Annotated in this window: 44 protein-coding genes (1 of these 44 only partly in view); 20 read left to right on the top strand and 24 right to left on the bottom strand. The window is 67.0% G+C overall.

The genetic code is table 11. The features are described from left to right. Positions 1 to 119, top strand: a 119-nt coding sequence (locus ACIQ67_RS02680) for a transposase (protein ID WP_166962788.1), incomplete at its 5' end; no start/stop codon positions are given. A 110-nt stretch (positions 120 to 229) separates the two neighbouring features. On the opposite strand, the gene ACIQ67_RS02675 is transcribed toward ACIQ67_RS02680, so the two are convergent. Then, on the bottom strand, positions 230 to 2,164 hold the full coding sequence (locus tag ACIQ67_RS02675) for an NAD(P)-binding protein (RefSeq protein WP_397532805.1): 1,935 nt from the start codon (positions 2,162 to 2,164) through the stop codon (positions 230 to 232). A gap of 5 nt (positions 2,165 to 2,169) precedes the next feature. Beyond that, positions 2,170 to 2,631, bottom strand: a complete 462-nt coding sequence (locus tag ACIQ67_RS02670) for a SixA phosphatase family protein (protein WP_397532804.1) — start codon at positions 2,629 to 2,631, stop codon at positions 2,170 to 2,172. A gap of 223 nt (positions 2,632 to 2,854) precedes the next feature. Between ACIQ67_RS02670 and ACIQ67_RS02665 the strand changes: the two genes are divergently transcribed. After that, positions 2,855 to 3,214, top strand: a complete 360-nt coding sequence (locus ACIQ67_RS02665) for a c-type cytochrome (protein WP_397532803.1) — start codon at positions 2,855 to 2,857, stop codon at positions 3,212 to 3,214. Positions 3,215 to 3,236: 22 nt separating this feature from the next. Continuing rightward, positions 3,237 to 4,484 (top strand): FAD-dependent oxidoreductase, encoded by a 1,248-nt coding sequence (locus ACIQ67_RS02660; protein WP_397532802.1) that lies wholly within the window; start codon positions 3,237 to 3,239, stop codon positions 4,482 to 4,484. Positions 4,485 to 4,487: 3 nt separating this feature from the next. Here ACIQ67_RS02660 and ACIQ67_RS02655 read toward each other — a convergent pair whose 3' ends face one another. Both ACIQ67_RS02655 and ACIQ67_RS02650 read right to left on the bottom strand, forming a co-directional pair. Further along, positions 4,488 to 5,141, bottom strand: coding sequence for a response regulator transcription factor (locus tag ACIQ67_RS02655; RefSeq protein WP_397532801.1), 654 nt, complete (start codon positions 5,139 to 5,141; stop codon positions 4,488 to 4,490). 21 nt (positions 5,142 to 5,162) lie between these two features. Next, a complete protein-coding gene (locus tag ACIQ67_RS02650; protein ID WP_397532800.1) occupies positions 5,163 to 6,743 on the bottom strand; it encodes a PQQ-binding-like beta-propeller repeat protein in 1,581 nt (526 codons plus the stop codon). Between the two features lie 280 nt (positions 6,744 to 7,023). Here ACIQ67_RS02650 and ACIQ67_RS02645 point away from each other — a divergent pair, with 280 nt between their 5' ends. After that, a complete protein-coding gene (locus ACIQ67_RS02645; RefSeq protein WP_397532799.1) occupies positions 7,024 to 7,176 on the top strand; it encodes a hypothetical protein in 153 nt (50 codons plus the stop codon). Positions 7,177 to 7,224: 48 nt separating this feature from the next. Here ACIQ67_RS02645 and ACIQ67_RS02640 read toward each other — a convergent pair whose 3' ends face one another. Next, on the bottom strand, positions 7,225 to 7,815 hold the full coding sequence (locus ACIQ67_RS02640; RefSeq protein WP_397532798.1) for a septation protein IspZ: 591 nt from the start codon (positions 7,813 to 7,815) through the stop codon (positions 7,225 to 7,227). Between the two features lie 256 nt (positions 7,816 to 8,071). Here ACIQ67_RS02640 and cysC point away from each other — a divergent pair, with 256 nt between their 5' ends. The 3 genes from cysC to ACIQ67_RS02625 all read left to right on the top strand — a co-directional run bounded on the left by cysC (position 8,072) and on the right by ACIQ67_RS02625 (position 9,248). Beyond that, the gene (gene cysC, locus ACIQ67_RS02635; RefSeq protein ID WP_397532797.1) at positions 8,072 to 8,635 is read left to right on the top strand and encodes an adenylyl-sulfate kinase; all 564 of its coding nucleotides are present in this window, start codon (positions 8,072 to 8,074) and stop codon (positions 8,633 to 8,635) included. Between the two features lie 92 nt (positions 8,636 to 8,727). Next, on the top strand, positions 8,728 to 8,955 hold the full coding sequence (locus tag ACIQ67_RS02630; protein WP_397532796.1) for an addiction module protein: 228 nt from the start codon (positions 8,728 to 8,730) through the stop codon (positions 8,953 to 8,955). Then, positions 8,952 to 9,248 carry a type II toxin-antitoxin system RelE/ParE family toxin gene (locus tag ACIQ67_RS02625; RefSeq protein ID WP_397532795.1) on the top strand — a complete coding sequence of 99 codons (297 nt, stop codon included), beginning with the start codon at positions 8,952 to 8,954 and terminating at the stop codon, positions 9,246 to 9,248. The genes ACIQ67_RS02630 and ACIQ67_RS02625 overlap by 4 nt, the downstream gene beginning before the upstream one ends. A 64-nt stretch (positions 9,249 to 9,312) precedes the next feature. On the opposite strand, the gene ACIQ67_RS02620 is transcribed toward ACIQ67_RS02625, so the two are convergent. From ACIQ67_RS02620 to cphA (ACIQ67_RS02560), 13 genes are all read right to left on the bottom strand, one after another. After that, the gene (locus ACIQ67_RS02620) at positions 9,313 to 10,383 is read right to left on the bottom strand and encodes a tartrate dehydrogenase (protein ID WP_397532794.1); all 1,071 of its coding nucleotides are present in this window, start codon (positions 10,381 to 10,383) and stop codon (positions 9,313 to 9,315) included. 247 nt (positions 10,384 to 10,630) lie between these two features. Next, the gene (locus ACIQ67_RS02615; RefSeq protein WP_397532793.1) at positions 10,631 to 11,449 is read right to left on the bottom strand and encodes a sulfite exporter TauE/SafE family protein; all 819 of its coding nucleotides are present in this window, start codon (positions 11,447 to 11,449) and stop codon (positions 10,631 to 10,633) included. A 15-nt stretch (positions 11,450 to 11,464) separates the two neighbouring features. Then, positions 11,465 to 12,301 (bottom strand): TlpA family protein disulfide reductase, encoded by an 837-nt coding sequence (locus ACIQ67_RS02610; RefSeq protein ID WP_397532792.1) that lies wholly within the window; start codon positions 12,299 to 12,301, stop codon positions 11,465 to 11,467. 13 nt (positions 12,302 to 12,314) lie between these two features. Further along, complete coding sequence (locus ACIQ67_RS02605) at positions 12,315 to 13,640, bottom strand: DUF3422 family protein (protein WP_397532791.1); 1,326 nt, start codon at positions 13,638 to 13,640, stop codon at positions 12,315 to 12,317. Positions 13,641 to 13,840: 200 nt separating this feature from the next. Further along, positions 13,841 to 15,259, bottom strand: a complete 1,419-nt coding sequence (locus ACIQ67_RS02600) for a methyl-accepting chemotaxis protein (RefSeq protein ID WP_397532790.1) — start codon at positions 15,257 to 15,259, stop codon at positions 13,841 to 13,843. 83 nt (positions 15,260 to 15,342) lie between these two features. Next, a complete protein-coding gene (locus tag ACIQ67_RS02595) occupies positions 15,343 to 16,533 on the bottom strand; it encodes an MFS transporter (protein ID WP_397532789.1) in 1,191 nt (396 codons plus the stop codon). A gap of 4 nt (positions 16,534 to 16,537) precedes the next feature. Beyond that, positions 16,538 to 17,194 (bottom strand): aquaporin, encoded by a 657-nt coding sequence (locus tag ACIQ67_RS02590; RefSeq protein ID WP_397532788.1) that lies wholly within the window; start codon positions 17,192 to 17,194, stop codon positions 16,538 to 16,540. Next, complete coding sequence (locus tag ACIQ67_RS02585; protein ID WP_397532787.1) at positions 17,191 to 17,685, bottom strand: arsenate reductase ArsC; 495 nt, start codon at positions 17,683 to 17,685, stop codon at positions 17,191 to 17,193. The genes ACIQ67_RS02590 and ACIQ67_RS02585 overlap by 4 nt, the downstream gene beginning before the upstream one ends. A 17-nt stretch (positions 17,686 to 17,702) precedes the next feature. Beyond that, entirely contained in the window at positions 17,703 to 18,200 is a 498-nt protein-coding gene (locus ACIQ67_RS02580; RefSeq protein ID WP_397532786.1) for an arsenate reductase ArsC, read from the bottom strand. A 13-nt stretch (positions 18,201 to 18,213) separates the two neighbouring features. Then, entirely contained in the window at positions 18,214 to 18,714 is a 501-nt protein-coding gene (locus ACIQ67_RS02575; protein ID WP_397532785.1) for an ArsI/CadI family heavy metal resistance metalloenzyme, read from the bottom strand. A 24-nt stretch (positions 18,715 to 18,738) separates the two neighbouring features. Continuing rightward, entirely contained in the window at positions 18,739 to 19,068 is a 330-nt protein-coding gene (locus ACIQ67_RS02570) for an ArsR/SmtB family transcription factor (RefSeq protein ID WP_397532784.1), read from the bottom strand. A gap of 121 nt (positions 19,069 to 19,189) precedes the next feature. Next, positions 19,190 to 21,769 carry a cyanophycin synthetase gene (gene cphA / locus ACIQ67_RS02565; RefSeq protein ID WP_397532783.1) on the bottom strand — a complete coding sequence of 860 codons (2,580 nt, stop codon included), beginning with the start codon at positions 21,767 to 21,769 and terminating at the stop codon, positions 19,190 to 19,192. Positions 21,770 to 21,801: 32 nt separating this feature from the next. After that, positions 21,802 to 23,979 (bottom strand): cyanophycin synthetase, encoded by a 2,178-nt coding sequence (gene cphA, locus ACIQ67_RS02560; RefSeq protein WP_397532782.1) that lies wholly within the window; start codon positions 23,977 to 23,979, stop codon positions 21,802 to 21,804. 204 nt (positions 23,980 to 24,183) lie between these two features. Here cphA (ACIQ67_RS02560) and ACIQ67_RS02555 point away from each other — a divergent pair, with 204 nt between their 5' ends. Continuing rightward, positions 24,184 to 26,493 carry an ABC transporter ATP-binding protein gene (locus ACIQ67_RS02555; protein WP_397532781.1) on the top strand — a complete coding sequence of 770 codons (2,310 nt, stop codon included), beginning with the start codon at positions 24,184 to 24,186 and terminating at the stop codon, positions 26,491 to 26,493. Continuing rightward, entirely contained in the window at positions 26,490 to 26,960 is a 471-nt protein-coding gene (locus ACIQ67_RS02550) for a DUF1854 domain-containing protein (RefSeq protein WP_397532780.1), read from the top strand. Before ACIQ67_RS02555 ends, ACIQ67_RS02550 begins: the two co-directional genes overlap by 4 nt. Positions 26,961 to 26,986: 26 nt before the next feature. On the opposite strand, the gene ACIQ67_RS02545 is transcribed toward ACIQ67_RS02550, so the two are convergent. Continuing rightward, complete coding sequence (locus ACIQ67_RS02545) at positions 26,987 to 27,580, bottom strand: exopolysaccharide biosynthesis protein (RefSeq protein ID WP_397532779.1); 594 nt, start codon at positions 27,578 to 27,580, stop codon at positions 26,987 to 26,989. A 19-nt stretch (positions 27,581 to 27,599) separates the two neighbouring features. Further along, positions 27,600 to 28,310, bottom strand: a complete 711-nt coding sequence (locus ACIQ67_RS02540) for a Bax inhibitor-1/YccA family protein (protein WP_397532778.1) — start codon at positions 28,308 to 28,310, stop codon at positions 27,600 to 27,602. 105 nt (positions 28,311 to 28,415) lie between these two features. On the opposite strand from ACIQ67_RS02540, the gene ACIQ67_RS02535 reads away from it, so the two are divergent. From ACIQ67_RS02535 to ACIQ67_RS02495, 9 genes are all read left to right on the top strand, one after another. Next, the gene (locus ACIQ67_RS02535) at positions 28,416 to 29,309 is read left to right on the top strand and encodes a LysR family transcriptional regulator (protein WP_397532777.1); all 894 of its coding nucleotides are present in this window, start codon (positions 28,416 to 28,418) and stop codon (positions 29,307 to 29,309) included. Positions 29,310 to 29,432: 123 nt separating this feature from the next. After that, entirely contained in the window at positions 29,433 to 29,891 is a 459-nt protein-coding gene (locus ACIQ67_RS02530) for a PaaI family thioesterase (RefSeq protein ID WP_397532776.1), read from the top strand. 32 nt (positions 29,892 to 29,923) lie between these two features. Further along, on the top strand, positions 29,924 to 31,102 hold the full coding sequence (locus tag ACIQ67_RS02525) for an isovaleryl-CoA dehydrogenase (protein ID WP_397532775.1): 1,179 nt from the start codon (positions 29,924 to 29,926) through the stop codon (positions 31,100 to 31,102). 144 nt (positions 31,103 to 31,246) lie between these two features. Further along, on the top strand, positions 31,247 to 31,927 hold the full coding sequence (gene can, locus ACIQ67_RS02520; RefSeq protein WP_397532774.1) for a carbonate dehydratase: 681 nt from the start codon (positions 31,247 to 31,249) through the stop codon (positions 31,925 to 31,927). 23 nt (positions 31,928 to 31,950) lie between these two features. Then, on the top strand, positions 31,951 to 33,765 hold the full coding sequence (gene aceK / locus ACIQ67_RS02515; protein ID WP_397532773.1) for a bifunctional isocitrate dehydrogenase kinase/phosphatase: 1,815 nt from the start codon (positions 31,951 to 31,953) through the stop codon (positions 33,763 to 33,765). Between the two features lie 20 nt (positions 33,766 to 33,785). Then, on the top strand, positions 33,786 to 34,964 hold the full coding sequence (locus ACIQ67_RS02510; protein ID WP_397532772.1) for an acetyl-CoA C-acyltransferase: 1,179 nt from the start codon (positions 33,786 to 33,788) through the stop codon (positions 34,962 to 34,964). Continuing rightward, positions 34,964 to 35,638: an SDR family oxidoreductase gene (locus tag ACIQ67_RS02505; RefSeq protein ID WP_397532771.1), complete on the top strand. Its 675-nt coding sequence runs from the start codon at positions 34,964 to 34,966 to the stop codon at positions 35,636 to 35,638. The genes ACIQ67_RS02510 and ACIQ67_RS02505 overlap by 1 nt, the downstream gene beginning before the upstream one ends. Positions 35,639 to 35,645: 7 nt before the next feature. After that, positions 35,646 to 36,071, top strand: a complete 426-nt coding sequence (locus ACIQ67_RS02500; protein WP_397532770.1) for a hypothetical protein — start codon at positions 35,646 to 35,648, stop codon at positions 36,069 to 36,071. Then, entirely contained in the window at positions 36,058 to 37,188 is a 1,131-nt protein-coding gene (locus tag ACIQ67_RS02495; protein WP_397532769.1) for an acyl-CoA dehydrogenase family protein, read from the top strand. The genes ACIQ67_RS02500 and ACIQ67_RS02495 overlap by 14 nt, the downstream gene beginning before the upstream one ends. Before the next feature lie 102 nt (positions 37,189 to 37,290). Here ACIQ67_RS02495 and ACIQ67_RS02490 read toward each other — a convergent pair whose 3' ends face one another. After that, positions 37,291 to 38,739: an alpha/beta hydrolase gene (locus ACIQ67_RS02490; RefSeq protein ID WP_397532768.1), complete on the bottom strand. Its 1,449-nt coding sequence runs from the start codon at positions 38,737 to 38,739 to the stop codon at positions 37,291 to 37,293. 180 nt (positions 38,740 to 38,919) lie between these two features. Between ACIQ67_RS02490 and ACIQ67_RS02485 the strand changes: the two genes are divergently transcribed. Both ACIQ67_RS02485 and ACIQ67_RS02480 read left to right on the top strand, forming a co-directional pair. Continuing rightward, the gene (locus tag ACIQ67_RS02485) at positions 38,920 to 39,537 is read left to right on the top strand and encodes a 2-hydroxychromene-2-carboxylate isomerase (RefSeq protein ID WP_397532767.1); all 618 of its coding nucleotides are present in this window, start codon (positions 38,920 to 38,922) and stop codon (positions 39,535 to 39,537) included. Between the two features lie 117 nt (positions 39,538 to 39,654). Continuing rightward, entirely contained in the window at positions 39,655 to 41,592 is a 1,938-nt protein-coding gene (locus ACIQ67_RS02480; RefSeq protein WP_397532766.1) for a PhoX family protein, read from the top strand. A gap of 36 nt (positions 41,593 to 41,628) precedes the next feature. Here ACIQ67_RS02480 and ACIQ67_RS02475 read toward each other — a convergent pair whose 3' ends face one another. The 3 genes from ACIQ67_RS02475 to ACIQ67_RS02465 all read right to left on the bottom strand — a co-directional run. Next, on the bottom strand, positions 41,629 to 42,852 hold the full coding sequence (locus ACIQ67_RS02475) for a DUF1501 domain-containing protein (protein WP_397532765.1): 1,224 nt from the start codon (positions 42,850 to 42,852) through the stop codon (positions 41,629 to 41,631). A gap of 28 nt (positions 42,853 to 42,880) precedes the next feature. Continuing rightward, the gene (locus tag ACIQ67_RS02470) at positions 42,881 to 44,473 is read right to left on the bottom strand and encodes a DUF1800 domain-containing protein (RefSeq protein ID WP_397532764.1); all 1,593 of its coding nucleotides are present in this window, start codon (positions 44,471 to 44,473) and stop codon (positions 42,881 to 42,883) included. A gap of 87 nt (positions 44,474 to 44,560) precedes the next feature. Further along, on the bottom strand, positions 44,561 to 47,133 hold the 3' portion of the coding sequence (locus ACIQ67_RS02465) for an indolepyruvate ferredoxin oxidoreductase family protein (RefSeq protein ID WP_397532763.1). It continues 1,009 nt past the right edge of the window; the window shows 2,573 of its 3,582 coding nt (coding positions 1,010–3,582); its start codon lies beyond the right edge, outside the window; the stop codon is at positions 44,561 to 44,563.

Genomic DNA, 47,133 nt, shown 5'->3' with positions numbered 1-47,133 from the left:
GCGTCGTCGAAGGCATCAACAACACGATCAAGGTCATCAAGCGACGAGCCTATGGCTACCGCGACGAGGAGTACTTCTTCCTCAAAATCCGAGCCGCCTTCCCCGGAAATCCTCGATGAACCAAAAAGTGGCGGGTGGAGCGTGATTGTCGCTGCCGGGCTCTGCAGCGTCTCACCGGCGGTGCCTGGTCAGCTGGCTTGGCTGCTGCAGTGCCTGTGGGCGCTTTGCCTCATGGGGCGTGGCTCTTGTGCCACGGCGCAGGGCCGGGCCGGCGGTGCCAGGCCGGCAGCTGTGCGCCAGGCAGCAAGTCCTTCACGGCGCGCGCCGCCTGGTCGATGGCACCATGTGCATAGGCAAAGGCGCCGGCGTCGGCATTGGCGATCGCGATGCGGCCGAAGCGTCGCCGCGCGGTCTCGATCGGCAGGGGGCCGGCGGGCCAGTAGCGGTCCCAGGGCCGCATGTATTCATAGGCATAGCCGTGTGGCCAGCGGTTAACTGTGATGGCTGCGATGCTGCGCGTGCCATCGAAGCCGAAGGGTCCCAAGGCCTGATCGAGCAGCGAGCGGATGCTGGCCTCGAATTCGTCAAAGCCCATCGCCAGCAGCCGGCGCCGGCCGGCCGCGGCCTGCGCGCGCGGCGGGCTGCCGGCCGGGCCGTCCAGAAGCACTGCACTCAGGTGCAGCAGGATCGGGTCGGCCGGTGTTTCGGCAAAGCGGTAGCGGCCGACGCTGACGGGGAAGTCCAGCGCCGCGCGCTGCCAGAAGCTACCGGGCGCGCTGAAGCCGCCGATGCCGGCGCGTGCGAAGGCCTGCCAGTCGGACAGCAGCACATTCGCATAGACCAGCGGCACCTTGACCTGGTCCAGCAGGGCTTCACGCTGCAAGGCGGGAAGCTCGGGGCATAGCGTCGGGATGGCACGGTTGAAGCAGGCCAGCAGCACCTGGTCGGCGCGCACGGTGTGCAGTGCGCCGCTGGCATCTTGGTAGCTGATATCCACCGCGCGGGCCTGGCTCACCGGGCCGACATGGCGCACCGATTGCACCGGCGCATTCAGCCGCAGCCGCACCGGCGCGCCTGGGCGGTCGAGCTGCTGATCCTCGCGAGCGGCCAGCACCAAGGACTCCATGCCCGAGCCCGGCAAGGCGGCCGGGATCAGGCTGCGCAGCAGCGCGCGCGCCAGGCCGGCGTTGCCATCGGGGAAGTGGTAGATGTAGTCGTCACGGCCCAGCATCAGCTGGCGTGCGCTGGGGCTCATCAAGCGGTCGGGCAGGCGGCCCAGGCCCATTGCCTCGAAACCGGGCAAGCCCAGCGCATAGGCATCCAGCGCGCTCACCGCGTCGGTGCCGGCGCCAAGATAAGCCTTGCTGCGGTCAGCGAGATAGCGGCACAGCTGCGCGTCCAGGCCGAACACCTCGGTCAGAAGCTGGTCGTAGCTGATAGCGGCCAGGCGGGCGCGTTTTGTCTGCGGGCTCAAGTCCGCGAAGGGGTCGCGCGGCGCAGTCCACAGCTGCAGCAGATCACGCCGGGCGGCCTCGCTCAGCGGCAGTTGGTCGAGCGCAGCGGCGGGCGGCGCGCCGGGTTCGCGGCGCAGCAGCCGCGTCTGGCCCCAGGCTTCGGCGCTGAACAGCGTGGCGCTGCGCGTCAGGCCGTGGCGCTTCGACCAACCTTGGTCGTACCAGGACTCGAACTGCGTCAGATCGATGTCCAGCCCCTGCAGCAGCGCCCGTGCGGCGGGCGACCACAGGCCGGGCGAGTCCAGCGATTGCGAGCCGCCATAGCCGATCAGGCGCCGGCCGTTGCGGGCGACGAACTCATTGCGCAGCGCATGCCCGCCCGGATCCGGCTGGGCTTCCAGCAACAGGATGCGCACCGGCCTGCCGGCTTGGCGGCGGTACCACCAGGCGGCGGCCAGTCCGCTGAGGCCGGCGCCGACGATGACGAGTTCGTAGTACTCGCCTTTTTGCGCATCGAAGTCCGGCAGGGCTGGCGGGGCGGCGCCCGCGGCGCGGGCATGCAGCGCGGCCGCAGTTTCCAGCTGCTGGCCGTCCAGGCGCCGCAGCGGTGCGGCGTCACCAAGCGGATCGGCCAGCGCAGCGCCACCCAGGCCGGCGAAGGCCACGCCGGCCAGCAGGTCGCGGCGGGTGACACCGTCGCGATCGGCCACGCCACTCACACCAGGTCAGGGCCGACCAGGCCGTGCAGCATGGTCTGGCCCTGGCCATCGCGCTCACGGTGGCGCAGCCAGATCAGTGCGCCCTTGCGCAGCGGCCAGGGCTCGGGGCTGCCGGTCAGCAGCACCGCGGCCGTCATGCCCAGCGTGGGCTGGTGGCCGACGATCAGCACCGGTGCGCGTGCATCAGGCCAGTTGGCGGCTTGAAGCAGGGCTTCCGGCGCGGCGTCAGGTGCGAGCACGGGCAGCACGCGGAAGTCGCGGCCCAGCGCATCGGCGGTCTGGCGTGTGCGCCGGGCCGGGCTGCACAGCACGCGGGTGCCGGCGCTCATGTGCCGGTTCAGCCAGGCCGCCACGCGGCGTGCTTGCCGCTCGCCTTTGGGCGTCAAGGCACGCTGCAGGTCGTCGCTGTCCGGCTCCAGTTCAAAGGCCTCGGCGTGGCGCCACAGAAGCAGGTCCATCGCTCACTCTCCCTCGCTGCTTGTCTGGGCACGAATCATCGCATCGGCAGGAAAGAGCGCGCTGCCGCAGGCTGGAATTGACGCATGCCAAGCGTTTCTCGTATCGGCGGTAAGCAGCTGTGAATTGTCTTGCTGTATATGCAGATTAACGGATACACCGCCATCCATCGTCTCTGCCGCCAGCGGCCGAGCCAACGCCCGACAAACCACTGAGAGGTCCCTCATGATGCTGCCAGCCTCCCTTTCACCGACCCGGAATGCCGGGCGTGGCCATGCCACCGTACGCGCGCTCAGCGCGGCCCTGCTGATGCTGGCGGCCGCCACGGTTGCGCAGGCGCAGCAGAGCAGCGCGCTGCCGCCGGCCGGACGCCTGCTGGCGTCCAACTGCTTCCAGTGCCACGGCACGAATGGCAAGGGGCCGGGCTTCGAGCAGATCAACGGCAAGTCTACCGACGAGATCTACAAGGACCTCAAGGAAATGCAGGCCGGCAAGGAAGGCCAGGGCCTGATGACCAAGCATGCGATGGGCTACAGCGATGCGCAGTTGCGCGCCATCTCGCAGTGGCTTGCCACCCAGCGTTGACCAGCCAGCCAAGGAAATCTCAATGAAGCGACGTCATCTTCTTCAAGGCGCACTGGCTGCGGCAGCTGCAGCCCATCCTCTGTCCGCTCTGGCCGCCAGCAGCGGCGGCCGCGTGGTGGTGGTCGGCGGCGGCATGGCCGGCGCCACCGTGGCCAAGTTCCTGCGCCTGTGGAGCCAGGGCGGCCTGGCCGTGACGCTGATCGACCGCAATGCGGCCTACACCTCCAACATCATGAGCAGCCTGGTGCTGAGCGGCCAGCGCAGCATGGCCAGCCTGCGCTTTGGCTACGACGCACTGAAGAGCAAGTACGGCGTGCAGGTGCTGACCGACGAGGTGCTGGGCATCGACCCGGTGAACGGCAGTGTCGCGCTGGCCTCGGGCCGGCAGTTGCTGGCCGACAAGATCGTGGTGGCGCCCGGCATGCGCTTCGACCTGCTGGCGGGCCAGAGCGATCCGATGCGCATGCCGCATGCCTGGCAGGCCGGCCCGCAGACTGAAATGCTGGCGCGCCAGTTGGCCGCGATGCCAGCCGGCGGCACCGCCGTGCTGACGATCCCGAAGGTGCCTTACCGCTGTCCGCCCGGGCCTTACGAGCGGGCCTGCCTGCTGGCTGATTGGATGAAGGCCAAGAAGCCCGGCTCCAAGCTGCTGGTGCTGGATGCCAATGCCGACATCGTGGTGGAGAAGGACAACTTCTCGCAGGCCTTCTTCGGCCTGCATGCCAATGTGATCGAGTACCACAGCAATGTGGAGATCTCCTCGGTCGACGAGGCGCAGATGATGCTCTACACCAATGGCGGCGCGGTGCACGGCGACGTGATCAACCTGATCCCGCCGCAGCGGGCCGGCAAGATCGTCGAACAGCTGGGCCTAGCCACCGCTACCGGCGGGCGTTTTGCGCCGGTGGATGTGCTGAGCTACCAGAGCCTGGATGCGCCGCGTATCCATGTGATTGGCGATTCCAGCGCCACCACCCAGCCCAAGGCCGGCCATATCGCCAACCAGGAAGCCAAGGTCTGCGCCGATGCGCTGGTGCGCTACTTCGCCGGTGGCGCGCCCGATCCGGCGCCGGTCACCAACTCGGCCTGCTTCTCCACCATCACGCGCACCCAGGCCTCATGGCTGAATGCGGTGTTCCAATACGACGCGCTCAGCAAGAGCATGAAACCGGTGGCTGCGGCCGGCGCCGCATCGGTGGGCTGGAGCAAGGGCCACTTTGAGGACATGTCGATCTGGTTCAAGGCCTTGATGGCCGACAGCTTCGCCTGAAGCTCAGGCGTTCAATCGGTAGCCCAGGCCGCGCACGGTCTCGATCAGGCTGGCGCCGAGCTTGCGGCGCAGATTGGACACATGCACCTCCAGCACATTGCTGGATACATCGCCCTCGAATCCCATCACCAGGGCTTCTAGGTCGGGCTTGCTGACGACGCGGCCGGCGCGTTGCAGCAGCGCTTCCAACAGCCGCCACTCGCGCGCCGTCAGGTCTACCCGATGGCCGGCGCGGCTGACGGTCTTGGCCAGCAGGTCCAGCTGCAGCTCGCCGATCTGGCGCACCGTGCTGGCACCACCGCCGGAGCGCCGGCACACGGCGCGCAACCGCGCCGACAACTCCTCGGGCTCGAAGGGTTTGACCAGGTAGTCGTCAGCGCCGCTGTCCAGGCCGCGCACACGGTCGCCCAGCTGGTCACGTGCGGTCAGCATCAGCACCGGCGTCACGCTGCCGCGCTGGCGCAGGCCGCGTATCCAGTCCAGCCCCGAACCGTCGGGCAGCTGCCAGTCCACCAGCATCGCGTCATAGGGCTCGTCCACCAGGGCGCGGGCGTCGGCCAGTCGGCTGACCCAGTCCACCAGATGGCCATCGCTGCGCAGGAAGTCGCGCAGGCCTTCGCCCAGGATGGGGTCGTCTTCGATCAGCAGCAGGCGCATGGTGGGCTGATTGGCCAGATTTCACTTCAGTCGAATGGCGACCAGACGACCATCGCTTTCCCTGGCGCCGGTGGCGATGTAGAGCGTGCGGTCTGCCGAGATCGCCAGCATGCCAGGGGCGGGATAGCTCCAGACGGATTGTCGTGTCGTCAGGTCGATGGCGTAGACATTGCTGTTGGTGCTGACGAACAGATGCGTTCGCGTCAGAACCACGTTGCGATGGAAGCTCGTGTCGTTGGTGCCGGAGGCCGTCCAGGTCCACAGCCGCTTGCCTGTCGCCTCGTCGAGTGCATCGAGTGCCATCGGGTTGTTGCGCGCAGCGTAGATCACCCCGCGCCCCACGGCCGGTGCTGTGAGGTAGGCGTCTGCGGTCGACCATTCATGCTTCTTGCCGGCGATGTCGAAGCTCGACAGCTTGCGCTGCTCGTAGTGCTCGGCGTTGGCGCTGGCCCGGCCGCTGAAGGCGCCGCCGGCAAACGCGATCACGTTGCCGCGGCTGCCCAGCATCGGCGCGCCGTGATACGAGTAGCCGTTGGCGTTGCCAGCGGGATCGCTGATGCGCGCCAGTTCGGTACCGGTGAGCCGATCGATCAGGACCAGCGAATGGGCGTTGTGCTGATAGACGTGGCGCGCATCGACGGCCGGTGTGAACATGTCCCAGCTGCCGCCCAGGGTGGCCGCCCACTTGCGTGAACCGTCGGTACCGGAGAACGCGTAGACCTCGGCACCCGAGTAGCCGCCGCCGGCATAGGCCACGTCGTCGAACACGGTCGGCGCAAGGAAGTGCGGCCATTGCCCCGAGAAGCCGGACTTGTGCTGGAACTGGCCGGTTTCCAGGTCGAAGGCCCACAGAAAGGTCTGCGAATGGCCGGTGACTGCCGCATAGACCTTGCGCCCACCGACGGCCGGCGGATTGAAGGCCGGCACCGAGCCCATCGCTTGCGACCAGGCTTCGCTGCCGTCGACTTCTTTGAGTGCATAGAGACGCGCGTCGCCGAAGTAGACGTCCGTCGTCACAAAAACCTTGCCGGCCTTGGTGACGACAGGATTGATGCCACCTATCGGTTCGTTGCCGGGTGGGCGCTTCCATTCCCAGGCCTTGCTGAACTTGGCCGGGTTGAGCCGTATCGGTACTTCGCCGCTGTGGCTGGCATCACGCTGATGCGTCTCCCAGTCCGCCACCGCGCTCACGTTCAGTTCGTAGGCCAGCGACGCGGCGGCGCTGTCACAAGGCTGAGCACAGGCGGCGTCCTTGCAGGCTCTGAGCTCAAGGCGGCCGCTGCGTTGACCGGCCGAAAGGCTCGGCAGGCTGATGACATTGAGCGCAATGCTCTTGTCTGCAGCTTGTGCTTGAATCGCCGGCAGGGCGAAGGCCGCGCCGGAGTCGCGCAACTGCAGAAACACCTGCTGCGTGCCCGCGTCGCTGATGCGCCCCTCGAGCTTCAGCACCAGTTCGTCGCCAGCGGACAGGGCTTCCTGGATCGGCGCGCTGCTGATGCTGAGCCGCGGCTGCGCTTGCGGCTCCGGCGGTGCGGAGCCACCGCCGCAAGCAGCCAAGGAGACCGCGAGTATGAAGATCAGCAAACAGCGGGAATGGGTCATCAATCTGCTCACTTCTGGATTTACAGGCGTTCTCTCGATCTGGCGCCGAAGGCTCAGGCGGCGCGGATGCTATCAGCCTGCGGGCAGCGCATGGCGCCCAGATTCAGGCGCCGGCAGGCGCTTGCGGGAGTTCAGCCTTGCAGTCTTGGCATCGACGCTGCCACCGAGCCGGGTGGTAGTAGAGTGCCGGCAGTTGCTGCAGGCCTGTCATGATCCTCATGGGCCGGGCAGCAGCGACAGTCGCATGACATCATCAAACGTTTGATAAGGAGCGCAAGACATGGCCAAAGGCGAACAACGCAACGACAAGGCGAACAAGAAGCCGAAGAAGGACACCGGACCTTCCAAGGAATCGTCGTCGGTTTCCACCCGCCCCGTCGCGCCGATGACGGCCGTGATGCCCAAGGGCAAGCTGAAGAACAAGCCGGCTTGAGGCCAGCGGGGTGATCACAAGCGCGGGCGCTGGCCGAATCGGCCGCCCTCAGGCCCGCGCAAACCTCAGTACGGCGAAGAACAGCAGCATGCTCAGCGCGATGTCGCCGAAGGTGGTGTAGGCCAGCCAGACATCGGTGCTGAAGACCTTTGCCACCCCCCAGTTGAGCAGCGCCATCGTGGCGCCGAGCAGGCCCAGGCCGATGGCCAGGCGCTGCTCGACCACCGGCTCCATCACATAGCGCGCCAGCCGACGGCCGAAATAGCGGCCGCGGTTGATAAGGCCGTCGCCCAGGAACAGGGTTGCGGTGAGCAGGCCGAGGATTGTGCCCTTCATCTTGACCGCCCAGTCATCCTGGAAGATCAGCGAGAAGCCGGCCGATACCAGCAGCATCGCCACGCCGAACATCGCCAGCCCGCCGATCAGGTCGACCTTGACATAGCGCTGGGCCAGATAGACGCAAAGACCGGCTGCGGCGCCCAGCAAGGCGGCAGTGGTCAGGTCGGTGAACTTGGCGCAGACGAAAAAGAACAGGCCCAGGCCCACATCCACATAGATGCTGGGCTTGTTGCGCTGCCATTGCGCCGCCTGGCGCGCCTGGTCGACTGCGGAAAGGGAGGAGTTGTTGGAGGCATTCATGGCGCGCATTGTCAGGGCTTACGGGGTGTCTTGCTGAGCGGTTGGGTCTGCTGACATGCACGGAGCCCTGCCTGTCAGCCCTAGGCGATCGTGAAAAGGGGCTCCGATGAAGACGACGCATACTGAGGCACGGGCACGACGCCCTTCCACTTTCTTCCTCGCGCCCCGGCTGCTGATGGGTTTGGACTTGGCTCGGTGTTGCCCTGGCACGGGTGCTTGCTCCGCGGGCGCTGCGCACGCGTGGACAATGAGGCCCATGAGCATCTCGACCCACGCCAACCACACGCCTGCACCCTTGACGATCTGGCTCACCGGGCTGTCGGGTTCCGGCAAGAGCACGCTGGCCCAAGGCCTGGCCGAGCGCTTTGGCGGCGAAGGCGTGCTGCACTTCATCCTCGACGGAGACACGGTGCGCACCGGCCTGTGCCGCGACCTGGGCTTCAGCGCCGCCGACCGCAAGGAAAACATCCGCCGCGTGGCCGAGGTGGCCGCGCTGATGAACCGCGCCGGGCTGACGGTGATCTGCGCCCTGATCTCGCCGCTGCTCGAAGACCGCCGCATGGCGCGCGAGATCATCGGGGCGGGCCGCTTTGTCGAGGTGCATGTGGCCGCCTCGCTGGAGGTCTGCGAGCAGCGGGACCCCAAGGGCCTGTACCGCCGGGCCCGCGCCGGCGCGATTGCCGACTTCACCGGCATCAGCGCGCCCTACGAGGCGCCGACGGCGGCCGAGCTGGTGGTCGACACCGCCTTGATGGGCATCGATGAGGCCGTGGCGCGGGTGCATCAGGCTTGGCTGGCGCAGCAGGATCTGGTGGGCTGAACTGCCGGTGGAGCGATGCTGGGTCGCACACTGCGGGAGCGGCGAGCCTGGGTGTGGCATGCTTATGTCCCAGATTCCGAGAGGTGCGTGCGATGTCCTCCCAGCCCGTCGAAGACCTTGCCGCGCAGGCCCTGCGCCTGCCGCCCGAAGACCGCGCCAAGCTGGTGGAGCGTCTGATTGCCAGCTTCGAGCCCAAGTCGCCAGCGCAGGCCGCATGGCTGGCGCTGGCGCAGAGTCGCCGCGCCGACGTCAAGGCCGGCAAGACCGCCATGGTTCCAGCTGACGAAGCGCTTGCTCGGGCTCGAGCGCGGCTCGGGTGAGTTGCTGGATTCATCCAGACGCCGAAGCCGAGCTGGGCGATGCGGCGCTGTATTACGCAGAGCATGCAAGTCGGCCGGTTGCCGAAGCATTTCTCGCCGAGTTCGAACGAGTGCGCGATCTTCTCGTGGATAACCCACTACGAGGCCCGCATGGCGATTTCGGGTTCCGCGTCTACCACTTTGACCGATTTCCGTACACCGTCGTCTATGAAGTCGATGAACTTGCCGGTCCGCAGATCTATGCCATAGCGCATCAACATCGGGAGCCCGGCTATTGGACTTCACGCGCGTAGGCTCAAAGGGAGCAGGCCGCAGCGCGCCTCGCTCCGCTCGGCGAACCAAGCCCGCTGCAGGGCCTCAGATCGCGGCCACCAGCCCCGCAATCGCCTCGCCCATCTCCACGGTCGAGGCGCAGCCGCCCAGATCGCGCGTGCGCGGGCCGCTGCGCAGCACCTGCTCGATGGCGCGCAGGATGGCGTCATGCGAGTCGCGGTGGCCGAGGAAATCCAGCATCAGCGCGGCTGACCAGATCATCGCCACCGGGTTGGCGATGCCCTGGCCGTAGATGTCGGGTGCCGAGCCGTGCACTGGCTCGAACAGGCTGGGGAACTTGCGCTCGGGGTTCAGATTGGCGGAGGGCGCCAGGCCGATGGTGCCGGTGGTCGCCGGGCCTAGATCCGAGAGGATGTCGCCGAACAGATTGCTGGCCACCACCACATCGAAGCGCTGCGGCTGCAGCACGAAGCGGGCGCTGAGGATGTCGATGTGCTGCTTGTCCACGGTGACGCCCGGATAGTCGGCATGCAACGCATCGGCGCGGCCGTCCCACCAGGGCATGCTGATGGCAATGCCGTTGCTCTTGGTGGCCACCGTCAGGTGCTGGCGCGCGCGGCCTTTCGCCAGCTCGAAGGCGTACTTCAGCACACGGTCGGTGCCGAAGCGGCTGAATACCGATTCCTGGATCACGATCTCGCGCTCGGTGCCGGCATACATCACGCCGCCGAGGTTGGTGTATTCGCCTTCGGTGTTTTCGCGCACCACCAGGTAGTCGATCTCGCCAGGCTTGCGGTTCGCCAAGGGGCACGGCACACCCTCGAACAGCCGCACCGGGCGCAGATTGATGTACTGGTCGAACTCGCGGCGGAACTTCAAGAGCGAGCCCCACAGCGAGACATGGTCAGGCACGGTGGCGGGCCAGCCGACCGCACCGAACAGCAGCGCGTCCTGGCCCTGCAGCTGCATCTTCCAGTCGGCGGGCATCATTTCACCATGCTGTAGGTAGTAGTCGCAGCTGGCCCATTCAACCGGCGTGAACTCCAGCGCGATGTTGAAACGTCGCGCCGCGGCGTCCAGCACGCGCAGGCCTTCGGGCATCACCTCCCGGCCGATGCCATCGCCGGGGATGACGGCGATTCTGTGCGTCTTCATGACTCGTCCTTCATGTTGTGCATGCCCTGCTGCTGGGGATGATGCGCTCGGGCCCGCGGGTCGGCGTAGCCGCTGCATTCAGGGTTGCGGCTTGAATTGTCCAAGGGGATGCGCTGCACGGGTGCGCTCTGCAAACATAAGCTTCTTGCAATATACGACCCGTGAATCTCCAGGTCCGCCATGCCTGTGATGCCGTTGCACCGCAAGGACTCACACCACCCGCAGCCCGAGGTCTGCGCCGCCGTCTTCAGCCGGCGCCGTGAATCCAGCCCAGCGTTCGTGCCAGCATCAGCGCGGCAACCAGCACCAACAGGGCAGCAAAGCCCAGCCTCAGTGTGGATGCCGGAAGGCGTTGGGCCAGGCGCCGCCCCAGCACCAGGGCCACCATGGCTGCAGCGCCGAAGCGCAGCGCCAAGGGCCAGTCCATGCTGCCGTGGCCGCTGGCGGCCAGCACGCCGCTGAGCGAGGCCAGTGCGATCACCGCCAGCGAGGTGGCGGTGATGCTGCGCAGGTCCAGATCCGAATAGCGCGACAGCGCCGGCACGATGACAAAGCCGCCGCCCACGCCCAGCAGCCCGGTCAGCATGCCGGACAGCAGGCCGGTCAGCGCCAGCATCGCTGCGCAGGGTGGCGTCCAGCGCAGCCGGCCTTGCGCCGGGTCGAGCTTGCAGGGTGGCGGCGGACGTGCATCAAAGGCGGCGGCATCCTTGGGCCGCGCCATGCGCCAGGCGCTGAACAGCAGCACGCCGGCGAAGCCGAGCATCAAGGGTTGCGGCGGCAGCTGGTGCGCCAGCCAAACGCCCAGCGGTGCCACCGCCATGGCCATCAGGCCGATCAGCAGGGCGGCTCGGTAGCGCAGCACGCCCTCGCGCAGGGCCAGCAGCGCGCCCAGGGCGGCCGCCGCGCCGACGGCGATCAGTGCCACCGGTGCGGCCTCCTGCACGCTGAGGTGCAGGCCAAAGATCAGCAGCGGCACGGCCAGCACGCCGCCGCCGGCGCCGGTCAGCGCCATGATCAGGCCGACGCCGCCGCCGAGCAACAGGGGTAGCAGGGTGTCCAGCAGCATGGTCGGTGGCGTCGTTCAGGGACGCAACAGGCGCAGCCGGCTTTGCAGCGCGGCGGCGTTCAGCACACCCAGATGCGCATCGACCAGGCGGCCTTGCGCATCGTAGAAGAAGGTGCTGGGCAGGCCGGTCGAGCCGAGTGCAGGCCCCAGGCGTGAGCCGGCGTCCAGCAGCACTTCGGGCAGCTGCAACTGCTGACTTTTTATATACGCGTGCACCGTCGCTGCCGATTCGCCCTGGTTGACGAACAGAAATCCTACGCTGCTGTCGCGCTGGGCGGCCGCAGCCAGCACTGGCATTTCGGCGCGGCAGGGACCGCACCAGCTGGCCCATAGATTGATCACCAGCGGCCGGCCGCGCGCAGCTTCAGTCAGGGTCAGACTGTGGCCATCGGCCAAGGTTTGCAGCGGCAGATCGGGAAGCGGGCGATGTTGCTGCAAGCCGAGTGCTGCCGAGCCGAGCTGCCAGACCAGCAGGCCAGCCGCGGCGCTACCGGCCAGCGCGCGCCGCAGGTCTGAGCTGCGCCAGCCGCGCCACAGCAGCCAGGCCAAGCCCGCGGCCACGCCCGCACTGGCTTGCCAGCCGCCGTCGCGCACATCCAGCGCCGACCAGGGCGTCGCGAGATAGGCGTTTGCATTCAGGCCCAGATGAGCCAGCCTGGCCACCAGCAGGCCGACAAAACCGGCGTTCAGCAGGGTCTGACTGGCCGAATCTGCAGCGGCTTTGCGCGCCTCGGCGTCGGCCGGCATGCGGCGTGCCAGACGGCCAGCCAGCCAGCTGGCTCCCCACAGGCTCAGCAGGAGAAGCAGCGGTGTGCTGGGCAGGGCCACCGGCCCGATCTGAACGGCAAGCATGCTGGCGGCGGCCTCAGTGCTTCAGCCGGGCATGCACCCGCTGCGTGGCCTTCCAGACGGCCCACAGCACCAGCGGGATCAGGGCGCCCGTGGTGATCTCAGGGTTCAGGGGAAGCCCGGCCGACTTCAGCGCCTTGACGCCATACAGCAGCAGGCTGACGACGTAGTAAGAGATGGCGGCGATCGACAGGCCTTCCACGGTGGACTGCAACTGCAGCTGCAAATCCTGGCCGCGCGTCAGCTTGGCCAGCAGCTGCTGGTTCTGGGTTTCGGTGGCAATGTCGACACGCGTGCGCAGCAGCGCGCTGGCGCGCTCGATCCGCTGCGACAGCGAGGCCAGTCGCGCCGAAGTGGCAGCCACCGTGGCGATGGCCGGCGACAGGCGGCGCTGCATGAACTCGCCGATGGTCTGCGTGCCCGGTATGGGCTTTTCGCGCAACTCGGCGATGCGCTGGCGCACCAGCGCGTCATAGGCCTGGGTGGCGGAGAAACGGTAGAGGTGCTGTGCGGTGGCGCGCTCGACGCCGGCGGCCACATGGATCAGGCTGTCCAGCAGCTCGGCTTCGGAATCCTGGCGGGCTTCCAGCTTGGCCGTTACCTCGGCCAGCGCGGCTTCCGATTCGGCCAGCATCGGCGCCAGCGCCTTGGCCGCCGGCAGGCCGCGCAGCGCCATCAGGCGGTAGATCTCCAATTCCAGCAGGCGCTGCGAGATGCGACCGGCGCGGGTTTCGCTGGTGCCGGGCGGCGCGATCACCAGCATGCGCTCGAAGCCGCTGGGCCGCAGCCGGAAGTTGGTGACGGCCATCGAATGGCCGTTGCCCAGCATCGAGGCCACCACGGTGCGGCCACCGAACCACTGCTGTGCCAGCGCCAGCGTGGCATGTGGGTCGCTGATGTCATGCGCCAGCATCACCAGCTTGACGGCGGCCACGGTGCGGCCGGGAATCTCGCGCAGCCAGCTGGCCTCCAGGGCCAGACTGGCGCTCAGATCCGGGTCGCTGGCCCCGAGTTCCGCCTGTGGCGGCAGCGGCTGAACCAGTGAGTAGCGGGTGAATTCGCTGTGGCGCTCCCATCGGAGCGTCAGCCCGTCCAGGCGCAGGCGCAGGAAGTTGTCGGCCAGATCGGCGGGCCGCAGCGCGTCCTGCCCAGGCAGGCGGCGCAGATGGGCGCATTCGTCCTCGCGGCTCACACCTTCGTTGAGCACGGCCACCAGCACCACCAGCGCGGGCAGGCGGATGCGGGCCGAGGGGCGGGCGTGCACCTCGTTGTGCAGCAGGCCGCGCAGCGCGTCGTCAGGCGGCAGGCTGGTGGGTTGCGAGGCGATGTGGGCAGCAGACATGGGGGTGCGGTGGCTGGCCAAGGCGGCCCCCGGAGTATCGGCGCTCCGCGTGCGTCATCGCCGCGCGTTGCGTGAAGGACTCAGGCGATGCCAACCCGGCCTACAAGCGGCGCCGCAGACAAGCCGGCCATCGCCTGGTTCACCGGGGCGTTCCCGATAGCCAGCGCAGGCGGCACGGCCACGGCGGCTGCCAGGGCTGATCAGGTGCGGAAGACGGCCGAGCTCTCGCTCAGCCGCGCGGCCTGCTCGCGCATGCTTTCGGCTGCCGCGGCGGACTGCTCGACCAGCGCGGCGTTCTGCTGCGTGACCTGATCCAGCTGAAGGATGGCCTGGTTGACGCGGGCGATCTCCTGACTCTGCTGGGCCGAGGAGTCGGCGATCTCGCCGATCAGGCCGGCCACGCGCTGCACCGAGCCTTCGATCTCCTTCATGGCCTCGCCGGCGGCCTGCACCAGATCCGCGCCTGCTGCCACCTGCTCGACCGAGGCGCTGATCAGACCCTTGATGTCCTTGGCCGCTTCGGCCGAGCGCTGTGCCAGATTGCGCACCTCGGAGGCGACCACCGCGAAGCCCTTGCCCTGCTCGCCGGCACGGGCGGCCTCCACCGCGGCATTCAGCGCCAGGATGTTGGTCTGGAAAGCGATGCTGTCGATCATGCCGGTGATGTCTGCAATCTTCTTGGCGCTTGCGTCGATGGCCTGCATGGTGCTGACGACCTGGCCGACCACTGCGCCGCCCTTGGCGGCCGCGGTCGAGGCGCCAGCGGCCAGGCCGTTGGCCTCACGCGCCGAGGCGGCGGTGTTACCCACCGCGTGCGTCAGCTGATCCATCGAGGACGAGGTCTGCTGCAGGCTGGACGCGGTCTGCTCGGTGCGGTTGGACAAGTCCTGGTTGCCGCTGGCGATTTCAGCACTCGCGGTGCCGATGCTTTGCGCTGCGACCTGCACCTGCGAAACGGCCGTTGCGATGCGTGCCATTGCCTGCTGCAACTGCGCCGCCGTTCCCACTGTGGCCCGCATGCCTCCGGTGTCGAGGTTGATGCGCCCGTGGTGTTGCATGCCTTCCACCATGCGGATCAGCTCAGACTGCTCGACGGCGCGCTTGTGCATCTCGATGGCGATGAGAACCTCGAAGGCCGTCTGCACGACCACATAGCCTGCGTGGATCATCACGCGGCCGAAGTTCGGCTCGGTGAGGCAGAAGGTGCCGGCGCCCGCCAACTGCAGGCGGTCGAACAGGATGTGGTGCACAGCGATCACCGCGGCGCCAGTGACGATTGGCGCCCAGTTCCGATAGACCAGCAGGAAGGCCAGCGAGGTGAAGACGCCGAAGTGGTACTCCAGCATGCCCCTGCCGAGCTGGATGTGCAGCGCCACCATGGCCATGGTTATGAAGGCCATGCCATGTGCGCTGACGGCCGTGCCGCCGGCCATGCCGTACAGGCCGCCGGCCAGCAGCAACAGCGGCAGCGCGATGCCCCAGGCCAGGCCGCTCTGGCCCCAGTGCCAGCCGAGCACCAGCGCCAGCAGTGCCTGCAGGCTGATGGCCACGAGCATCAGGCGGTCGGCTTGGCGCCAGGCGGTTTGGCGGGAACTTGTGGTGGTAGAGGAGGTCGACATCGAAGGGGGATCCATTGCAGCTGACCCTTCAGCCTACGCCTGCCGGTCCGCTGCCGGCTGCCGAAAAGTGGCTCTATCCTGGGCTAACTTGAGCGATGGCTGGCGATGGCTTGCGCAAACAGCAGTGCGGCGATGGCACCCAGCGCGGCCAGCACGCCGATCAACGGCAACGGCGCCAGCCAGCCCAGCAACCAGGCGGCTAGCACCGGGCCGGCGGCCTTGGACAGCAGAACCGGCGTGGCCAGCGCACCGTTGATGGCGCCGTATTGCTCGCGGCCATAGAGTTCGGCCGGTAGCGCGCCGCGCACGATGGTCATCATGCCGTTGCCGGCGCCGTAGAGCAGGGCGAACAGCGCGATCCAGGGGCTGGCGCCTTCGGCCAGCAGCAACACCGCCAGCGAGGCCGGCAACAGCCAGAGCGTTAGCGCGCCCAGCCGCGAGGGCCGCACCTGGCCCAGGAAGACGAACTCCAGCACCCGCCCGAGCACCTGCATCGGACCGATCAGCGCGCCCACCCAGGCCGCTTGGGACGGGCTCAGGCCGCGGCTGCCCAGCAGCGTCAGCAGGTGCACGGCCAGGGCCGAGAACACCAGCGTGTTGGCGGTGAAGGCTGCACACAGCCAGCCGAAACCGGGCCGGGCCAGCAGTTCGCGCCAGCGGGTGCGTGGTGGCGCGGCAGCGGCGGCGTGCCTGCCGGCCGGCGCGGCGCGCGGCAGCAGCAGGGCGTGGATCGGCACACACAGCAACAGGTTGATGGCGGCCAGCACCCACAGGGTCTGGCGCCAGTCCAGCGTGTCCAGCAGGCCTTGCGTGAGCGGCCAGAACACGGTGCTGGCGAAGCCGCCGAACAGCGTCAGCACGGTAATGGCCTTGCGCGGCCCCTCCTTGAACAGGCGCGCCAGCACGGCGAAAGCGGGGTCGTAAAGCGTGGCGGCCATCACCGCGCCCAGGCCGGCCCACACCAGGTAGAGCTGCAGCAGGCTCTGCACCTGGCTCAGCAGGGCCAGCAGCGCCGCACCGGCCAGCGAGCCCCAGCTCATCAGCGCATGGCCGCCATGCTGGTCGATCCAGCGGCCGACCGGCGCCGACAGGATCCCCGCCACCAGCAGGGCCAGGGAGAAGGCGCCGACCACCACCGCCTGGCTAGCCTCCAGCTGCTGCTGCAGCGGCTGCATCAGCAGCGCGAAGGCATAGAAGTAGCTGCCCCAGGAGATGATCTGTGCGACACCGAGCGCGCAGACGATCAGCCAGGCCCGCGGCGTCGGGGCGGGCATGGCCTCAGGCGCGGGCTTCGGATTCACCCAGCCACCGGTGCAGCAACAGGCCGGCGGCAGCGCCCAGCAGCTGCGCGACCATGAAGCCAGGCACGCTGGAGGGCGCAATGCCGGCGAAGCTGTCGCTGAACATGCGGCCGAAGGCCGCGGCCGGGTTGGCGAAGGAGGTGGAGGCGGTGAACCAGTAGGCCGCGCCGATATAGGCCGCCACCAGGCTGCTGACGCGGGCCGCAGGCGCGCGCAGGATCACCAGCAGCAGGCCGGCGGTGGCCACAGCCTCGGCCAGCCACTGGGCCGGCCCGTCGCGCAGCTTGGCCGAGAACTGCAACACCGGCAGCTCGAACATCGCATGCGCGAGCCAGGCGCCCAGCATCGCGCCCAGCAGCTGGGCCAGGATGTAGGGCGGCAGCGCACGCTTGTCCAGCTCACCGCGCCAGGCCATCGCCAGGCTGACGGCTGGGTTGAAGTGGGCGCCGCTGATCGGCCCGAACACTTCGATCAGCACATACAGGCCAAAGACCGTGGCCAAGGTGTTGGCCAGCAGAGCCAGGGCCACATTGCCGCCCGCCAGGCGCTCGGCCATGATGCCGGAGCCGATGACGATGGCCAGCAGCAAGGCTGTGCCGAGCACCTCGGCAAGCAGACGATGCCTGAGCCTCATTGCTGTGCAATCTCCGTCAGGGCCTGCTGCAGTTCGGCATTGCCCATGCTGGACAGCGGCAGCTGCAGCAGCTGCAGCATGCGATAGCCAATGGCCTGACGCGTCAGCTCGAAGGCGGCGCGCTTGCCGGCGTCACCGCCCTCGGCATTGGACGGATCGGCATAGCCCCAGTGCACCTTGACCGGCGAGCCAGGCCAGTAGGGGCAGGTCTCGGCAGCAGCGCTGTCGCACACGGTGATGACGATGCGCATCTCGGGCGAGCCGGGTGCGACGAACTCATCCCAGCTCTTGCTGCGATAGGGTGTCACGTCAACGCCGGCCTTGGTCAGCGCTTCCAGTGCGAAGGGGTTGAGGCGGCCGCTGGGCGCGCTGCCGGCGCTGTAGGCGCGCACATCCTTGCCGAGTTTGGCTGCCCAGTGGTTGAGCATGCCTTCGGACAGCACGCTGCGCGCCGAGTTATGGGTGCAGAGGATCAGGACATTGGTGGTCATGGACAGGCAACCTTGGTTTACTGTTGGCCGATGTCGCGCAGTGCCTGCTGCAGCGACAGGCGGTTGAGGCTGCTGATGGGCAGGGCCAGCATCAGCTCGATACGGCGCTTGAGTGCCACCGCGGTGTTCATGAAGGCATGGCTGCGCTGCTCGTCACTGCCTTGTGCGGCAGCGGGATCGGGCAGGCCCCAGTGCGCGCTGATGGGTTGACCGGGCCAGACCGGGCAGGCTTCGCCGGCCGCCTGGTCGCAGACGGTGAAGACGAAGTCCAGTGCCGGCGCATCCGGGCCGGCAAACTCGCTCCAGCTTTTGCTGCGGCAGTTGCCCGAGGGCAGCTGAAGGCGCTGCAGTGTCTGCAGCGTCAGCGGGTTGACGACGCCGGTCGGGTGGCTGCCGGCCGACCAGGCCTGGAACTGGCCCTGGCCCATCTGGTTCAGCAAGGCTTCGGCCAGGATAGAGCGGGCGGAGTTGCCGGTGCAGACGAACAGGACGTTCTTGGGCTTGCCTTGATTCATGGTGACCTCGGCTTCAGCAGCAGGAGGACTTGCCGGCGCTGGCCGGCGGGCAGCAGCCTGCAGCGCTGACCGCCACGGCCTTCGGTGCCGGGGCGCAGCAGGCTGCGGCTTCGGCGGGCTTGGCAGCATCGTCAGCCGGCATGCTGAACAGCGGCACATTGCCCAGCGTGTGGTAATGCTCCCAGGCCAGGCCCTGCGGGTCGGTCACCCAGTACTTGTCGCTGCGGGCATAGCAGCAGGTGGTTTCACCTTCATCGGCCAGGGCCATGTCGGCGGACTCGGCCTGTGCTTTCATCGCGACCAACTCCTCGGCGCTGTCGGTCTGGAAGCCGAGGTGGTCGACGCCGGGTTCGCCGCCGCGCGAGGAGATCGCGAAGTTGATGCGCGGGTCTTCCAGCATCCACTTGGCGTAGTCGCTCTCCTGGCGGGCCGGCGCGGCGCCGAAAAGCTTGGAATAGAAGGCCACACTGCTGCCGAGATCGGCAACGCGGACATGCACATGGAATCGCTTCATGGCGAGGCTCCTTGAATGGGTTTTTCAGCAGGACTTGCTTGGTTTGCAGGCTGCTGCCGGCAGGCAGGCCGTGCCTTGGCAGCAGTTTTCGGTGAGGTAGCCGAGCAGCGCCGTCATCTGATCGAATGCGGCTCGGTAGATCAGGTAGCGGCCATCGCGCTGCTGGCTGACCAGCCCGGCGTTGGCGAGTTCCTTCAGATGGAAGGACAGGGTGGCCGCGGGCAGACCCAGTTGCTCGCTCATCGCACCGGGCGTCAGGCCGGTCTGCCCTGCCACCACCAGCAGCCTGAACAGCTGCAGCCGGGCACCATGGGCCAAGGCAGCCAGGGACTTGATCGCGTCTTGTTCTTCCATAATTCAATGATAGTCGAAATATGGAATTGAAAACAAGCCCGTCGAGCGGGCTTGCTTGGGTCGGCGCCAAGTTCTTCGTCGCGAGCCGTCCGGACTGAGGGCAACGCAGCAGCAGAAGAACTCAGCCAGCCGCGATGCGGCCGGCCAGATGCGCCAAAGCTTCTTCCACCTGGTCGACCAGCACCAGGCACAGATCGCCGGGTTGCAGGCGCTCAAGCGCAGTGTCGATGGCGACGAACTCGCCGCGGATCTCGTCGACACGGCTGGTGCGGCGGGCGCCCTCTAGGCCCTGGCGCAGCAGGGCCAGCACCTCGCCATCCTCGCGGCCGCGCTGGCAGGCGTCCTGGAACAGCAGCACATCGTCAAAGGCCTGGCCCAGGATCTGGGTCTGGATGCGGATGTCCTCGTCGCGGCGGTCGCCGGCGCCGGAGATCACCACCGAGCGCTTCTTGGCCGGCATGGCCTCGACGGCGGCCACCAGAGCGCGCATCGCATCGCCGTTATGGCCATAGTCGGCGATCACTGTGGCGCCGCGGTAGTCCATCACATTGAAACGGCCGGGCGCGTTGTCAGCGTCGTTGGCGAAGCTGGCTAGGCCACGGCGCACCGTGTCCCAGTCCAGCCCCACACCCCAGGCGGCGGCCACGGAGGCCATGGCGTTCTCGACCTGGAAGCCGATGGTGCCGCTGCGGGTGATCGGGATGTCGCGCAGCGGGATGCTTTCGCGCCAGGAGCCTTGCGCGGCCACCAGTTGATCGCCGTCCACATAGACGCAGCGCTTGCCCTGGGCGCGGTGCGTGGCCATCAGCGGGTGATGGCGGTCGGCAGCGAAGAAGATGACCTGGCCGTGGCACACACCCGCCATGGCAGCCACCACCGGGTCGGCGGCATTCAGCACCGCGTAGCCGGTGGGGGCGACGTTCTGCACGATCACGCGCTTGACCAGGGCCAGTTCGTCGACGGTGTTGAGGAAGTTCATGCCCAGATGGTCGCCATCGCCGAGGTTGGTGACCACGGCCACCTGACAGCGATCAAAGCCCAGGCCTTCGCGCAGAATGCCGCCGCGCGCGGTCTCGAACACCGCGGCCTCGACATCGGGGTGCATCAGCACATTGCGCGCGCTCTTCGGGCCCGAGCAGTCGCCGCTGTCGATCTGGCGGCCGTCCACATAGACGCCGTCGGTATTGGTCATGCCCACGCGCAGGCCGCAGGTGGCGAACAGGTGTGCGATCAGGCGCGTGGTCGTGGTCTTGCCATTCGTGCCGGTGACGGCCACCACCGGGATGCGGCCGTCCTCGCTTTTGTGGCCGTGGCCGTAGAGGTGGGCGATGATGGCTTCGCCGACATTGCGGCCCTTGCCATAGCTGGGGCTCAGGTGCATACGCAAGCCCGGCGCGGCGTTGACCTCGACGATGCCGCCGCTCTGTTCTTCGAGCGGTTGCAGCACGCCTTCGGCCACCACGTCGACGCCGCAGACATGCAGGCCGACGACCTGGGCTGCGGCGATGGCGCGTGCGGCCACCTCGGGATGCACATCGTCCGTCACATCGGTGGCGGTGCCGCCGGTGGACAGGTTGGCGTTGTTGCGCAGGATCACGCGGCGGCCCTTGTCGGGCACAGAGTCCGGTGTCAGGCCTTGCAGTTCCAGACGCGCCACGGCGATGTCATCGAAGCGGATCTTGGTCAGCGAGGTGGCATGGCCGTCGCCGCGCTTGGGGTCGGCGTTGACCTTGTCGACCAGCTGCTTGACGGTCAGCACGCCGTCACCGATCACATGCGGTGGGTCGCGGCGCGCGGCGGCCACCAGCTTGTCGCCGACCACCAGCAGGCGGTAGTCGCTGCCAGGCAGGAACTTCTCGACCATCACCTGGCCGATCTCGTCAGCGGCCTTGTAGGCGATCTCCATGTGCTCGCGGCTGGCGACGTTGACCGTGACGCCCTTGCCCTGGTTGCCGTCCTGCGGCTTGACTACCACCGGCAGGCCCACTTCGAGCGCAGCGGCCCAGGCGTCATCGACCGAGTCCACCGGGCGCCCGATTGGCACCGGCACACCGGCGGCCTGCAGCAGGCGTTTGGAGAGATCCTTGTCTTGCGCGATCGATTCCGAGACGGCACTCGTCGCATCGACCTCGGCCGCCCAGATGCGGCGCTGCTTGGCGCCCCAGCCGAACTGCACCAGGCTGCCCTGGGTCAGGCGGCGATATGGCACTCCGCGCTTGACAGCGGCCTCGACGATGGAACCGGTCGAGGGGCCGAGTCGCACGTCTTCGTCGGTCTCGCGCAGGCGCTTGAGCGAGGCATCAGCGTCAAAGTTGCCGCTCGTGGCGGCGGCCGTCACCAGGGCCACGGCGTCCTCGAAGGCCATGCGGCCGACGTCTTCTTCGCTGTACTCCACCACCACTTGGTAGCTGCCAGGCTCGGAGGTGATGTGGGTGTGGCTGAAGGTCACCGGGCAGCCGGCCTGGGCTTGCAGTGCCAGCGCGGCCTGTTCCAACACATGGGCCAGCGAGATGTCGATTTTCTGGGCGCTGGCCGGGCGCAGCGCGCCGATGGCCGGAAACAGCGCGCGCAGCCGGGCTTCGAAACCATTCAGGTCGGCGATCGCGCGTTCATGCGCTTCGCAGCGGACCACTGCCTCGATGGCCGTGTGGCGGCTCCACATATTCGGGCCGCGCAACGCGCGGATGCGGGAGACTTCCATGGTGCGTCGTCTTTCGGAGGGTCAGGTCGGGTTCAGTGCGTGAGCTCGGGCACGAAGGTGTCCAGGCCTGCGGAGATCAGTTCGGGCGGGATGTTCATGGCCCAGGCCGTGGCGACAGCAGCCAGCAGCGTGCGCCGGTCGATGTCGATGCCGGCAGCGCTGTAGCGCTTGTGCAGCGCGTCCAGATTGGCGCCCGAAGTCTCGGAGGCGCCATCGGCCAGCATCGCGGCACCGCCATGCAGGAAGACCGCGCGGCCCCCGTTTGCGCGGTGCGCGCTCAGCGTCTCGTTGCCGGCATCGGGCGCGTAGAACACCACATCGCCGTCGCACAGCGGAGCCATTTCAACCAGCTTGGGCTGTTCGGCGTTCAGCACGGCAACGCCGTCAGGCAGCACCACGTCGATCTGGGTGCGCAGGACCTTGAACAGCTGGTCCTCGGTGCGCACATCGAAGGCGTCGAGCTGACCGAGTGCTGCCATGTCGGTGACCACGCCGACATGGCAGCGGTCGTAGGCCAGGCCGTCCTTGAGGATGGAGGCGGCATCGTTCTCAGCCACCATGGCGTCGACGCCGCGGTTCATCAGCAGGCGATGGCCGGCTGCCCAGTTGGCGCTGTTGCGACGTTCCACCCGCCGCGTGCCGAGGAACAGGCCGTCGCCGCAGGCCAGGCCCACATGACGGCCGTTGAGGTGCAGCAGCCAAGCTACCAGGCGGGCGATGTGCTTGCCGCCCTGTGAGGCGGCCACGCCGACGATGGGAATGCGGCCGTTCTCTTCGCTGGCGAACAGGTGGTCGATGATGGCGTGGCCGACCGGCTGGGGCATGCCCTCGGCTGGCTTCAGGTGCATCAGCAGGCCGGGGCCGGCGTTGACTTCAACGATGGCGCCGCCGGTCTCGCTGAGCGGCCGCGAGATGTCCTCGCAGACCAGGTCGACGCCGGCGATATCCAGGCCGATGGTGCGGGCGGCCAAGGCCACGGCGTGGGCCACATCGGCGTGGACCTGCGCGGTGCAGTCGATGGCGACGTTGCCGTTGCGCTGGATCAGCACGCGCTGGCCGGCGGCCGGCACGGCTGTTGGGCCGAGACCTTGGCGCTGCAGATCGAGCAGCACGACTGGGTCTTCGGAGATGTCGATGCGGTTGAGCGGGAAGTCTTCGGTGGTGCCGCGGCGCGGGTCGGTGTTGATCTGCAGATCGATCAGCTGCACGACGGTGTGCTGGCCATCGCCGGTGACCCAGGCCTCGTCGCCACGCGCTGCGGCCACCACCTGGCCACCCACCACCAGCAGGCGGTGCTCGTTGCCGGGGATGTAGCGCTCGACCAGCACCTCGGAGCCTTCCTTGTCGGCAACATGGAAGGCGGCCGCCACGTCATCCTGCTTGCGCAGGTCCAGCGTGACGCCGCGGCCGTGGTTGCCGTCAGAGGGCTTGACGACCACAGGCAGGCCCAGGTCTTGTGCGGCCTCCCAGGCGGCCTCTGCCGTCTTGACGGCCACGCCTTCAGGCACGGGTACGCCTACCGACTTCAGCAGTGATTTGGTCAGGTCCTTGTCGCGGGCGATGCCTTCGGCGATCGCGCTGGTCATGTCGGTTTCCGCCGTCCAGATGCGGCGCTGACGCGCGCCATGGCCCAGCTGCACCAGATTGCCGTCATTCAGGCGGATATGCGGGATGCGCCGCTCAGTGGCCGCGGCAACGATGGCGGCGGTCGAGGGGCCCAGGTAGCAGTCGTCCAGCTTGTCGCGCACCCGGGCCACCGCGGCGCCGACATCGAAGGGCTCGTCATTGATGGTCGCCATCAGCAGCGCATGGCCCTCGGCCAGTGCACAGCGCGCCACCTGCTCGTCACGGGCGCGGAACACCATGCGGTAGACGCCGTGCGTGGAGGTGGAGCGGGTCTGACCGAAGCCGGTGGGCATGCCGGAGAGGTTCAGCAGCTCGATCACCACATGCTCCAGCACATGGCCCATCCAGGTGCCGTCGGTCAGGCGTTCGAGGAAGCCGCCGCGCTCGCCAACGCCGCAGTGGTGCTCAATGAGTGCCGGCAGCCGCTGCGTCAGACGTTCGTTGAAACCGGGCAGCAGGTGCGAGGGATGGTCTTCCAGGGTCCCCAGGTCGAGCCAGGTTTCCAGTGCCGGCCGGTAGGTCCACATATTGGGACCACGCAGGTAGTTGACCTGCAAAAGCTTGATGTCGTCGTGTCTGCTCATGGAAAAAGCGCCTGGATTGGGCCTGGACGGCGTGCCGGAAATGGGCAAGGTTGCAATTGTGCTCGTTTCGGGGCCGGCTGGCGCCGGTCGCGGGTGTTAGTGCCCGCTTCTCGCTATTGATGCCTTGATCGGTGAAAATCCATGCTTAGCAAGGCGCCGATTTGCGCCCAGAGCCCGCCCGGGCAGCGTAGGCGAAGAAAAAGAATGCAGCATCACCATCCTGTTGTCGGGCCGGAACAGCATCCGGAATTGGCCGCCGTCCAGTCACGTCTTATGCCAGATGAGAACGTTCTGGCCAGCCTGGACGTTGACCTGGATTCGCGTTTGAGCTTTGCGCGCGGCCTGCTGGTGTTGAGCAACAAGCGGTTGCTGGGCTGGGATCCCACTGGCAAGCAGTGGTCTGAATGGCAGATCAGCCCGGAGATGCAACTGCGCATCTCCGACCATGCCGGGGTCGGCAGCCTGGAACTTGTGGGGCCTTCGCAACGATTTGCGCTGTGGCGCTTCACTTTGCAAGTGAACCTGCAGGCCCAGCGCCTTGCTGAGCAGTTCGAACGACTGCAAGCGCAAGGCTCCGGTAGCGCCGAGAGCAGCGAGGACGACGCGGAGTACTGCCCCAGTTGCCATGCGCCGCTGCCCCCTGAGAGTGAGGAATGCCCGAGCTGTGCACGCGAACTGCACACGCCGCCCTCCACCTGGGTGTTGCTGCGGCTGGGCCGATTCGCCAAGCCCTACCAGTGGCAATTGCTGCTGGGCTTTGCGCTGATGCTGGGCTCGACGGCTGCGACGCTGGTCGCGCCCTACCTCTCGATGCCGCTGATGGACGAGGTGCTGATTCCCTTCCAGCAAGGGCACAAGATCGACGCCGGACTGGTAGGGCTCTACCTGGGCGGACTGTTTGCTGCAGCCCTGGTGTCCTGGCTGCTGGGCTGGGCCAAGACCTACATCCTGGCGCTGGCCTCGGAGCGGATCGCAGCCGATCTGCGGACTGCCACCTTTGAGCACCTGCTGAGCCTGTCGCTGGAGTACTTCGGCAACAAGCGCACGGGCGACCTGATGGCGCGTATCGGCAGCGAGACCGACCGCATCAGCGTGTTCCTGTCCCTGCATGCGCTGGACTTCATCACCGATGTGCTGATGCTGGTGATGACAGCGGCCATCCTGTTCTCGATCAATCCCTGGCTGGCGCTGGCCACGCTGCTGCCGCTGCCCTTCATCGGCTGGATGATCCACATGGTGCGCGACCGCCTGCGCACCGGCTTCGAGAAGATCGATCGCGTCTGGGGTGAGGTGACCTCGGTGCTGGCCGACACCATCCCGGGCATTCGCGTCGTGAAGGCTTTCGCGCAGGAAAAGCGTGAGGCGCAGCGCTTCCGCGATGCCAACCGTCACAACCTTGAGGTGAACGACCGGCTCAACAAGACCTGGAGCCTGTTCACACCCACGGTCTCCTTGCTGACCGAGATCGGGCTGCTGGTGGTCTGGGCGTTCGGCATCTATCTGGTGGCCGGTGGTGACATCACCGTCGGCGTGCTGACTGCCTTCATCGCCTACATCGGACGCTTCTACGGCCGGCTTGATTCGATGAGCCGCATCGTCTCGGTGACGCAGAAGGCGGCGGCAGGCGCCAAGCGCATCTTCGACATCCTGGACCACCAGTCGAATGTGCCGGAGCCGACCCAGCCGGTGCAGCTGACCAAGGTTGAAGGCGGGCTGCAGATTCAGGACATTGGCTTCCGCTACGGTAACCGCGCAGTGATCCGCGGCGTGTCGCTGGACATCAAGCCGGGCGAGATGATCGGCCTGGTCGGGCACAGCGGTTCAGGCAAGAGCACGCTGGTCAATCTGATCTGCCGCTTCTACGACGTCACCGAAGGCGCCATCCGCATGGACGGCGTCGATCTGCGCCGCATCGCCGTGGCCGACTACCGCAGCCATATCGGTCTGGTGCTGCAGGAACCCTTCCTGTTCTTCGGCACCATTGCCGAGAACATCGCCTACGGCAAGCCGGACGCCAGCCGCGAGGAGATCGTGGCCGCCGCGCGCGCCGCGCATGCGCATGAGTTCATCCTGCGCCTGCCGCAAGGCTATGACTCGCTGGTGGGCGAGCGCGGCCAGGGCCTGTCGGGCGGCGAGCGCCAGCGCATTTCGATCGCGCGCGCCTTGCTGATCAATCCGCGCCTGCTGATCCTGGACGAGGCCACCTCGGCGGTGGACACCGAGACCGAGAAGGAAATCCAGAAGGCGCTGGACAACCTGGTGAAGGGGCGTACCACGATTGCCATCGCGCACCGGCTCTCGACCTTGCGCAAGGCCGACCGCCTGGTGGTGATGGACCGCGGCCAGATCGTTGAGGTCGGTCCGCATGACGAGCTGATGGCCCAGCAGGGCGCCTACTGGCGCCTGTATGAAGCGCAGGCAAGGCGTGCTGAAGCGGAGGCGCAGGAAGAGTCGGAGCCCGAGATGCCCGAGTTGCCGCCCAACCCCAATGCCCATACCGAGGAGCAGCGATGAGCGCCTCTTACAAGCAACTGTCTCGCAATTCCTTCGGGCGCCTGGTGCTGGTGGACCTGCAGGGTGTCGAGCATGTCGGCGTGAGCCCGGTGCGTGCGCATCCGATCTCGGCGCCCGACGAAGGCATTTCGTTGATCGGTACAGACGGGCATGAGCTGGCCTGGATCGAGCGCCTGTCGGCACTGCCGGCGGCTGAGCGCGAATTGCTTGACGCCGAGTTCGCCAGCCGTGAATTCACGCCAACCGTGCAGGCCATTCTTTCGGTCTCGACCTTTTCCACCCCCAGCCAATGGACGGTGTCCACGGACCGGGGCGAAACCCGCTTCATCCTGCGGACCGAGGAGGACATCCGCCGCCTCGCGCAAGGCCGGCTGCTGATCTCCAGCAGCCACGGCATCCAGTTCCAGGTGCCGGACCGGTTTGCGCTGGACCGGCAGTCGAAGAAGCTGCTCGAGCGTTTTCTCTAGGCGCCAGGGGCCTTCGGCGCAGACGCCTAGAACGGCAGCCAACTCTGCCCGAGTTGCCATGCGCCCCAGGCCAGTGTTGCGGTGAAGCTCACGGCCAGCACGCTGACCACGCCACCGAGCAGCATCAACGCGCCGTCCCGGAAGACCATGCCCAGGCCGAACAGGCTGATGGCGATGGCTGGCAGCACGTTGCCGAAGGGGATGGGCAGGATGATCAGGCCTGACATCAGCGCCACTGTCAGCGCCGTTGCTCGCCGAGCGGCAGATCCAAAGGCCGCGCTCAGGCGCTGCCGCGCAGCGCGCCCGGCGATGTCGTACATCGTGGCTTGAAGGTTGAGCACTTTGCGTGCCCAGCGCGCCGGCATGCAGAAGCCTGCAACGCGATCCGGAAGACTCAGCTCTTCCTGCTGGCGCCAAAGGCCCAGCGACAGGCCGACCAAGCCCATGCCCAGCACCGTGCCGACGCCCGCCACAGGCAGCATGCAAGGCAGGGACAGCAGGATCAGCAGCGAGCCAATGGCAGCCCGGCCCTGCAGGGCAGCGAGCTCGCCGACCGCAACGCTCTGCTCGCCAAGGCTGCGGGCAGCTGTCCTCAAACGGTGCGGTAGCGAACTCTGCATCAGATCAACCTGTCCTGCTTCACTCGTCCGAGCTGCCGCCCATGCCAAACAAGGCGAGCAGCGCGCTGAACATGTTGTAGATCGACAGGTACAGGCCGACGGTTGCGAGCACATAGTTGGTCTCGCCACCGTTCACGATGCGGCTGGTTTCCATCAGCATCAGGCCGGCCGACAGCAGGGCCACCATCGCAGCCACGGCCAGGGCCAGTGCCGGGATCTTGAAGAAGGCTGCTGCCAAGCCTGCGACCAGCGCGATCACCATGCCGATCAGCAGGAAGCTGCCCATGAAACTGAAGTCGCGCTTGCTCACCAGAGCGAAGGCTGACAGCGTCAGGAAGCTCACGCCGGTGGCAGCCAAGGCCATGGCCACGCTGTGACCGCCGCCGGGCAGCGAGAGCACCGCCGTCAACTGGGGCGCGATGGTGTAGCCGAGGAAGCCGGTCAGCGCAAAGATGGCGGGCAGCGACCAGGCGCTGTTCTGCAGCTTGTGAACCAGGAACAGCAGACCGAAGCTGCCGACCAGGCTGATCAGCAGGCCGGGGGCGGGCGCCTTCATGGCCACGGCAGCGCTGGCGGTCAAGGCGCTGAACAGCAAGGTGAGCGACAGCAGCGCGTAGGTGTTGCGCAGCACGCGTTGAACGGCCGGGCTGTGACGGCTGGCCTGGGTGACGGACGAGTGCTGGTGCGCACCCAGGGTCTGGGCGGCTTGGTTCGAGTTCAGAGGTTCCATGAGGGGTCTCCTGCAGTAGGGACGGAAAGGGTCAGCGGCACGATAGCCGTCAAGGCCAGCACAAAAAAGCAGAGAATGGCTGATCAAGACTTCCGGGAATTAGAAATGAGTCAAGGCTTCAACTACAAGCACCTCTACTATTTTTGGGTGGTCGCCAAGGAGGGCGGTGTCTCTCGCGCAGCTGAGCGCCTGGGCATGGCGGTGCAGACAGTCAGCACCCAGGTGCGGGAGTTGGAGCGGGCGCTGGGCTACACCTTGCTCAAGCCGGCCGGCCGAGGGTTGGCGCTGACCGAGGCCGGCCAGGCGGCCATGCGCCAGGCCGAGCAGATCTTTCAGCTGGGCATGGAGTTGCCGGGCGTGGTGGCGGATGCGGTGGCAGCCCCGTCGATGCGACTGGCGGTGGGCATCTCCAACGGCCTGCCCAAGCTGCTGGTGCGACAACTGCTGCGGCCTGTGCTGGACGAGCCAAACCTGCGCCTACTCTGTCACGAAGACCGTTTCGAGGACCTCCTGGCTGAGCTGGCCCTGCACCGCCTTGATGTGGTGCTGGCGGACCGGCCTGCGCCCAGCAACCCGAATCTGAAGCTCTACAGCCATTCGCTGGGTAGCTCGCCGGTGGCCTGGTTTGCGCCGGCCGAATTGCTGGAGGAAGCCCGGCGGGAGTTTCCGGCATCACTGGCGCGCGTTCCCGTGCTGCTGCCGACTACCCATGCTGGCGTCAGGGCTCGGCTCGACCAGTGGTTTGAGCGTCAGGGCGTCAAGCCCCGCATCGTCGGCGAGTTTGAGGATGCAGCCCTGCTCGCGACCTTCGGTGCCGGTGGCATGGGTGTGTTCCCCGCGGCTGATCTGGCACATGCCAAGCTGGCCGAGCGCTACCGTTTGAGCCGCGTCGCGCTGTGCGACGGGGTCGACGAGCACTTTTATGCCATCGACACGGCCAAGCGCGTGGCCCATCCCTTGGTGAGACGGCTGCTGCCGGCGGCCGACGGAGCCGATTGACGCGTGGCGGACCTTGATATCCGTTCAGACCCGATGCCTATGCGCGTCCGCGATGTTTACAATTGACGTTTACGTAAACGTAACTTGACCGTCTCGCCGGTCCTCAACCTGGAGTCAGCGCCCATGCAGCCTGCGGATCCGCTCTACGCACAGCGCCTGCGCGACTCCTTTGAGCGTCAGGCCGTGATGAAGACGCTGGGTGCCGAGCTGGATTCGGTTCAGCCGGGCAAGGTGTGCATCACGATGTGGCACCGGCCTGAACTGACACAGCAGCATGGGTTCCTGCATGCGGGCATCGTGTCGACGGCGCTGGACTCGGCCTGCGGCTATGCGGCCTATAGCCTGATGCCTGAAGAGGCGGCCGTGCTGACCATCGAGTTCAAGGTCAACCTGATTTCGCCTGCCCGCGGCCCCTGGTTTCGATGCGAGGCCGAGGTGCTGAAGCCCGGCCGCACGATCTCGGTCGTCGAAGGTCGGGTCTGGGGCGCCGCTGACCCCGGAGACAAAACACCTCGAAAGCTGGTGGCCAGCATGAGCGCCACCGTGATGACTGTTCTGGGCCGCGATGGCCTGAAATACTGAAGCAGCGAACCCGACACACAAAGGAGACTCTGATGAACCTGCCCGGCCTGAACTTCCAACTTGGCGAAGACATTGACGCGCTGCGCGATGCGGTGCGCGAGTTTGCCCAAGCCGAGATCGCCCCGCGTGCGGCCGAGATCGATCGCAGTGACCAGTTCCCCATGGACCTGTGGCGCAAGATGGGTGATCTGGGCGTGCTGGGCATCACCGTCGGCGAGGAATACGGCGGCGCCAATATGGGCTACCTCGCGCACATGGTTGCGATGGAGGAGATCAGCCGCGCCAGCGCCTCGGTGGGCCTCTCTTACGGCGCGCACAGCAATCTGTGCGTCAACCAGATCAAGCGCAACGGCAACGACGCGCAACGCGCCAAATACCTGCCCAAGCTGATCAGCGGCGAGCATGTCGGCGCGCTGGCGATGAGCGAGCCCGGCGCCGGCTCCGACGTGCTGAGCATGAAGCTCAAGGCCGAGGACAAGGGTGGCTACTACCTGCTCAACGGCAGCAAGATGTGGATTACCAACGGCCCTGACGCCGACACCCTGGTGGTCTACGCCAAGAGCGAGCCCGAGCTGGGCGCGCGCGGCGTCACTGCCTTCCTGATCGAGAAGGGCATGCAGGGCTTCAGCATCGCGCAGAAGCTCGACAAGCTGGGTATGCGCGGCAGCCACACCGGAGAGCTGGTGTTCCAGAACGTCGAAGTGCCGGCCGAGAACGTGCTGGGCGGCGTCAACAACGGCGCCAAGGTGCTGATGTCGGGCCTGGACTATGAGCGAGCGGTGCTCACCGGTGGCCCGCTGGGCATCATGCAAAGCGTGATGGACAACGTCATTCCCTACATCCACGACCGCAAGCAGTTCGGCCAGAGCATCGGCGAGTTCCAGCTGATCCAAGGCAAGGTGGCCGATATGTACACCGTGCTGCAGGCCGCGCGCAGTTTTGCCTACACGGTGGCCAAGAACCTGGATCTGCTGGGCGTCGAGCATGTTCGCCAAGTGCGCAAGGACTGCGCCTCGGTGATCCTGTGGACCGCCGAGAAGGCCACCTGGATGGCTGGCGAAGGCGTGCAGATCTTCGGCGGCAACGGCTACATCAACGAATACCCGCTGGGTCGCCTGTGGCGCGATGCCAAGCTGTACGAGATCGGCGCGGGCACCTCGGAGATCCGCCGCATGCTTATCGGCAGGGAGTTGTTTGCCGAGACCATGTAATGGTCGAGGGCACCGACAACAAGCCGCGAAGCGGCGCCGTTGCGCCGAAAACTCATATCCGCGCCGAGGATGTGAGTTTCAGCCAGGTGATGTGACCGGCCACGTGGCTACGGTTGGAGATTTGTGCACTGCGACAATGCCCGCATGAGTACGGAACTGCAGGAGCTGCTTGACAGCAACAAGACCTGGGCCGCCGAGACCGAATCTCGCCAGCCCGGGTTCTTCACGCGACTGCTCAAGCAGCAATCGCCGCAGTACCTGTGGATCGGCTGCGCCGACAGCCGGGTGCCTGCCAATGAGTTGGTGAACCTCTTGCCTGGTGAGTTGTTCGTGCATCGCAATGTCGCCAACGTCGTCGTGCACTCCGATCTCAACTGCCTCTCGGTGATGCAGTTCGCGGTCGATTCACTCAAGGTCAAGCACATCATCGTGGTCGGCCACTCGAACTGCGGCGGCGTCAAGGCCGCACTGCTGGATCGTCGCGTGGGCCTGGTCGACAACTGGTTGCGCCATGTGCAGGACGTGCGCAACCACCATCAGGATTGGTTGGACTCGCTGCTGCCCGATCAGCGCGTCAACGCACTGTGCGAACTCAATGTGCTGGAGCAGGCCCGCAATGCCTGCCAGACCACCGTGGTGCAAGAGGCCTGGGCGCGCGGCCAGGACGTGGTCGTGCACGGCTGGGTCTATGGCTTGCACAACGGCCTGCTGGAGGATCTGCGCATCACCGTCGCGGCACCGGACGGCTTGAATCCGGCGTTCCAGCGAGCCCTGAGTTCGCTCAAGCAGCGTTACCAGGCCGCTCGACTCAGCTTGACCAGCTGAGGCACCGAGCCCCGGAGCCCTTGATGTTTCCACAGAAGCTGACCGACTCCCGCGCGTTCGAGATCGCGCAAGCGATGCTGGGCAGCTTCAATCGCCACTACCGGCTGTTCCGCGCCACCACGGCTGAGGCCAAGCGCCGCTTCGAGCAGGCCGACTGGCATGGCCAGCAGAAGGCGCAGCGCGAGCGCATCGAGTTCTACGACAAGCGCGTGGACGAAGGCATCGCCCTGCTGGAGGAGCGCTTCCTAGCCAGCCAGCTGCCGATGGAGGTCTGGCAGCAGGTCAAGCTGCACTACATCGGCCTGCTGACCGATCACCATCAGCCCGAGCTGGCCGAGACCTTCTTCAACTCGGTCTGCACGCGCATCCTGCACCACAGCTACTTCCAGAACGATTTCATCTTCGTTCGCCCTGCCGTCTCGACCGAATACATCGAGAACGACGAACCCGCCGCGCGACCGACCTACCGCGCCTACTACCCGACCCGCGAGACCCTGCGCGAGACCATGATCCGCATGGTCGACAACTTCAGGCTCGAAGTCCAGTTCGAGGACCTCGGCCGCGACATCGACCATGTGCTGGGCGCGGTGCAGAAGGAACTCGGCCTGTTCCGCTGGCGCACCAACTTCCAGATCCAGGTGCTGTCCTCGCTGTTCTATCGCAACAAGGGCGCCTACCTGGTCGGCAAGATCATCAATGGCTTCACCGAGACGCCCTTCGCGCTGCCCATCCTGCACAAGCGCAATGGCCGGCTCTACATCGACGCGGCGCTGTTCGGCGAGGACGATCTGCTGATGCTGTTCAGCTTCGCGCGGGCCTACTTCATGGTCGACATGGAGATCCCCAGCGCCTATGTGCAGTTCCTGCGCTCCATGATGCCCAGGAAGCCGCGCGCCGAGCTGTACAGCGCCATTGGCCTGCAGAAGCACGGCAAGAACCTCTTCTACCGCGACTTCCTCTCACACCTGCGGCACTCCTCGGACAAGTTCCGTATCGCGCCCGGCATCAAGGGCATGGTGATGCTGGTGTTCGACCTGCCCAGCTACCCCTTCGTCTTCAAGCTCATCAAGGACTACTTCCCGCCGCAGAAGGACACCAGCCGCGAGCTGATCCAGAGCAAGTACCTGCTGGTGAAGCAGCACGACCGCGTCGGCCGCATGGCCGACACGCTGGAGTACAGCAATGTGGCCTTTCCGCGCGTGCGCTTCGAGGAAGAGCTGATTCAGGAGCTCAAGACCTTCTGCCCCAGCCTGCTGGAAGAACAGGGCGAGGACCTGGTGCTCAAGCATGTTTACATCGAGCGCCGCATGGTGCCGCTGAACCTCTACATCCAGGAAGCCACACCCGAGCAGCTGCAGCATGCGGTGGTCGAATATGGCAATGCGATCAAGGATCTGGTGGCGGCCAATATCTTCCCAGGCGACATGCTGTGGAAGAACTTCGGCGTCACCCGCCACGGCAAGGTGGTGTTCTACGACTACGACGAGATCGAATACCTGACCGAGTGCAACTTCCGCCGCGTGCCTGCGCCGCGCAACGAGGAAGAAGAGATGTCAGGCGAGATTTGGTACAAGGTCGGCCCGCGCGATGTCTTCCCCGAGACCTTCGGCCCCTTCTTGCTGGGGCGTCCGGGCGTGCGCGAGGTCTTCATGAAGCACCATGGCGACCTGCTCGAGGCCGAATTCTGGCAAGGCCACAAGGATCGCATCCTGGCCGGCCATGTGCATGATGTGTTTCCCTACGAGGCGCACAAGCGCTTCGATGCCGAGCCCTCGTCGAGCCTGGCCCCGCTGCCTGAACCCGCCGAGCCTGACTACCGCGAACTGCCCATTCAATAGTCTTTACAAGGAGCCTCACCATGTCTGATCCCATCGTCATCGTCTCCGCCGCCCGCACGCCGATCGGCGGCCTGCTGGGCGACTTCGCCGGCCTGCAGGCCTGGGAGCTGGCCGCTGTCGCCATCAAGGCTGCGGTCGAGCGCGCCGGTGTGCCCGGCGACGCGATCAACGAAGCCTTCATCGGCAACTGCCTGATGGCCGGCCAGGGCCAGGCCCCGGCGCGCCAGGCCGTGCTGAAGGCCGGTCTGCCGCAATCGGTGGGCGCGGTGACCTTGTCCAAGATGTGCGGCGCCGGCATGCGCGCCACCATGTTCGCGCACGACACGCTGAAGGCTGAAAGCGCCGACATCCTGATCGCCGGCGGCATGGAGTCGATGACCAACGCGCCGCACCTGATGTTCGCGCGCAAGGGCATTAAGTACGGCGCAACGCAGATGTACGACCACATGGCGCTGGACGGCCTGGAAGACGCCTATGAGCGCGGCAAGGCCATGGGCGTGTTCGCCGAGCAATGCGTGGCCAAGTACGCCTTCACGCGTGAAGCGCAGGACGCCTTTGCGGTGGCGTCCACCGAGCGCGCCAAGCGCGCCAACACCGATGGCAGCTTCGCCTGGGAAATCGCGCCGGTGACGGTGGCTGGCCGCGCGGGCGAACAGGTGTTCGACAAGGACGAGCAGCCCTTCAAGGCCAAGCTCGACAAGATCGCCGGCCTCAAGCCCGCCTTCAAGAAAGACGGCACCATCACAGCCGCCACGTCCAGCTCGATCTCTGACGGCGCTGCTGCCCTGGTGCTGATGCGCGAGAGCCATGCGGCCAAGCTGGGCCTCAAGCCGGTGGCGCGCATCGTCGGCACCGCGGTGCACGCCAATGCGCCTGAATGGTTCACCACCGCGCCCGTCGGCGCGATCGACAAGCTGCTCAAGAAGAACGGCTGGGACGCCAAGAGCGTCGATCTGTGGGAAGTCAACGAAGCCTTCGCGGCCGTGACCATGGCTGCGATGGCCGAGTTCAAGCTGCCGCACGAGATTGTCAACGTCAACGGCGGCGCGGTGGCGCTGGGCCACCCGATCGGTGCCTCGGGCGCCCGCATCATCGTCACGCTGCTGGGCGCGTTGAAGCACCGCGGCCTCAAGCGCGGCGTCGCGGCGCTGTGCATCGGCGGCGGCGAGGCGACGGCAATGGGCGTCGAGCTGATCTGATGAGCCAGCAGAAGATCCTGATCATCGGCGGCTCGCGCGGTATCGGCCTGGAACTGGTGCGCCAGTACCGCGCCGCCGGCGATCAGGTCGTGGCCACGGCCCGCAGTGATGCGGGCCTGGCCGCGCTGCGCGAGCTGGGCGCCACCGCGCTCAAGCTCGACGTGGCTGACACGGCCAGCGTTTCCGGCCTGGCCTGGCAGATCGACGGCCACCACTTCGACACCGTGGTGATCAGCGCCGGCATCTTCGGCCCGCGAAGCCAGGGTTTGCAGACACCCACCGAGGTGGACTTCGATGCCGTGATGCACACCAATGTGCTGGGCCCGATGCGGGTGCTGCCACAGTTGGTCGATGCGCTGGCGCCGCAGGCACGCCTGGCCGTCATCTCCTCGCGCATGGGTTCCATCGGTCTGCGGGCCGGCACGCATGGCTGGCTCTATCGCGCCTCGAAGGCAGCGCTCAACTCGCTGTTGAAGGACGCCTCGCTGGAACTGGCCGGCCGTGCCATCTGCATCAGCTTCCATCCAGGCTGGGTGCGCACGGATATGGGCGGTGAGGGTGCCGACATCGAGGTTGCCACCAGCGTGGCCGGCATGCGCACCGTGCTGGCCACCCTCAAGCCCGAGCACAACGGCTGCTTCTTCAACTACGACGGCCAGACGCTGGATTGGTGAGGCGGCGATGACGCTGGAGCAAGCACAGGCCTTTTTCGAGCGCTACCGCGACGCCTTCAACGCCGGCGATGGCGACGCTGTTGCCGATCTGTGGCACAGCCCTAGCGCGATCACCGACAGCCGCGACGGCGTGGCGCGCGTGACCTGCTGGGCTGAAGACGCGCCGATGCGCGCCAATATGCAGGCGCTGTGCGGCGTCTATCGCGATGTGGGGCCGCATGGCTGGGCGTTTGAGATTCGCGATCATGTGCCACTGGGCCTCAATCACGCCTTTATCAATGTTGCCTGGACGCTCAAGCGTGCCGGCGGCGAAGTACTGCAAGAGTTCTGCACCGGCTACCAGCTGGCCCAGCTGCCGGCCGGCTGGAAGGTGTTGTTCTGCACCGCGTACCAAGAAGATTTAACGGAGACCCGAAACCATGCTGCTCAGTGACGACCACCGCGCCATCCAGGACGCGATTCGCTCTTTCGTGCAAGACCAGATCGCGCCCAAGGCGGCTGGGTGGGACAAGAGCCACCAGTTCCCGGCCGCTGAACTGAAAGGTTTGGCCGAGCTCGGCTGCTACGGCGTGGCTGTGCCTGCCGAGTACGACGGCGCCGGCCTGGACTATCTGGCGCTGGCCGTGATCCTGGAAGAGATCGCCGCCGGCGACGGCGCCACCTCCACCGTGGTCAGCGTCAACAACTGCCCGGTCTGCTCGATCCTGATGGCCTTCGGCAACGAGGACCAGAAGCAGCGCTTCCTGAAGCCGCTGGCACGCGGCGACATGCTGGGCGCCTTCTGCCTGACCGAGCCGCATGTGGGCTCGGAGGCCGGCGGGCTGAAGACCACGGCTGTGCGTGACGGCGATGACTATGTGATCAACGGCGTCAAGCAGTTCATCACCAGCGGCAAGAACGGCGATGTGGCCATCGTGATGGCCGTCACCGACAAGGCCGCCGGCAAGAAGGGCATCAGCGCCTTCCTGGTGCCCACCAACACGCCCGGCTATGTGGTCGCCCGCATCGAAGACAAGATGGGCCAGCATGCCAGCGACACCGCGCAGATCAATTTCGAGAACTGCCGCGTGCCGGCCGCCAACCGCCTGGGCGACGAAGGCCAGGGCCTGAAGATTGCGCTCTCGGGCCTGGAGGGCGGCCGCATCGGCATCGCCAGCCAAAGCGTGGGCATGGCGCGCGCGGCTTTCGAGGCGGCGCTGCGCTACAGCAAGGACCGCAGCAGCTTCGGCCAGCCGATCTTTCAGCACCAGGCCATCCAGTTCAAGCTGGCCGACATGGCCACGCAGATCGAGGCCGCGCGCCAATTGATCTGGCACGCGGCCGCACTGAAGGATGCCGGGCAGCCCTGCCTGAAGGAAGCAGCCATGGCCAAGCTGTTCGCCAGCGAGATGGCTGAGAAGGTCTGCTCCGACGCGATCCAGATCCACGGCGGCTACGGCTATGTGTCGGACTTCCCGGTCGAGCGCATTTACCGCGATGTGCGTGTCTGCCAGATCTACGAAGGCACTTCGGAAGTGCAGAAGATCCTGATCGGCCGAGCCCTGGGCTGAGCTGGCGCCTGGCCGCTCACCGCGAAGCTGCTGCGCGCAGGCCTTGATCTGGGCTTGATGGGCCCGCAGCGCCTGCGGCACTGCGGGCTCTCATGGCTGCGCTCAGTTGCAGGCCGGGTACTTGGCCTGGTGGGCGGCACGCACGGCGGGCGGGGTGTAGTCCTCGAGGCTCGGCGTGTTGTTGGTGAAGCTGCAGCCGTAGCGCCCGTCGGCCAGGGTGGCCGGCGTCAGCACATCATCGCCGGCAGGCTTGGCGCCGCCTGCTTCCCACTGCACCATCGCATTGAAGGCCGAAGCCGCTTCGGCCGCGGTGAACGCGCAGTGCCCCACATCGCGGATGGCGCGCTGCACCAGCCATTTGTCATTGCCCTTGGCGGTGGCGCGCTGCCGGTAGACCTGCTCCATGTGGAAGGGCACGAACAGATCGCCCAGCGTGTGGATGGTGACCACCGGCACGCTGAACTCGCCGTTGACCTGCGGAATCCAGCGCAGCCCGTCGCGGCGCTGCCGGTTGGCGTCGGCCACCGCGCTGATCTTCAGCAGGCCGGCGTTGAAGCTCTGCTCGGCGGCGCTGAGCGTGCCGCTGGTGGTCTCGAAGCGGTAGGTGATGCCGGTGGTGTCCAGCACATTGGCGTTCAGGATGCCGTTGATGGTGCCATCGCCACCCAGCGAGGCCCAGACATTGCCCTGGTTGGCAGGATCGGCCCAGCCTTCGGCATAGAAGGGGCGCGGGCCGCCGGTCATGTTCATCACGATGGCCTTGAGCCTGTCACCCTGGGCATTGCTCTGGGTGGGGAAGCGGCTCCACAACGCGGCCTGGATCACTGGTGCCTTGGCGGCCCAGTCACTGACCGGGAAGCTGGTGGCGCCGACGCCGGCCAGCTGCATGGCGGCCAGCTGGTAGCCGCCGAAGTAGTTGAACAAGGCGTTGTCGCCGACCACGCCGCACATCGGCACGGCGCCGTTGTAGCTCACCTTGTTGACGGCATTCTCCAGCGCCTCCTTTTCGATGGCTGCGGCCGCGATATGCCCGCCCATCGAGATGCCGGTGATGAAGATCTTGCTTGGCGCGGCCAGCGTGCGGCCCTTCTCGGCAGCGATCTTGTTGAAGGCCAGCGCCAGCGCATTGGTGTCTTCAACGCCGGCGCGCACGTCGTAGTAGTTCTTGCTGTAGCTGGACGCGGCCCAGGCAAAGCCGTTCTCCACCAGGTGGCGGCGCATGATGGGGTTGCCCACCGTGAGCGCCTCGCCGGTGCCGGCATAGCCATGCGCCCACATCACCAGCCGGCCATTCCAGTTCTTGGGCACCTCGATGCGGTAGGCCGAGCCGTTGAGCACGCCGACCCAGCGGTCGGTCTCGACCGAGCTGCCCGGCAAGGCGGCGAAGCCGGTCTCGATCACCGGCTTGAAGATACGGCTGTCCTGCGGGCGTACCGGTTCGGGTTCCGGGTCGGAGCCGCCGCAGGCGCTGAGAAGTGCCGTTAGGGCTAGAGCGCCAAGGCCGATTCGGCGGTAGCCGCCGCCTTCGTGGGTTGCGTGTTGCTTGTTCACCGATGTCTCCAATGTTTTTGTGTGTGTACGCCAACAAGGGCGCGCTGCGACGCTATCGCCGTGAGGCGGTCGCAGTCTGTCCGGCAGGCGACAGCGTGGCGGCACCACGGTCTTCGTCGGCGTGCTTGAGGGTTTCACAGGGCTGGCATCGCGGCTCCGCTGGGCTAGGCTTGGGGCACCATGAATCTGCGAGCCGCCATCCACTTCTATTTCGACTTCTCGTCGCCGTATTCCTACATCGCTTCCGAATGGCTGGAGGCCGTCGCCGCGCGCCACGGCCGGCGCGTGCAGTGGCACGCGATGCTGCTGGGCGCCACCTTCCAGGCCGCAGAGCTGAAGCCGCCGACAGGCTATCCGATCAAGCGCGACTATGTGCTGCGCGACTTCGAGCGCTCGGCCCGTTTCGCCGGACTGCCCTACAGACAGCCCGAGCGCTTCCCCATCGCCACGCAGAACGCGGCGCGCGTGTTCTGGTGGCTGGACGCGCAAGACCCGGCACGCGCCGTGGCCTGGGCCCATGCCGGGCTGCGCGCCTATTTCGCGCGCGGCGTTCAGCTGGACGATCCGGTGCAGCTCAAGGCGCTGGCGGCCGAGAGTGGCATCGATGCCGACACCGCTGAAGCCGCCTGGCAGCACCCGCATTGGAAGGAACGGCTGAAGGCCGTCAACGAGCAGGCCATCGCCAGCGGCGTGTTCGGCGCGCCTTTCTTCATCGTCGACGGCGAGCCCTTCTGGGGCAATGACCGGCAGGCGCAGATCGAGCAGTGGCTGGGCTCAGGCCCGTTGAAGGGCCTGTGAGGAGGGGCAAAGCTTCACGCCTAAGGCCCAGCGTCTGTGGGGGAGTGGGGCGCCGTCACAGTACTGTCATGAACCCAAGGGAAGCTGTCAGCCTCCCCGTCTAATCAGGTTTCCGCAATGGCCAAGGACTTCTCAAGCATGGAGGACAGCAACCGCTCCTCCAACCCCAGCATTCACGACATCAGCGAACCCAGCCGCCGCACCTTGCTGCGCGGCACCGCTGCTGCAGCGTTCCTGGCCCCTTTGAGCGGACTGACTGCGTTGACGGCCCTGAGCGGCTGCGCCAGCAGCGGCGCCGGCGGCAAGGCAGCGGGCAGTGGGCCCTTGCTGGGCTTCAGCAGCATTCCCATCAGCAATGTCGACAGCGTCACCCTGCCGCCCGGCTATGTGAGCCAGGTGATCGCGCCCTGGGGCGATCCGGTCGGCCTGTCCGGCGAAGCACCCGCCTTCAAGCCTGACGGCAGCAACACTGCCGCCGAGCAGCTGGCGCAGTTCGGCATGCACCATGACGGCATCCACTATTTCGCGATCGACGGCTCGAAGAGCGGCCTGCTGGTGATGAACCACGAGTATGTGGACGATGGCCTTCTGCACCGCGATGGCTTGGCGCAATGGTCGGCCGAGAAGGTCCGCAAGGCGCAGGCCGCGCATGGCGTCAGCGTCTGCGAGGTGACGCAGAAGGATGGCCGTTGGCAGGTGGTTCTGCCTTCGCCCTGGGCGCGTCGCATCACGGCCAGCACGCCGATGGCGGTCAGCGGCCCGGCTGCCGGCCATGCGCTGATGAAGACTGCCGCTGACGCGAGCGGCCGCCGCGTGCTGGGCACGCTGAACAACTGCGGCAGCGGCATCACGCCCTGGGGCACCTACCTGACCTGCGAAGAGAACTTCATCTTCTACTTCAAAGGCCCCGACACCCCCAGCGCGCACGAGGCCCGCTGGGGCCTGCGCAAGGGCGACCCGGTGGGCTACCGGTGGCATGAGCATGACGAGCGTTTCGATGCCATCAAGCACCCGAACGAGCCGAACCGCTTCGGCTGGGTGGTCGAGATCGACCCGATGAACCCCAGCAGCACGCCGGTCAAGCGCACCGCGCTGGGCCGCGCCGCGCACGAAGGCGCTACCGTGGCACTGACGCGCGACCGCCGTGCGGTGGTCTATATGGGCGAGGACGCGCGCTTCGAGTACATCTACAAGTTCGTCAGCCGCGATGCGGTGAAGCCCGGTGGCGCCGCCGCCAACCGCGAGCTGCTGGACCATGGCACCTTGTACGTGGCCCGCTTCGACGCCGAGGGCCGCGGCCGCTGGCTACCGCTGGTGCATGGCCAGGGCGGTCTCGACGCGTCCAAGGGCTTTGCCGACCAGGGCGAGGTGGTGGTCAAGTCGCGCCAGGCCAGCGATCTGCTGGGCGGCACCAAGATGGACCGTCCCGAGTGGATTGCCGTTGACCTGCAAGGCTGGGTCTACTGCACGCTGACCAACAACAGCAACCGCGGTGGCAAGGACCAGCCGGGCGTGGATGCTGCCAACCCGCGCGCCAACAACAGCCAGGGCCACATCATCCGCTGGAAGGAAGATGGCGACCACGATGGCCTGACCTTCCAGTGGAACCACTTCGTGCTGGCCGGCGACCCCTTCAACGAGCGTGCCGAAGCCAAGGGCAACGTCAAGGGCGACACCTTCGCCTGCCCGGACGGCCTGTGGGTCGATGGCCGCGGCGTGCTGTGGATCCAAACCGATATGTCCACCTCGGCCATGGGGAAGGGCGAGCTGGCGGTGATGGGCCAGAACCAGATGCTGGCTGCTGATCCGCAGACCGGCGAGGTGCGCCGCTTCCTGACCGGCCCGGTCGGCTGCGAAGTCACCGGCGCCACGATGACGCCCGACGGCCGCAGCATGTTCATCAACATCCAGCACCCGGGCGAAAGCCCCAGCGAGCGCAGCGATCCGGCCCAGCCTGATCGCTTCTCCAACTGGCCCGACAAGCGCCCCGGCGCCCGCCCGCGCTCGGCCACCGTGGTGATCCGCAAGGCGGACGGCGGCCTGGTCGGGACCTGAGCGACGTACAGCTTAGACGCTAGCGCCTGGGCTCGCTCACAGCAGGCCCAGGTCGCGCGCCTTGACGCCGCCGGGGAAGACACGTGCCAGCGCTTCGGCCGAGAGGCCGAACTGGCGCTGCCAGAGGCCGGCCATCAGCACGCGGTAGTCGTTGAGCACCGGATAGTCGCGGCCCTGGTGCAGCGTCTGCGCCTTGAGTTGCACCTGCTCGCCCACCACGCCGGATCGCGCCAGGCCGCCGCCCAGCAGCCAGTAGCAGCTGCCATGGCCGTGGTCGGTGCCGCGGTTGCCGTTCTCGCGGAAGGTGCGGCCGAATTCGCTGATCACCAGCACGGTGGTCTGGGCCCAGCGCTGCGGGCCTAGCTCGCCGGCAAAGCCGGCCAGGCCGCGGCCCAGTTCTTCGAAGCGCGTGGCCAGCAAGCCGGTGGCTCCACCCTGGCCCACATGGGTATCCCAGCCGCCGATGTCGACGAAACCCAGCTGGAAGCGGCCGCGCATCAGGCGCGCAATGCGGCGCGCTTCGAGCTCGAAGCCCTTGGCGTCGATCAGCGGGCTGCGGCTGGCCGGGTCCATGCCCTGGCGCAGGCGTGCGGGGTCGAGTTCGCGCGCCACTTCCTCGCGCAGCGCAAAGCCTTCCTGCACCCGGGGCGCCAGCGCCTGCTCGCGATACATGCGCGTGAGCAGCTCGCGCGATTTGGCATCCACGGCAGGGCGCGGGCCTTCGCGCAGCGCCTGGTTGCCGATCTTGGCGCTGCCGCGAAAGGCCACCGGCAGCTGGTCGGTGAAGGAGATCGCCTGCCCGGCGCCCAGCTCCAGCGCCAAGCGGTTCATGAAGCCGCTGCTGAAATCGCGGCTGCCGGCCAGGGGTTGGCCTAACTCGATGCTGTCCTGAGTTTCGAAATGGCTGCGGCTCAGGTCTTCGTCGAAGCCGGCGAAGGGGATGAAGGCCGCCTGGCCCGCTTGCAGCAGCGGGTAGACCGAGTCGCGCAGCGCCGGGTGCAGGGCCCAGTCAGCGTCCAGCGGCAGGGCCGCGTCGGCACCACTGCCGGGCCGGGCGATGGAGATGCGCGGCCGCTGCTCGTAATAGAAGGAGCTGGCATGCGGCACCAGCAGGTTCGTGGCGTCATAGCCGCCGCGCAGGAAGACCAGCAGGAAGCGCGGCGCATGGGGCGCTTCGTCCGCCGCGGCATAAAGCTGGGTCGTGCTGCCGCCCAAGGTGGCGCCCAGCGCGCTGGCCAGCAGAAGCTGGCGTCGATTCATCATCAGCATTGTCATGGGGATCGTTTCCTCAGCGCAGCATGAACTCAGGCGCGCTCAGCAGCAGCGCGTTCCACTCGGTGCCAGGCCTTGCCTGGGCCAGGGCCTCGCGGCTGTTGGCGCTCAGCCTGGCCTGCAGATGCTGCTGGAATAGCACGCCGTCCAGCGCCTGCTTGGGCGTGCTGCCCGGCGCCGGGGCCTTGCCGCCTTCCGGCGTGAAGAGCACGGCCAGTCCCTGACCAGAGCCCAAGGTGCGCGCCAGCTCGAAGCGCGTGCTCAGCTGGCCGGCGCTGTTCCAGGCTTCGGCCGCCATCGGGTAGCCGTCGGGCGTGACCTTGTCGTACAGACCTTCGCCCAGGCGCCGCAGCCAGGCCTGGATCGGCGCGCTGTTCACGATCACCGGGCCGCCTGTCGCCGGCAGCGGATAGGCCGCGCGCAGGGCGGACAGCAGATAGTGCTGCGGGTCCTTGAACTGGCGCGGCGCCTGTGCGAACTCGGGTGCCAGCAGCAGCGGGCGCAGCGTGGCGGCGATGTCGCCGCGGCTGGCGCTGAAGGCTTCGGCCATGCGCTGCTGCAGTGCGGGCGGCGCCTCGCCCAGCAGGTAGTTCGAGAGCTTGCGCGCGATGAAGCGTGCGGTGGAGGGGTGGGCCACCAGCAGGTCCAGCACCTCGTCCAGCTCCTCGGCGCCGCGGCCCTTGATGCGATGGCCCAGCACGGTCTTGTCGCCGAAGTCGTGGCGCGCCGGGTTGAACTCGAACAGGCCCTCGCGGCGGTACAGGGCCTCATGCTCGGGCTTGAGCTTGGGACGGCCGGGCTCGATGCGCACGCCGAATCCGGTCAGCACGCGCGCCAGCTCCTGCACGTCCTGTTGGGTGTAGCCGCCGTCCACGCCCAGCGTGTGCAGCTCCAGCAGTTCGCGGGCGTAGTTCTCGTTGGGCTTGCCGGCGCTGTTCTGGTCGTTGTCCAGGTAGCGCTGCATCGCCGGGTGGCGAGCCACCGCGCCCAGCATCTGGCGAAAGGAGCCCAGCGCCTGCGGCCGCAGCGCGTTTTCCTCGTAGTCGGCCAGCAGCGCGCGCAGCTCGCGCTTGTACTGGTGCACATTGAAGTGGTTGAACCAGAACCAGGCGATGTTCTCCTGCAGCTGCTGTTCGCTGTAGAGCTGGCGGAGCAGCTGGCGGTGGCCGGCCTGGCGGGCCAGACGGTTCAGCTCGTTCTGGTAGGCCTGGCGGGCGGCGCGGCGCTCTTCCTCTGTGGGTGGCTTGTCCTGGTCGCGGCGAAGTTGATCGACTTGCTGCGCCAGCGTCAGCGCGTCGCTCTGCTGGATGCTCAAGGCGTCGATCTGACCCTGCGCGGCTGGCAGCAGCGGCCGGCGCGGGTCGGCGCGCAGCTGGCGCTCCACATACGCGCCCCAGCCCAGTCGCTGAGCTTCATCCAGCTGCGCTGCGGTGGCGCCCCAGCCGATGCGGTTGACGGCGTGGAACAGCGCGCCGGGTGCCTCGAATTCCGCCGGCGCCTTCGGGCTGCCGGCACAGCCGGCTAGCACCAGCAGGGCGCCGGACAGGGCTGTTTGCAGCCACAGCCGCCGAGGGTGGCCGGACGAAAGAGGCAGAGCGGGCTTGAGCATCGCGCGAGCATGCCAAGCCCGGGGCAGGCTTGTCCACTGACTTTTTCTCAGCCCCTCATGCCGGGCAACACCTGCCCCCTTGTGCTTTCAGAGCTCAGCCACGCTCTTGATGCGCGTCGGCAGTGCCACCGTTTGGACTGCGGCCGCGGCCGCGCGGCCGTGGAAGCGATCCAGCAGCTCCTGCCATTGTGCGCGCACTGTCACCACATTGGCCAGCTTCACATGGCCGTAGCCGCGGATCTTCTCAGGCAGGCGGGCAAGTTGCACGGCGAGGTCCAGCTTGTCGGCGCTGAGATGCGCCAGCAGCTCGTCGATCAGGGCCTCGTAGTCCGTGATCAGCTGGCGCTCCATGCGGCGCTCCTCGGTCTTGCCGAACAGGTCCAGCGCCGTGCCGCGCAGGCGCTTGAAGCGCGCCAGGGTCTGCAGCGCCTTGAAGGTCCAGGAGCCCATCTCGATCTTCTTCACCCGGCCGTCTGCGCCGGCCTTGGCCAGCAGCGGCGGTGCCATGTGGAAGGACAGGGACTCCCAGTTCTCGAACTGCGCCTTCAACGCGGCTTCGAACTTGCCGTCGGTGTAGAGGCGGGCCACTTCCCACTCGTCCTTGATCGCCAGCAGCTTGGCGTAGTAGCGCGCAACGGCCTTGGTCAGGCGCTCCGCCTTGCCGGCTTCGCCCAACTGCGCTTCGGTGGCGCGCACGCGCTCGACCAACTTCAGATAACGCTGTGAATAGGCGGCGTCCTGGTAGTCGGTCAGCAGGACCACGCGGCGTGCGATCAGGCCTTCAGGGCCGTCGAGGCGGTCGTTGTTGGGCAGGAACTTGACGGCCTGCACTTCGTTGCCCGCCAGGCGTCGGAGCGCCTCGGGCGCGGCGATTGCCAGCCGGCCCAGCGCGAAGGCGGTCTTGTTGCCTTCCACCGCCACGCCGTTGAGCTCGATCGCGCGCATCAGCGCCGCTTCTGAGAGTGGCACCAGGCCGCGCTGCCAGCAGGCGCCCAGCATCACTATATTGCTGGGCATCGCATCGCCCATCAGATCGTTGACGATGGTCTGCGCGTCGATGCTGCTCAACAAGCTGGCATCGCCGCCGACTGCATGCTGCATCTTGGCCAGCAGCGAGGGTGCTTGCAGGCTGGCATCAGGGTTGCGCACAAAGGCTGCTGTTGGCAGCTCATGCGTGTTGGCCAGGATCACCGTGCGGCCGGGCTTGACCGTGCCCAGCGCATCCGGGCTGGCGCCGACCACCATATCGCAGGCCAACAGCACATCGGCTTGCTGGGTGTCGATGCGCACCTGGTTAAGCAGGTCCTGCGTCGGCGCCAGGCGTACGAATGACAGCACCGAGCCGCCCTTCTGCGCAAAGCCCATGAAGTCCAGCACCGAGGCCTGCTTGCCTTCCAGATGCGCGGCCATTGCCACCAGCGCGCCGACCGTCACCACGCCGGTGCCGCCCACGCCGGTGACCAGCAGGTCGAAAGGACCTGTCCACTGCCAGGCGGCTGGCGCTGCGATGGCGGCGATCTCGCGTGCCAGGTCTTGCTGGGTGAAGCCCGAGCCCACCTTCTTCTTCAGCTGGGCGCCATGCACCGAGACAAAGCTGGGGCAGAAGCCGTTGACGCAGCTGAAGTCCTTGTTGCAGCTGCTCTGCTCGATGGCGCGCTTCCGGCCCAGGTCGGTCTCCACCGGCACGACGGACAGGCAGTTGCTGGCCTGGCCGCAGTCGCCGCAACCTTCGCAGACCTGCTCGTTGATGAAGATGCGCTTGGGCGGATCAACGAATTCCTTCTTCTTGCGGCGGCGGCGCTTCTCGGCCGCGCAGGTCTGGTCGTAGATCAGCACCGTCACGCCCTCGATCTCACGCAGCTCGCGCTGTACTGCATCCAGCTCGCTGCGGTCGTGGAAGGTGGTGTGGGCGGGGAACAGACCGTGGTGGTCGGCGTACTTGCCGATCTCGTCGGAGACGATCACCAGGCGCTTGACGCCTTCAGCCTCCACCTGGCGGGCGATCTGCGGCACGCTGGTCTGGCCGTCCACCGGCTGGCCGCCGGTCATCGCCACCGCGTCGTTGTAGAGGATCTTGTAGGTGATGTTGGCCTTGGCCGCGATGGCCTGGCGGATGGCCAGGTAGCCGGAGTGGTAGTAAGTGCCGTCGCCCAGGTTCTGGAACACATGCTTCTCGGTGGTGAAGCGGCTGTGCGCGGCCCAGTCCACGCCCTCTGCGCCCATCTGGATTAGGCCCGAGGTGCCGCGCTCCATCCAGCTGGCCATGAAGTGGCAGCCGATGCCGGCCAGCGCGCGCGAGCCCTCCGGCAGCTTGGTGCTGGTGTTGTGCGGGCAGCCCGAGCAGAAGTAGGGCTGACGGCGCACGCCGTCGGCCGCGTTGGACAGCAGGCAGGGGGTGAGGAAGTCCACCACTAGATGGCGTCGGTCCAGCGCGGGGTTCAGGCGTGCCAGCCAGTCGGCCACCGTGTTCATGATGCGGCTGGGGCGCAACTCGCCCAAGGCGCTCAAGACCTGACCCCCATGCTCGTCGGTCTTGCCGACCACGCGTGGGCGCTGGGCGTCGGGCAGGTGGTAGAGCAGTTCCTTGATCTGGCGCTCGACCACCGGCGCCTTCTCCTCGATCACCAGCATGTCGCTCAGACCTTGGGCGAACTCGCGGA

This window comes from Roseateles sp., from assembly GCF_044373315.1.
Taxonomy (GTDB): domain Bacteria; phylum Pseudomonadota; class Gammaproteobacteria; order Burkholderiales; family Burkholderiaceae_C; genus JACDQM01.
This window is presented reverse-complemented; position numbering and strand designations above follow the sequence as displayed.

Bases quoted from the DNA above. Each gene is read 5' to 3' on its own strand.
- ACIQ67_RS02670 (WP_397532804.1), bottom strand. From the start codon at position 2,631: ATGGACCTGCTTCTGTGGCGCCACGCCGAGGCCTTTGAACTGGAGCCG.
- ACIQ67_RS02665 (WP_397532803.1), top strand. From the start codon at position 2,855: ATGATGCTGCCAGCCTCCCTTTCACCGACCCGGAATGCCGGGCGTGGC.
- ACIQ67_RS02660 (WP_397532802.1), top strand. From the start codon at position 3,237: ATGAAGCGACGTCATCTTCTTCAAGGCGCACTGGCTGCGGCAGCTGCA.
- ACIQ67_RS02655 (WP_397532801.1), bottom strand. From the start codon at position 5,141: ATGCGCCTGCTGCTGATCGAAGACGACCCCATCCTGGGCGAAGGCCTG.
- ACIQ67_RS02650 (WP_397532800.1), bottom strand. From the start codon at position 6,743: ATGACCCATTCCCGCTGTTTGCTGATCTTCATACTCGCGGTCTCCTTG.
- ACIQ67_RS02645 (WP_397532799.1), top strand. From the start codon at position 7,024: ATGGCCAAAGGCGAACAACGCAACGACAAGGCGAACAAGAAGCCGAAG.
- ACIQ67_RS02640 (WP_397532798.1), bottom strand. From the start codon at position 7,815: ATGAATGCCTCCAACAACTCCTCCCTTTCCGCAGTCGACCAGGCGCGC.
- cysC (WP_397532797.1), top strand. From the start codon at position 8,072: ATGAGCATCTCGACCCACGCCAACCACACGCCTGCACCCTTGACGATC.
- ACIQ67_RS02630 (WP_397532796.1), top strand. From the start codon at position 8,728: ATGTCCTCCCAGCCCGTCGAAGACCTTGCCGCGCAGGCCCTGCGCCTG.
- ACIQ67_RS02620 (WP_397532794.1), bottom strand. From the start codon at position 10,383: ATGAAGACGCACAGAATCGCCGTCATCCCCGGCGATGGCATCGGCCGG.
- ACIQ67_RS02615 (WP_397532793.1), bottom strand. From the start codon at position 11,449: ATGCTGCTGGACACCCTGCTACCCCTGTTGCTCGGCGGCGGCGTCGGC.
- ACIQ67_RS02610 (WP_397532792.1), bottom strand. From the start codon at position 12,301: ATGCTTGCCGTTCAGATCGGGCCGGTGGCCCTGCCCAGCACACCGCTG.
- ACIQ67_RS02605 (WP_397532791.1), bottom strand. From the start codon at position 13,640: ATGTCTGCTGCCCACATCGCCTCGCAACCCACCAGCCTGCCGCCTGAC.
- ACIQ67_RS02600 (WP_397532790.1), bottom strand. From the start codon at position 15,259: ATGTCGACCTCCTCTACCACCACAAGTTCCCGCCAAACCGCCTGGCGC.
- ACIQ67_RS02595 (WP_397532789.1), bottom strand. From the start codon at position 16,533: ATGCCCGCCCCGACGCCGCGGGCCTGGCTGATCGTCTGCGCGCTCGGT.
- ACIQ67_RS02590 (WP_397532788.1), bottom strand. From the start codon at position 17,194: ATGAGGCTCAGGCATCGTCTGCTTGCCGAGGTGCTCGGCACAGCCTTG.
- ACIQ67_RS02585 (WP_397532787.1), bottom strand. From the start codon at position 17,685: ATGACCACCAATGTCCTGATCCTCTGCACCCATAACTCGGCGCGCAGC.
- ACIQ67_RS02580 (WP_397532786.1), bottom strand. From the start codon at position 18,200: ATGAATCAAGGCAAGCCCAAGAACGTCCTGTTCGTCTGCACCGGCAAC.
- ACIQ67_RS02575 (WP_397532785.1), bottom strand. From the start codon at position 18,714: ATGAAGCGATTCCATGTGCATGTCCGCGTTGCCGATCTCGGCAGCAGT.
- ACIQ67_RS02570 (WP_397532784.1), bottom strand. From the start codon at position 19,068: ATGGAAGAACAAGACGCGATCAAGTCCCTGGCTGCCTTGGCCCATGGT.
- cphA (WP_397532783.1), bottom strand. From the start codon at position 21,769: ATGGAAGTCTCCCGCATCCGCGCGTTGCGCGGCCCGAATATGTGGAGC.
- cphA (WP_397532782.1), bottom strand. From the start codon at position 23,979: ATGAGCAGACACGACGACATCAAGCTTTTGCAGGTCAACTACCTGCGT.
- ACIQ67_RS02555 (WP_397532781.1), top strand. From the start codon at position 24,184: ATGCAGCATCACCATCCTGTTGTCGGGCCGGAACAGCATCCGGAATTG.
- ACIQ67_RS02550 (WP_397532780.1), top strand. From the start codon at position 26,490: ATGAGCGCCTCTTACAAGCAACTGTCTCGCAATTCCTTCGGGCGCCTG.
- ACIQ67_RS02545 (WP_397532779.1), bottom strand. From the start codon at position 27,580: ATGCAGAGTTCGCTACCGCACCGTTTGAGGACAGCTGCCCGCAGCCTT.
- ACIQ67_RS02540 (WP_397532778.1), bottom strand. From the start codon at position 28,310: ATGGAACCTCTGAACTCGAACCAAGCCGCCCAGACCCTGGGTGCGCAC.
- ACIQ67_RS02535 (WP_397532777.1), top strand. From the start codon at position 28,416: ATGAGTCAAGGCTTCAACTACAAGCACCTCTACTATTTTTGGGTGGTC.
- ACIQ67_RS02530 (WP_397532776.1), top strand. From the start codon at position 29,433: ATGCAGCCTGCGGATCCGCTCTACGCACAGCGCCTGCGCGACTCCTTT.
- ACIQ67_RS02525 (WP_397532775.1), top strand. From the start codon at position 29,924: ATGAACCTGCCCGGCCTGAACTTCCAACTTGGCGAAGACATTGACGCG.
- can (WP_397532774.1), top strand. From the start codon at position 31,247: ATGAGTACGGAACTGCAGGAGCTGCTTGACAGCAACAAGACCTGGGCC.
- aceK (WP_397532773.1), top strand. From the start codon at position 31,951: ATGTTTCCACAGAAGCTGACCGACTCCCGCGCGTTCGAGATCGCGCAA.
- ACIQ67_RS02510 (WP_397532772.1), top strand. From the start codon at position 33,786: ATGTCTGATCCCATCGTCATCGTCTCCGCCGCCCGCACGCCGATCGGC.
- ACIQ67_RS02505 (WP_397532771.1), top strand. From the start codon at position 34,964: ATGAGCCAGCAGAAGATCCTGATCATCGGCGGCTCGCGCGGTATCGGC.
- ACIQ67_RS02500 (WP_397532770.1), top strand. From the start codon at position 35,646: ATGACGCTGGAGCAAGCACAGGCCTTTTTCGAGCGCTACCGCGACGCC.
- ACIQ67_RS02495 (WP_397532769.1), top strand. From the start codon at position 36,058: ATGCTGCTCAGTGACGACCACCGCGCCATCCAGGACGCGATTCGCTCT.
- ACIQ67_RS02485 (WP_397532767.1), top strand. From the start codon at position 38,920: ATGAATCTGCGAGCCGCCATCCACTTCTATTTCGACTTCTCGTCGCCG.
- ACIQ67_RS02480 (WP_397532766.1), top strand. From the start codon at position 39,655: ATGGCCAAGGACTTCTCAAGCATGGAGGACAGCAACCGCTCCTCCAAC.
- ACIQ67_RS02475 (WP_397532765.1), bottom strand. From the start codon at position 42,852: ATGAATCGACGCCAGCTTCTGCTGGCCAGCGCGCTGGGCGCCACCTTG.
- ACIQ67_RS02470 (WP_397532764.1), bottom strand. From the start codon at position 44,473: ATGCTCAAGCCCGCTCTGCCTCTTTCGTCCGGCCACCCTCGGCGGCTG.